Consider the following 57,671-nt stretch of genomic DNA (forward strand, 5'->3'; position numbering starts at 1 on the left):
GGTGGCATTGGGTGAACCACGTTCAAACTGCAACCACGGAGGCCACGTATGACTCATACCATTCCTATCAGTGAAATTCTCGCTTACAAAGGCAATCAGGCCTGGTCGGTGCCGGCGGAGGCGACGGTGTTGGACGCCATTGAAGTGATGGCGGAGAGAAATGTAGGTGCTTTGCTGGTACTCCAAAGCGGGCAGTTGGCCGGCGTGATTTCCGAACGGGATTACACGCGCAAAATTGTTCTCAAAGGGCGTTCATCCAAGGACACTCCCGTGCGCGAGATTATTTCGGGATGCGTAATCACCGTTGGCCCCGATCACACCGTGGAAGATTGCATGCAGTTGATGACGCAGCATCGCATCCGTCATCTGCCGGTGGTGCAAGGGTCGGATATTCTGGGCGTGATCTCCATCGGAGATCTGGTGAATTGCATCATCTCCAACCAACACAGCGCCATCCAGCAATTGGAGACCTACATCTCCGGAGTTCCGACACCCGCGGCTTGACGATGTCCCGCGTACCGCCAGATGAGCGGCGGACCAGTGCAGTCTGCGCCGCCAAAGCTGCGGAGCAGCGCGAGACGGTAGCCCACGGCGCCAGCCGCGGGAAAATGACGGCCCCGGAACAAGCCCCGTAGAGGCGACAGATTTAGGTGCGCGCCGACGGTTTTCTATCGTCTCTGTCGGGGCTTATGATTCATGCGACCGTAACCCACAGCTTGCGCTGTGGGCTACCCTCTTATCGCGCCTCTGGCGCTGGAATTTGCGACGGTCATAGACCGCCGCTACAGGGCACGAAACTCCGCACCCTCACGCCGCCGACCGGTCTTAGCGCGCGATTTTCGGTGTCGCGCGTTGCTTCGTGAAGGTGACGGAAACCTGGGCCGCTTGCGGGAGCGGAAACTTCTTTACGGTTACCGTGACGGCGCGGGGCGGGTATTCTCGCAAGATCAAATCCGCGAGGTCGCAGGCGAGCTTTTCAATCAGTTTCCATTCACGGCCCGTGCCAAGCGCCGTGATTTTTTCAGCGACGGCGGCGTAATCAATGGTGGCCGCAAGATTATCGTGGGCGGCGGCAGTGTGAAAATCGTGTTCCATTTCGATCGTCAGCAACAGGCGCTGTCGTTGCGCGCGTTCGGTATCGGGCACGCCCACGCGGAAATGCACTTCCAAATCGGTGATGGTAATCGTAGCCATAATTTCAAGGTTGGGACGTTTGCTGGATGACCGCCTCGATCAGGATGCGGGTCGGGGTATTCAACGGCATCTGGAGCGAGGCCTCCAGATTAAGCCAGCGGAACTCCTGGGATTCGTCGTTGAGTTGGACCACCGGCTCCACCTCGCAACGACAGGTGTAGTTGAGCAGAACAAAGTGAGCGTTCCGATAAAATTCCTTCGAGTGAATGCAATCCTGCACCAGCACGAATTTAATCCGGTCCACCGACAAATTCGTTTCCTCCTTTAGTTCACGTTGCAACGCGGCGGTTGCCGTTTCGCCCCACTTGATTTTGCCACCAGGGATGCCCCAGAGGTTCGACCACTTGTGGGTGCGGACCAGCAGCACTTCGTTTCGATGGTTGAAAATCAAACCCCCGACGGTCGCAATGGGCGGATGGTTTTCCTCCGCTGAACCGTTCGGGGGGGTGAGCTGAAAATGATTCTGGCGCAGGATGGTTTGCAACTCGCCCAGGTGTTCGACGATCAATTCCGGTTGGGCGGCGCGCAATTGCGTCAGCGTATTGTAGCCCGTCAGCACCGCGCAGGAATGAATGCCGCCATGTCGCGCGGTCTCGATGTCGTGTTGCATGTCGCCGATGAACAAGGTTTCGGCGGGACGCAGTTGGTTCTCCGCGAGGATTTCATGGATTTTTTTGCGCTTGTCCCAAATGCCGACGTAAGGGCGCTCGAGGTACTGGCCGAAATCGGTCGCACGGTTTTGGGTGGCGAAATGTTCCGGCGCAACGGTGCTCAGCAAGAAGGCGCGAATCTGGTGCTGACGACAAAATTGCAAAAAAGCTTCGGCGTGGGGCAGGGCGACGACGGAAGATTGCACCTCGCGAAACCGGCGGTGAAACCATTCTTCCAATTGAGCCATCGGCACGTCGGGTGTGTAGCGGTCGTAGAAGCCCTGGAAGGGAAGGCAAAATTCGGCGCGAAACCGGGCCAGCGAAATCTCCGGTCGCCCCGCCTGAGTAAGCACGTAATTGGATGCTTCCCAAACCGCCGGGAGGTCATCCACCAACGTACCCGACCAGTCGAAGATGATATTGCAAATCACCAGGTGATTTTAGCCGGCTTCGTTCGCTTGCACAGCCATTTTACCGGGCGGATCGAAGTGAAAAATTTTTGACCACGATCAAGCCCATCCGGCTCGATTCACATTGGCGTCAAGGCGACGTTATTCTAAACTGCCCCGGCCAGATGGATGTAAATCTGGAAGATGATTTGATGGAAGCAGCACTACCGACTCCCGCCGCGCCTGTGGAACGAACGATTTCTTCCCCCCGTTCTGGTCGCAAACCGCGTGTCAGTTTGCTCCTGCGCTTTCTGGTGGCGGGCTTGATTTCGCTTCTCGTGGTGGTCGGCTGGATGATGTGGCAACCGTCCATTTTGGCGACTTACCACTACAACCAATTTGTCATTGCCGCCACGCATCTCGTGGTGCTGGGTTTTGCCGGCACCATCATCATGGGCGTGATTTACCAGTTGGCTTCGCTGGCGTTTGAAGTGGAGTTGCACAGTGTGCGCCTGGCCAAATGGCAGTTCATCGTTCACCTCATCAGCTTCGTTGGCATGATCTGGATGTTCCGGATCTGGGATATGAAACAGGTTGGGCATTTCGGCTCAGGCCTGGCGCTCGGCGTTGCGCTGCTGGCCTACAATGTGGCGCGCACGCTCTGGCGGATGCCGAAATGGAACGTCATTGCCGTTTCGGTGGCGGCGGCGGTGTTTTGGTTCGGCGTCGCGGTTTTTGTGGGACTCTCCGTTGCCGCGGCCAAGTGTGCGTATGACGCCACGGAAGGATTGGCGACCGTGGAAGGCGTGCGCCAGTTCGTCGGAGGATTGCGGATCACGGCGCAAGTGGTTTCCCATTTTGATGCCATCAGTTTGATGCACGCCCATGCGCATATTGGCGTGGTGGGCTTTTTCATCATGCTGATCGTCGGCTTGTCGTATCGGCTGATCCCCATGTTCGCGCTGACCAGGATTCAAAATCGCCGGCGGGCGGCGCTCTCGATTTTATTGCTGAATCTCGGCGTGGCGGGCGCCGCCGTGACGATTGCGTTGCGCAGCGCCTGGAAGCCGGTTTTTGCCGGAGTCATCATCGGCGGATTGATCGTCTTTGCGTTGGAAGTGCGTGCCATGTTGAAAGCGCGTACGACGGCGCGGCTCGATTGGGGATTGAAATCTTTTCTGGTGGCGCTCTGGCTGCTGTTGCCGTCCAGTGTCCTGGCTTTGATTTTATCCTGGCCCGAGCTTCCGCCCACCCAATTTTACGGCATGTTGGAAAATGTCTATGGGTTCGTGGGTTTGTTCGGCGTCGTGACGTTGGCGATTTTTGGCATGTTGCATAAAATCCTGCCCTTGCTGGTCTGGCTGGAAGTTTACTGTCATCACGCCGGGCGCGCGCGGATTCCCGCCGCCAACGCGATGGTTTCTGAGCGGATACAATTTTCAGGTTTGATCATTTACCTGGCGGGTTTGGCGATCATTTCGATGGCGATATTACGCGGAAACGAACTCTGCGTCAGGTTCGGCGCGGGCCTTTTGTTGGTGGGCGTTGGATGCTTTGGCACCAACATCTGTCGCGTGCTGAGCCATTATTTCAAACCGGTCTTAAAAGCGATTCCGGGAGCCAAGGCTTCCATGACGCAAGAGTAACCGGGGCGGAGCGACGATGAATTTATTCTGAAGTTCGTTTTACCATTGCGTCAAATCGTGCGCGCCTATTAACCCCGCTTCTCAAGAAGCCGCATGAACCGATGCCTTTCGTTTCCGTCCCATCACGCCTCTGGATCGAAACACTGCCGAGAAAACTGAGGGTGTTGGCGCAGAAACAGTTCAATATCGGAATCTCACGCGTTGTAACCCATTCGGTATCTGATGATTTACCCAATAATGGCCTCTGCCGGTTCGGCCTGAAATTTTTTATTAAAAAGTTAAAATAAGTATTGCCTTAGAATAAGATATGCTTCACAGTCGTTGACGGTTGCATAACAAAATAAGATATGAAACGAAACATACTCAAACAGCTTAGTTTGCTCGCACTCGCCAGCGTAATGACCAGTGGTCTGTACGCGGCCGAGGGACAGGTCATGGCGAATGGCGTTAAATTAGTTGATCCGGAAGTGACCGGTGAAGAGGAGGCGGTGCTTACCCAAGCTCCGCACGTCCCGCCACCCATCACTCGCAAGCACGCGACCAAGGTCGTCGTCCACCTGGAGGTGCGTGAAGTCACCAAACGCCTGGCTGATGGTGTGGAGTATGTGTTTTGGACGTTTGGCGGCGATGTCCCCGGCAGCTTCATCCGGATCCGTGAAGGCGATCAGGTGGAGTTTAATTTAAACAACCATCAGGGCAACAAAATGCCGCACAACATTGACCTGCACGCGGTAACGGGCCCTGGCGGCGGCGCAACGTCCTCGTTTACGGCGCCCGGTTATTCTTCGCGGTTCTCCTTTAAGGCGTTGAATCCCGGGTTGTATGTTTATCACTGCGCCACCGCGCCGGTGGGGCTGCACGTGGCCAATGGCATGTATGGCTTGATTCTCGTCGAACCCAAGGAAGGCTTGCCGCCGGTGGATCGTGAGTACTACGTCATGCAGGGCGAGTTCTACACCATGGGCAAATATGGCGAGGAAGGTTTGCAATACTTCGACATGGCCAAGGCGGTGGATGAACGCCCGCCCTACGTGGTGTTCAACGGTGCGGTCGGCTCGCTGGTGGGCGACAAGGCTTTGACCGCCAAGGTGGGGGAGCGGGTGCGATTGTTCATCGGCAATGGCGGCCCGAATCTGATTTCCTCTTTCCACGTCATTGGCGAAATTTTTGACAATGTTTATCAGGAAGGCGGCAGCCATGTGACCCACAACGTCCAGACGACGATGATTCCGGCGGGCGGTTCAGCGGTGGTGGATTTCAAGGTGGAAGTGCCGGGCACTTACATTCTGGTGGATCACTCGCTGTTTCGGGCGTTCAACAAAGGTGCCATCGGCATGTTAAAAGTTGAGGGCGCGGATAACAGCATTGTTTATACGGGCAAGGAAGTGGACGCGGTTTACATCGGCAAAGCGATGGACAGCGGTTCGGAACAGCGTGTGGCGCAACTCAAGGAAGCCGTGGCGGAAGAGATCCGGGACAACCCCAAGATTGCCAAGTTGACCAAGGAAATCCAGATGGCCAAGGGCAAGGATGTCTTCATGCAAACGTGCTTCGTTTGTCATCAAGCCAACGGCGAAGGTATTCCCGAGCAAATTCCACCGCTCGCCCAGTCGGATTACTTTGCCAAGATGACGGATGATGAAGCGATTCACATCGTGATTGCCGGGCGCAGCGGCGAGGTGATTGTCAACGGAAAGAAATACAACGGCGTGATGACGCCGCTAAATTATCTGACGGACGATCAGATTGCCAACGTGCTGACCTATGTGCGCAACAGCTTCGGCAACGAAGGTGGAGTGATTGGCGCGGACGCGGTAAAACGGGTGCGCGCGACGATTGCTCCGCCCACCAGTACGAGTCAGTTTGAGTAAATAGTTTGGTGAAGTTATGAAACGAGTCCACCCCATTGCTTTCGGGCTGCTGATCCTGGCGGCCGGGGCTTGGGGTGGACTGGCTTTGGCCGAGCCGACAGTCCCGACGGGCATGGTGTTGATCCACGGCGGGACGTTCAAACCGATGTTCCGTTCGACGGCGGATTTCAAGGAAGTCGAGGTCAAGCCGTTTTGCCTGGATCAATTACCCGTAACCAATGAGGAGTTCCTGCGGTTTGTGCAGGCCAATCCGCGCTGGCAACGCTCCGCCGTGAAGCGGCTGTTCGCGGGCGCAACTTACCTGAAGCATTGGGCGGGCGATTTGGAGTTGGGACCGGAAGCGCCGCCGCGCGCGCCGGTGACCTTTGTTTCCTGGTTTGCCGCCAAAGCCTACGCGCAATGGGCCGGGAAACGATTGCCCACCACGGCGGAATGGGAACTCACCGCCGCGGCGGGTTACACCAATGCGAATGGCGAGTTGGACGCGGAGTTTCGTCGCGATTTACTGGCGTGGTATTCATCGGCCATGCAACCGCTCAACCACGTTGGAAGCGGACGAACCAATTTTTGGGGCGTGTCCGATCTGCACGGATTGGTCTGGGAATGGGTGGCGGATTTTAACACGTCCATGGTGACCGGCGATGCGCGGGGTGACACCGGGCTGGATCGGCAATTATTTTGCGGCAGCGGCGCGGTGGATGCGCGGGATGTGAATGACTATGCGGCGTTCATGCGCTACGGGTTCCGCAGCAGTCTGAAAGCGGATTATTGCGTGCATAATCTCGGCTTTCGTTGTGCCAAGGATTTATGAAAGGTAACCAAACAAGGCGGCAAGATCGGTCGCTGAATCCGGTGGGCTCCCGGATGTTCAGCTGGAGCAGGACAATCCAGTCAGGACTCGGATTTGTGCTGCTCGTTGTCCTGACGGCTTGCGGCACGACGCATGAAGAACCCGCTTGTTGCGCCCAACCGAACGCCGTGGCGGAGCGCGCTGATTTCAGCGATGAATCGCTCTACCAAGTTGAATCGGTGTGGACCACCGATACAAAGCAACGGATTAAACTCGCGGATTTGCAAGGTCGTCCGCAAGTGATGGTGATGTTCTTTGCGAGCTGTCAGTACGCCTGCCCGATCCTCGTTCACGACCTGACGCGCATTGAAGCCGCCTTGCCCGCCGAGTTGCGCGGTAAAACCGGCTTCACGCTGGTCACCTTTGATACGAAGCGCGACACACCCGCAGCGCTCGCCAAATTTCGGAAGCTGCGCCATTTACCCGCCAACTGGACCCTGCTGCATGGCGGAGATGATGACGTGCTCGAATTGGCCGCGTTACTCGGCGTGAAATACAAGCAGGAAGCCAGCGGGCAATTCGCTCATTCCAATCTTATCACCGTGCTGAATCAACGCGGCGAAATTGTGCATCAAACCACTGGTTTGGGGCAGGACATCCAACCGGCGGTGCGCAAACTTCAGGAACTGCTCGCCACGGCTCACGCCAGCGCAAAGTAGAAATTCAAGCTCGGTCCGTGAGGCGTCACGAGTTTGAGCCAATTTCAATTGAACCGAGCCGGTCATCTTGATTGCGGACTGGTGCGGACCTCCGAATGTTGCTAAACTGGCTGCGGTTCGAGATTGGAGAATTATGAATCGTTTGCTTTACGTGGCCGCCGCAGAAACCGCCGGTGCGCCTGCGGTTGCCGCCGGTAAAATGCCCGGACATTGGTTGCTCGCCAAAATGGGCAAGCGCGTGCTGCGTCCGGGAGGATTGGAACTTTCCCGGGTGATGCTGGAGCGGCTGGCCATTCAAAGTCGCGACGCAGTGGTGGAATTCGCGCCCGGCATGGGCGTCACGGCGCGCATGACTTTACGCAAATCCCCCGCCAGTTATACGGCGGTGGAGCGCGACGCCAAGGCGGCTGAGCGGGTCAAAAACTATCTGAGCGGTCCCACCCAACAATGCCAGTTGGGTAGCGCCGAGGAAACGGGGTTGCCGAGTCAATCCGCCACTGTCGTTTACGGTGAGGCGATGTTGACCATGCAGGGGACGGAACAAAAACAGCGCATTGTGGCCGAGGCGTTTCGATTGCTTAAACCCGGTGGTCGTTATGGCATTCACGAGATGACCTTGGTGCCGGACGATCTGCCGCTGGAGATCAAGCAGGACATCAATCGCACCATGACGCACAGCATTCACGTCGGTACCCGCGCGCTCACCGTTCGGGAATGGCGGGAACTGCTCACGGCGGCCGGATTTCAAATCCAGTCGGAAATCACCGCGCCCATGCTGCTGCTTGAACCGTTGCGCATCTTTCGCGACGAAGGATTCTTCCGCGCCCTGCGGTTTGGTTTCAACGTGCTGCGCACGCCCGAAGTGCGTCGGCGCGTGCTGGCCATGCGGCGCACTTTCCGCCGCCAACGCGCGCACATCGGCGCGCTGGCACTCGTGGCGGTTAAACCGTGAACGCCAACCCGCGCGCTGGTTTTGCGTCTTGGCACGCTGACGCCGACCTTTTAGTTTCCGCCTGTGTTTCGGCCTTGCATTGATCTGCGCAACGGAAAAGTCGTCCAAATCGTGGGCGGCACGTTGAGCGATGATTCCCGCGGCGTGCAAACCAACTTCGTCTCCGAACGCTCGGCCGCGTGGTTTGCGGAACTTTATCGGCGTGACGGTCTGACCGGCGGTCACGTCATCATGCTGGGGCCGGGCAATGAAACAGAAGCGCGCGGCGCGCTCGCCGCCTACCCCGGCGGTTTGCAAATTGGCGGTGGCGTCAACGCCACCAACGCGGCCGACTGGCTGACCGCCGGTGCGTCTCATGTGATTGTCACCAGTTGGGTGTTTCGTGAGGGCCGCGTGGATTGGGCGCGTTTGGCCGAACTGCAACAGCGTGTCGGCAAAACCCGGTTGGTGTTGGATTTGAGCTGCCGCATTCGCGATGACCGGTATTTTGTGGTGACCGATCGCTGGCAGAAATTCACCGAAGTCACCTTGTCCGCGGCGACCCTGGAAAAGTTCGCTGATTATTGCGCGGAGTTTTTAATTCACGCGGTGGACGTGGAGGGGCTGTGTCGCGGCATTGATCGCCGGTTGGTAACGCACCTGGCGGAATGGTCGCCGTTGCCAGTCACGTATGCCGGGGGCGCGAATTCACTGGCGGATTTGGAAACCGTCACCGCGCTGGGGCGGGGGAAGGTGCATTTAACCATCGGTTCGGCACTGGATATTTTCGGGGGAACTGGCGTGCGGTATGCCGAGGCGGTGGCGTTCAACCAAAACCGCTGCTGACTCCGGTGCAAGATTTCATTGCCGTTCCATTGCGCCAACGTAACATTCGATTCAACAAACCTATGAAAAACCTGACCACCGTGTGGATTCTGACCGGCATTGTCACTTTGAGTTTTGGAACAATCCCTGAGGCGCGCAGCCAGGCGGCGGACTTGGGCGAACCGCCCGCCGCGCCGACCGATCTCTCCGGCTTGCCCCGGCCCACCGGGATTTACAGTGTCACCGGCGGCTTTACCGTGGACGCCAATTCGCGCGAGCAGGTGCGTTCGTTTTACAACGCGGTTTATCTGGCTTCCGAAGGCGTGCCCATGGCAACAAGTTCCGATGTGGCCAGTTGCACGCCGGGAACCAACTCGCTCGCGTACCGCGAGGCGGTGTTGCGGCGCATCAATTGGTTTCGCGCCATGGCGGGATTACCCGCCAGCGTCACGTTTGATGCGACCGCCAATGCGCGCGCGCAACAAGCGGCGGTGGTGATGTCACGTAACGGCGCGCTCAGTCATTTTCCGGATAACACCTGGCTTTGTTACACCGGTGACGCCGCCAACGCCGCTTCCAACTCCAATCTCGCGATTGGCAATGCCGGGGCCGACGCGATCACCGCCTACATCTGGGATTACGGAGCCAATAACACTGCGGTCGGACATCGGCGTTGGTTGCTGTATCCGCAAACCCAGATCATGGGCACGGGCGATGTGCCCAGCACCAACGGGTTTGGTGCCGCCAATGCCACCTGGGTTTTTGATGGAAACTACGGTGGTCCGCGTCCCGCCACCCGGACTCCTTTCGTGGCGTGGCCGCCGGCCGGTTATCTGCCGTACCAACTGGCCTATCCGCAATGGTCGTTCGCGTTGACCAATGCGAACCTCTCCGGCGCCAACGTCACCATGCGAAGCAATGGCGTGAGCGTCGCGGTTTCGATTCAGCCGTACACAACGGGCGTTGGCGAAAACAGTGTGGTCTGGGTGCCGATGGGCCTGAACTACACCAGCACCAGCGCGAAGATGCCGTTCAATGGCGCGGATACCACGTATTCCGTCACGGTCACAAATATCCAATACGGCTCGGTGATCACTGGGTTTACGTACACCGTCACGCTGTTCGATCCGCAGGTGCCCGGCAATGATTACGCGCCGCCAACGCTCAGCGGCCCGGCGAATCCAGTGGTCGGCGAAGGAAACGGTTACAGTTTTACCTCTGTGCCCAATGCGGACGGCTATGAATGGCGCGTGAGTCAGACGGCGCCTTACGATTTCACCGACGGCGCCGAAACCGGTCTGGGAAATTTTACGGTGCAGACCACCGCGGGTTATGCGGTGCGAGATTCGAGCGTGAAAGCATCCGGATCTTACTCGTTCCATCTGGCTCACCCGGAGCCCGGGGATCAGCTTCTGACCTTGAACCAGGCATTTGTGCCACAGGCTGACGCCACGCTCACCGTGAAAAGTCGGTTGGGTGTCGCTACGAGTGATCAGGTGGCTGCAATTCAAATCTCAGTTAATGGCGGTTTGAGCTGGGAGGATATTTATACTCAGCCGGGATCGAATGGAGCGGGAGAAAGCTCGTTTACGACTCGCTCCTTTGGGTTGGGAGCTTTCGCCGATCAGAAGGTCCGGTTGCGTTTTAACTATGCTTTCAGTTTCGGAAGTTACTATACGAATACTGCCGCCGGGGTCGGTTGGTATTTGGATGACATCACGATTTCGGGCGCGGAAGTCCGAACGGTGCTGAGTACGAACCTGATGGTCACAGGAACAAATTTTACTTTCACGCCGTCCCAACCGGGAGATTTCCTGCTGGATGTGCGCGCCTATCTCTTTCAGGAATTTCCGCTGGCGTGGGGGCCGGCCTATCCGGTTGCCGCCACGACCGCGCCGCCGTTGACAATTACGATGCAAACTCCGGTGCTGATCGGCAATCAAGTCCGCCTGGACTTTGCGACCAGCCGTGCGGCCAGTTTTCAACTCCTTCAAGCGGATACGCCGACCGGACCTTGGGGCGTCAACACGACGGCGGCTCTGACCACCAACGCGCCGGGCAGTTCGTATCGCTTCTCGACGCCGGTGGAAGCGTCCGCCCGCTTTTACCGAGTCGTATCACCGTGAGTAAGAAGCTCAGGCTTTGAAGTTAAAGACCATTATGCCGATTCCAGATTATCAAGTGTTGATGCTACCCGTGCTGCGATTTGCGGGCGACGGTGTCGAACATTCATTGCGCGAAACCGTTGATTCACTGGCGGTCGAGTTGCGGTTGACGGATGAGCAACGTCGTGAATTGCTGCCGAGCGGCCAGCAGGAGGTGTTTGCCAATCGGGTGGGCTGGGCGCGCACCTACCTGAAGAAAGCGGGCCTGCTTCGTTCGACCCGGCGCGGGTTTGTTCAGATTACGGATCAAGGGCAGAAGGTTTTGGCCAGTCAACCAGCCGCGATAGATACGAAATTCCTCGAACAATTTTCCGAGTTTCGGGAGTTCAAGGCTTTGCGACGAAAGTCGAACGAAACGGATGGCGATACGGAGCCGGATCAAACTTCAACTCCCGAGGAGGCGTTGGAACGTGCTTACGAAAATTTACGGGGTGAATTGGCAAGTGAGCTCCTCACTCAGATCAAGCAGAGTCCACCCGATCTGTTCGAGCGGCTGGTGGTCGCGCTTTTGGTGAAGATGGGATACGGCGGCAGCCGGCAGGACGCCGGTCGCGCCATTGGCAAAAGTGGCGATGAAGGTATTGATGGGATCATCAAGGAAGACCGGCTGGGTTTGGACATCATCTATATTCAAGCCAAACGCTGGGACAATACCGTCGGTCGCCCGGAAATCCAAAAGTTTGCCGGAGCATTACAGGGGCAACGCGCGCGAAAAGGCGTTTTCATCACCACGTCGGATTTCTCTCGCGAGGCGCGTGAATACGTCGCTCACATCGAAACCAAGATTGTCTTGATTGATGGCCAGGAGCTGGCGCAATTGCTGATGGACTACAACATCGGCGTCACGCCAGTGACCAATTACGAGATCAAACGGGTGGACCTGGATTATTTTACGGAATCGTGAGGAATCGGTACGGGTGAGAGTTCCAGTCGGATGAATTGTAAGCCCCGGCACGGGCGACAGGAAATCGTCGGCGACCGTCTGAATCTGCCGCCCCTTCGGGGCTTGTTCCGAAACCGTCATTTTCCCACGGCTGACGTCGTGGGCTACCGTCTCGCGCTGCTCCGCAGCTTTGGCGGTGCAGACTGCACCGGTCGGCAAGTTTCAATCCGCTATTTTTCAAGTCTTTCCAAAATTCCTTCCACCTTGCGCCGCATCTCAAGGCAAAAACTGCGTTCTTCTCCTTCGGTGGAATATCCACTTCGTTGTCGAATGAAAGCAATTGCCGCGGCATGAATGCTTTGCTTCACAACTTCGCTTGGGTTGGACAGATCCGCTGAATGATTTTGTCGCCTGTGCTGGGCGTGGAATATCATTTTCAACCGCCGGTAAAATGTGGTATTCATCGGACCGGTTCTGCGTTTCGTATCTTGCGGTTTGATGGGGGCCGGTTGGCCCGCTTCTCCATACAGGTCTGGGGAACTCCCAGGTGAATGCAGAAAAACACGACAACCAAACACTGAAAAAATAACTCGAACCATGAATGGATATTACGAATTGAAGAAAACCACGACGGGCAAACCCATGTTCAATCTCAAGGCGGGGAATCACGAGGTCATTCTGACCAGTGAAGTTTATGAGTCCAAGGACGCCGCGCTGAACGGCATCGCTTCCGTCCGCAAAAACGGGCCGGTCGAAGCCTCCTTTGAAAAGAAGGTTTCCGTGAAGGGCGAACCTTATTTTGTCTTGAAAGCCACCAATGGTCAGGTCATCGGCAAGAGCGAAATGTATTCTTCCGAAGCGGCGCGGGACAATGGCATCGCCTCGGTGATCACCAACAGCCCCTCCGAAAAAGTGGTTGAAGTGGAGGCTTGATGAAAGTTGCGGCCGCCAATCGTGGCGGTCGGAATGGATCAGCGAAAGTCAAACGACCATCGCCCGGCCGCGGTTATCGGCGGGGCGATGGTTGAAACCTCACGGCACGTCCTCGGACGTGCTTTGTTTTTTAACCTCCTCGGGCGCGCGCAACCAGCGGATCAGATCCGCCATCTCCTGCGGTCGGAGCGCGGATTCAAAACCGACCGGCATCAGGGAAAGCTTTGCTGGTTCGATGGTGGCAAGGTCGCTGCGCAGCACCACCTGGGCGACGTTCTTTACCTCAAAGCCGTAAGCCGATCAGGAACTGGAAGGCGGGGCACTGTGGTATGAAGCCCGGCAGCCGGGTCTGGGCGATGACGTCTCCGGCACCGACAATTGCTCCGCGCGTTCTAATCACAGACCGAACTTTCGTTGTGACCAAATGCCACGCGCTTTTACGAGCTTCACGAAAACGAGGTCATGGGTTGGGGAGCGCACCCGTCTCGGGTGCAGGTTCGACGCGTCTCGCGTCGAACGTCAGATGATGTGGATCAGCCCAAGCTGGTGCGAATTCTGTCGGGCGAGACGCCCGCCAGCACACGCGAGACGTGTGTGCTCCCCAGTCGCACTGGCACGATCATAGCGGTACGAAGACGTGCGAATCCAATGGGGTGCGATCTCCATGCGCTCGACTGGGCGGCAGGTTGCCGCCCAGAACGGCCAAGTTGGCCGTTCCACCTGGACCAACTGCATCGTTCCGGCTAAGCGCCTCCCGCTTTCTTCCCCTTAGCCGCTCTTGTAAGCCGCCGTGCTTCGTAGAGTAGTTCGGATACGAATGCTCATTAACCATCGGCATAATTGACCTCGCGCGGCCAGTTTGAGACGGGATGAGAAGTGCGGAAGGGTGAAAGAAACATTGCACCGGTTTGAGCCGACATCGTAGCATCATCACATGGTTCAGTCAGCAGTGGAACCTTCCATCAGCGCCGCGGCGGGAGCCGAATGTGAATTTTATCTGAAAGCGTTTCGGTTCATGCTGCTCTCGCGGGTATTGGACGAAAAATTCGCGAGCCTCTATCGCGCGGGTAAGATCATGGGGGGAGTCTTCCTTGGGCGCGGGCAGGAGGCGTTGAGTGTCTCCATTGGCGTTCATTTGCGCCCCGGCGATATTTTTGCGCCATTGATTCGGGACCTGGCCGGGCGCCTGGCGTTTAACGAACCGATCCTGGATGCCGCCCGAACTTATTTCGGTTCCGCGTTGGGGCCGATGCGCGGGCGGGACGGCAACGTGCATCGCGGGCGTCCGCAAAGCGGATTGCTGGCGATGATCAGTCACTTGGGCGCAATGATTTCAGTGGTGAACGGCGGGCTGTTCGCGCGCCGCCTGCGGGGCGTCAAAGGCACGGTCGGCGTGGCTTCCTGCGGCGAAGGCGCAACTTCCACCGGATCTTTTCATGAGGCGTTAAACCAGGCGGCGGTGGAGAAATTGCCGCTGGTCATGGTGGTGGCCAACAACCAGTTTGCTTATTCCACTCCGACTCAACGGCAATTTGCGTGCAACTCACTGCTGGATCGGGCGGCGGGTTACGGGGTGGCGGGTTACGAAGTGGACGGCACCGATCTCGAGGCTTGTTTGAGAGTGGTGGGCCAGGCCGTCGCCAAGGCCCGGGCGGATCAAGGTCCGCAACTGGTGCTCGCCCGGCTGCTGCGCTTGTGCGGTCACGGTGAACATGACGACGCGCATTATATCGGCGCGGAATTGAAGGCGTCCGATCTGGGCCAGGATTGCCTCAAACTGGCGGAGAAGTTTGTGCTCCAACAAGGCTGGGTGGATGCCGCGCAGTTGGAACAGTGGCGGGCGGAGGCGGTGCAGCAGGTCGAGGCCGCCGTGGTCACGGCCCAGCGCGAACCTGGTCCTGATCCCTTCAGCGCCAATTATTGGTCCGCCTTGTCGAGTCAATATCTGGTGGAAGGCGGCGCAACCGAACGATGAGCATCACCTATTTGGAAGCCATTCGGGAGGCCCAGGCGCGCGCGCTGGCGGACGATCCGCGCGTGTTCATTTACGGACAGGACGTCGGCGCGTTTGGGGGCGCGTTCAAGGCGACCAAAGGATTGGCGCAACAATTTCCCGGGCGCGTTTTGGATTCGCCCATCAGCGAAGACGCCATGGCCGGATTGGCGATTGGCGCGGCGCTCGAAGGGATGCGGCCCATTTTGGAGATGCAGTTTGCCGATTTTTCCACCATCGCGTTTAATCAGATCGTCAATCAGGCCGCCACCATGTTTTGGCGGACCAATGTTTCCTGTCCGTTGACGGTGCGACTGCCGTGCGGCGGCACGATGGGGAGCGGCCCGTTTCACAGCCAGATGTTGGAGACCATCTATTCGCATTATCCCGGATTGGTGGTGTTGACTCCGGCCACGGTGGAGGATGCTTACAGCATGTTGCTTGAGGCGGTGGCCATTGATGATCCGGTCATCTTCTGTGAGCACAAACTGCTTTATTATCATCTCAAGGCGGACGCGTTGCCCACGGAGGCGTTGCCCGCCAACAAAGCTCGCATTGCGCGGGCGGGCCGGGATCTGACGCTGGTCACCTACAGCGCCATGGTGCATGAATCGCTGGCGGCGGCGGATGAATTACGCGGTGAAGGCTGGGAGGTGGAAGTGGTGGATTTGCGCGCGGTGAAGCCGCTGGATACCGATACCGTCATGGCCAGCGTTGCGCGCACGGGCCGGTTGTTGTGCGTGGGCGAGGCCTTTCCCTGGGGCGGGGTGACGGCGGAGGTGGTGTCACGCGTGGTTTGCGAAGGTTTTGATTTGCTCGACGCGCCGCCGCGCCGGCTTAATGCCAAGGACACGCCAATCCCGTATCATCCCAATCTCTGGTCGGCTCATCGTCCAACCGCGCGCACGATTGCCATGGCGGCGCGCAAAGTTTTGCAAAGCTAATGAAGGAAACAGGTGTTCATCTCGCGCGCTCCGGCGGCCCGGGTCTCGGACTGCGTTCCGCGGTCGCTCCCGGGTTGGAATTCGTCGCAAGTTGGAAATCTGAAACTGGAGAAGATTAAATGCCGCAAGTGCCCATCATCATGCCGCAGCTCGGTGAATCCATCGCCGAAGCCACCATCGTGAGCTATCTGGTCAAACCCGGTGATCCGGTCGAAGCCGATCAAGATGTCATCGAGGTTGAGACAAACAAGGCGAGTATGAACGTCGTCGCGCCGGTGCGCGGCACGGTGGTTAATTTTCAAGTGCAATTGGGGCAGAGCTATGCGGTGGGCGCGGTGTTGGGGCAAATTGAAGCCACCCGGGAGGATGCGGCCAAGTCGGGTTTGGATACGGCGCAATTGACCAGCGCCAGTGCGGAACTGCCGCCGGACCGCGTGGAGGAAACGCAGACTTCGTCCGCCCGGGTGGAGCCAACGATCCGTGGTTTGCCGGTGCCGACTCATGCCGCCGGTGCGGGTTATCTTTCGCCTCGATTGAAAGCGCGCATGCAGGAACTCGGGTTGCACGCCGCTGATTTGTCCGGTGTGGCCGGCAGCGGCGCTGCGGGCCGGGTGACGATCGAGGATTTTGAAAAGTATATCGCCAGTCTGGAGCAGCATAAAATCACGCCCGCGTCCTCCATGCGCGTCGCGGTGGCGGATGCGATGCGTCGGAGTTGGACGCGCCCGCTGGCGACGGTGGGAATGCCCGTCAACATGGACCCTTTGCTGACGCACCGCAAAGCCCAGGCGACGAAACCCGGGCCGACCTTGTACGGCTTGCGCGCGCTGGCGCTGGCGTTGGCGGAGAACAGCGCTCCCGCCGGACGCCTGGTGGGGAACAAGATTGTGCATCCCTCGGCCATTGACGTGGGCTTCGCGGTGGAAGCGGAGGATGGCGTGTTGGTGCCGGTGATTCGGAATGCGGATCGAACGCGGTTGCTGGCCTTGATCGCACAATACGATGAATTGGTGCGGTTGGCGCGGGCGCGCAAACTACCGGCGGGCGCGACGGGAGGGTCCATCGCCACGATCACAAATTACGGCACGTTCGGTTTGACGGTGGGCACGCCCATTCCGTTGCCGGAGCAAACCTTGTTGCTGGGCATGGGCGCGGGCCGCAAAGCGATGCGTTGGGATGAGTCGAATGAAACCTTTGTGCCCGTGACCGAAGCGCACCTGACGTTGAGCTTTGATCATCGCGTGTTGGATGGCGGCGCGGCGGGGCGGTTGCTGGCCCGGGTCACGCATTTGATGATGCATCCGAACGAGCTTTGATTACGAACCTCAAGGAGCCGGTGGATCGCGAATTACAAGCCCAGGCCGCGCAACTGGGACTCGGGAGCATTCAACGCCATATTTTTCTTTGCGCCGATCCGACGATTCCCAATTGTTGCGCCCGGGAGTCAGGGGTGGCGGCCTGGGAATTTCTCAAACGCCGTCTCAAGGAGCTGAACTTGGTCGGGCCGCAAGCCATGGTCTATCGCACCAAAGCCAATTGTCTCCGCGTCTGTCAGCGCGGACCGATCGCGGTCGTTTATCCCGAAGGCGTCTGGTATCACTCCTGCACTCCGGAGGTTTTGGAGCGCATCATCCAGGAGCATTTAATCGCAGGTCGTCCCGTTAAAGAATTCACCTTTGCGGTGAACGCGTTGCAGTCTTCCGATTGAATCCGGCTTACAACGAAGCCTTCCAACGTCCGATGGCGGCGCGGATTTGTACGGCGGCATTTAATTCCGGCTGCACAAATTTCGGCGTGAACCACGGAAAGGTGCCGATCAAATCCGGCGTGACGAGAATCTGCCCGTCGCAATCCGGGCCCGAGCCGATGCCGATGGTGGCAAACGGAAATTTTTCCGTAATCTCCTTGGCCACGTCGGGAGTCACCAGTTCCAACACCACCGCAAACGCGCCCGCTTCGGCCAGCGCCGCCGCGTCATCAAGCAGTTTGGCCCGGCCCGCTGCGTCGCGGCCTTTGATGTGATACTTGCCGCCTTCTTCGAGCAGGTGTTGCGGCAACATGCCGAGATGGCCGACAAACGGGATGCCCGCGTCGAGAATGGCTTTGATTTGCGGCAGAATTTCCCGGCCGCCCTCGGCTTTCACAAACTCCGCTCCGGCAACGACGAGTTTTTGCGCGTTGGCCAATGCCTGTTCCGGCGTGTCGTAAGCGCGGAAGGGCAGGTCGGCGCCGATCAAGGCGTTGGGTTTGGCCCGCGTGGCGGCGCGGGTGTGGTGCAGCATTTCTTCCATCGTCACCCGCGTGGTGTCGGGATAACCCAGCACCACCATGCCGAGGGAATCGCCCACGAGCAGGAAAGGAACGCCACATTCGTCGAGTAACTTCGCCGTCGGAAAATCGTACGCGGTGAGCGCGGCGATTTTTTCGCGGCGAATTTTCATCGCGCGAATGGAATCAGGGGTGACTTTTGGGAAACTCATTTTAACCACGGATAAACACAGATGAACACGGATTCAGACACATAAATCTATGTGGCTCTAACTTCAGCAATCAGCTTGCGAACTTTATTCCAATGTCTGCCATACATCCAGCCGTGTCTTAACTTGAGCAGCCATTTCAATCTTGCCGTCCTTCTGATTCTGGGATTTCTGTTTCAGTGAATTGCGTTGCCGCCAGTCGTTTGGCAATACGTTCATAATCTTGCGTGTCTAGTTTGGTATCGAGGAAAAACTCGGAGAGTGATTCCCAAACCGCTAATCGTTCTTTGATTTGCGCTTCAGATACTTTCATCCGTGGCTGAAACTTTTCATTAATTCCTCCGGACTGGCCGTGGCGGTGCCGACTTTGCCAACCACGATTCCCGCCGCGTGATTGGCAAGAATGGCCGCTTCCAGGGGCAAAGCGCCAGTTGCGATGGCCAGCGTGAACGTGGCAATCACCGTGTCGCCCGCGCCGGACACGTCGAAAACTTCCTGCGCGACGGTCGGGATGTGAATTGGCGGGTGACCGCGTTGACACAGCAACATGCCGAGTTCGCCGAGCGTGATGAGCAGTACGGCCGGACGCAGCTCGCGCAACAACGTCGCTGCCGCTTGCAGTAAATTTTTATCGGTAAGCGGATCATTGCCGCGGGTGGCGTCGGTCAGGTTGGCCAACTCGAAAGCCTCGCGCCGGTTCGGCGTGAGCAACGAAAGATCATTCAGCTGGAGTTGATGAATCGGTTTCGGATCGAGACTCAGCCACAGACCGTGCGCGCGGCACAACGGTTTGAGCGCGTTCAACAGATTTTGAGTCACGACGCCTTTGCCGTAGTCACCGACGATGATGGCGTCCGCCCGGGCAATTTGCTTTTTGAGATTGGTGATCAATCGTTGGGTCAACGCCTCCGAAAGGTCGTGGCGCGACTCGCGATCAATCCGCACCACTTGCTGCGTTTGCGCCACAATGCGGGTTTTCAAGCCCGTCTGGCGCGACGCCGTGGCGACCACTCCGCGGCAGCCGATCCGTTGCGTTTTGAGCAGGGCTTGCAGCGAACCCGCCGCCGCATCCGTACCCACGATACCGAAAAGCTCTGCTTTCGCCTGCAACGCGCTGAGGTTGCGCGCCACGTTCGCCGCGCCGCCCGGCATGAAGCTTTCCTGTTGAAAATCCACGATCGGCACTGGCGCTTCCGGCGAAATGCGCGTGACGCTGCCCCAGATGAATTGATCCAGCATGACATCGCCGATGACGAGGATGCGGCTGTGTCGCGCCGCAGTGAGCAATTTTTTGACCCGTGCGACGGGGAGTTTCAATGGATTCATGAGTTGGAGCAGTCGAGGAACGCCATGAGTGGACTGGTGGGACTGGCGAATTGCGACGGTGGCGCCAGCTCAACTTCATACGCGGCGCGTCCGGCTTCCACCGCCGTTTTGAACGCCACGGCCATGCGGTTCGGATCGTTGGCGACGGCAATGGCGGTGTTCACCAGCACGGCGTCCGCGCCCATTTCCATCGCTGCCGCCGCGTGGCTCGGCGCGCCCAGCCCGGCGTCCACCACGACGGGAACGGTGGCCTGTTCAATGATGATGCGGATTTGATCGCGGGTTTGGATGCCGCGATTCGAGCCGATGGGCGAGCCGAGCGGCATCACGGTGGCGCAACCAACTTCTTGCAAGCGCTTTGCCAGCACCGGATCGGCGTTGATATAGGGCAACACCGTGAAGCCGTCCTGCACCAGAATTTCCGCGGCTTTGAAAGTTTCAATCGGATCGGGCAGCAGATAGCGCGGGTCGGGATGGATTTCGAGTTTCACCCATTTCGGCAGGCCGGCGGCGACAGCGAGCTTGGCGAGGCGCACCGCCTCGGCGGCGTTCATGGCGCCGCTGGTGTTGGGAAGCAACAGATATTGGTCCGGATCAATAAATTCCAGAATGTTGGCAAACGGGTCTTTGCGACCGGACAAGTCCGCGCGGCGCAAAGCCACGGTCACCATTTCCGCGCCGCTGGCCGCCAGCGCATCGCGCATCGCCTCCGGAGCGGAAAATTTTCCCGTCCCAAGAATCAGGCGCGATCGGAAGGTTCGGTCAGCAATAACGAGCGGTCGGTTCGACAGCGACATACGCCTCAATCTGTGCGGATTGCGGCGGTTTGTCGAGCCGTGAGCACTTTCAGAAATGGAAATCGAACGCGATGGAAACGCTGTGTGATTCCGTCCGTCCCAATTGCAACCGATCCGAGAGAACCCCAAAAACCACGTCGGCGGACAGGCTGGCTTTCTCACCGTGGAAGTAGTGGTATTCCAGGCTGAGTCCCATACGGTCATTGAGGGCAAACCGCAAACCGGCGAACGCTTGATAGGCGAAGACCGCGTCGGCGGAGGTGCCGTCGAAAATCGTGCCGCCAATCATGACATTGTCACCGGTGAGAATGGTGCTGGAGATGCCGAAACCCGCGCCAACGTACGGACTGAAATGATACGTGTCCGGCAGATGCAGCCGCGCGTTCAGGAAGAATGGAACATTGGCCAGCGTGCCATCAGCCCGGGTCGCACCGGTGACGGAATCAATGTGGTAGGAGTTCAGTCCCACCTCTGCCTCGGCATCGAGCCAGTCGGTCAAGCCGTAGCCACCGCACAGGCCGCCACGCAGGCCGGGGTCCAATTTAATTTTGCTGCCTGGCACAATGGGTTGACCGAAAAACTCGCGCAACTGGACATCACGCGCCTTGCTGCCGCCCAAATCCGCCCGGAAATAAAACTGATTTTGTTCGGCGAAGCCGGCTGAAGGGAACCAGATGAGCGCGGCCAGTGCGGCTACGGCAATCATTGAACGGGTAATTTGCATAAATCCTTTTTTCGAGGTTGGACGCGGGCGGTTGCAATTTGTTCGGAAGATTTTGGGTTCAAACTGAATTGGCCCGGAGGAGGGAACAACTCGCACGCGGCAGTCGCATGTGGTTGTGAAATGGCTTGTCAGCGCCGGGCTGGATTCTCTAGCCTGCGTATCCCTTGAGCGCACCCATAGCTCAATTGGATAGAGCGGCTGACTACGGATCAGCAGGTTTGAGGTTCAACTCCTCATGGGTGCACCAATTTTAGTCAAACGCGCTTAATCTGGTTCGCACACTCCATAATATGCCTGGCTCGCCTTGCTGCTCGCAGGGGGGTTCGGTTCAAGCGCGGTGCGGTCATGCGGCGACTTGATTTCTCTACCCCTGCGCCTTTAGTCTGCGCTCATGTTCAAATCTATTTTTGTGGTGCCGGGGGTGGCGTTGCTGTTGGCAATAACTCCGGGACTGCGCGCGGAGGAAGCCGCCGAGGTCGCCAATCAAAATTTGGGTTTGCGCATCGCCACGTTCGACGTCAATGCCACGCCCGCGGTTGGATCATTGCTGGCGTACGATCCGGTGACCAACGATTGGGATCTGACCCTGCGCGCTCGAGGCATCGTGTTGCTCGGCGCCGACCAGCCGATTGTCCTCTGCGCGGTGGACTGGATCGGTATTGCCAATGAGGGGCACGACGCGTTCTGCTCGGCTTTGGCGCAGGCGGTGGGGACGACGCCCGAACGCGTTTCCGTTCACGTCCTGCATCAGCACGACGCGCCGGATTGCGATTTTTCCGCCGAACGTATTCTCAAAGAGGCGGGGCTTGATCCCCGGCAAAACGAAGGCAGTTTCCAACGGCAGGTGATTGCCAATCTCGCCGCGGCGGCGCGAGCGGCTTTGACTCACACGCAACCAGTCACCGAACTGGGTTTGGGCCGGGCGCAGGTCGAGCGCGTGGCTTCCAATCGCCGCATTCACGGTCCCGATGGCAAGGTGCGCGCGGTGCGCTGGTCGGCCACGACGGATGCGCAGGTTCGGGCGGAGCCGGAGGGTGTGATTGATCCGGAACTTTCCCTGGTGAGTTTCTGGAATGGCGATCATCCCGTCGCGGTGTTGAGTTATTATGCCACGCATCCGCAGAGTTATTATCGCACTGGAATTCCCAATCCTGACTTTCCGGGGATCGCGCGATTCTACCGCCAGTTGGCCGTGCCGGAAGCGCTCCACGTCCATTTCGATGGCGCCGGGGGCAACATCGCCGCGGGTAAATACAATGACGGCTCGCGTGTGAACCGGGGGCTGCTCGCACAACGCCTGGCCGATGGAATGCGCCGCGCCTGGGAGAACACCAAGCGCACGCCCATTACGGCGGACGAAGTGAGCTGGAGGTCCGTCGGCGTCGTCTTGCCGCCCGCCCGACATCTCTCGCGGGAACAGCTCGAAACCCGATTGAAAGACCGCGATCCCAAGCTGGCAAGTTCGGGCGATGCTTCGCGCCTGGCCTGGTTGCGTCGTTGTCAGGCGGGCCACCAGATCAATCTGGGCTGCCTGAGCCTGGGAGCCGCGCGCGTACTCCACATGCCCGGCGAATTGTTTGTGGAATATCAGCTTGCGGCCAAGGCCATGCGCCCGGATTTATTTGTAGCCATGGCCGCCTACGGCGATTACGGCGCCGGGTATATCGGTACCGCCAAGGCTTACGATGAAGGTGGTTACGAAACGGGTCCCGAGGCCTCCAATGTCGCTCCCGAGGTTGAAGCCGTATTGATGGGCGGCATGCGCAACTTGCTCGACGTGCCGCAATGAGCGTCATCCCGCGATTCGCGGAGTGCGGCGACATCGCCCAGTGCCGGGCCGGGCGGGAAAATCATTTGCGTGCAGAGCCGGAGTTAGCTGCCAATGTTTATTCTGCTTCAAAATGAATTTGGTCGCGGCGGATCTGGCCAAGTCCGTTACCCAGCCGCCGGTGTCGCGGCGGCGGTGGCTCGAATTTAAGCCTCATCAAGGCAGCTTTGTTCCAGTGCGGTCATCTATCGGGCTTTCAGCCCGTTTGTGCCCATTCGTGGTTACAGCCCCAACTTCTTAAATCGGTTGTTCACTTCTTTGAAATGGAAATCCAACGAGCAAAGCTTTTCCAGTTCGCCTTTCTTAAAATGTTTGGCCACTTCCGGTGTGGCTTTCAGCACTTCCAGAAAATCCGCGTCGTCGCGGCCCGCATGTTTGACTTCCCACGTTTTCATCGCGGCATCCTGCACGCGTTTGTAGGCGGCTTCGCGGGTCAGACCTTTGCGGATGAGCGCCAACAGCACGGTCTGGCTGTTCCACATGCCGAGTGACAGGCCGAGGTTCTTCTTCATGTTTTCGGGATACACGTTCAAGCCGTCCATCAGCCGGGTGAGCAGACCGAACATGTAATCGAGCAACGTGCAACTATCCGGGAAGATGATGCGCTCGACGCTGCTGTGGCTAATGTCACGCTCGTGCCAGAGAGCGACGTTCTCCAGCGCCGCGACGGCGTTGCCGCGCAACACGCGCGCGAGGCCGGTGAGCCGTTCCCAGGTGATGGGATTACGCTTGTGCGGCATGGCGCTCGAACCTTTCTGACCTTTGGTGAACGGTTCTTCGACTTCGAGCACTTCAGTGCGTTGCAGATGGCGGAACTCCACCGCCCACCGTTCGATGCTCGCGCCGACAAGGGCAATGGTGTTCATAAACTCGGCGTGAATGTCGCGTGGAACAACCTGCGTTGCGATGGGACAGGGAAGCAAACCGAGTTTCTTGCAAACGTAAGCCTCAACGCGCGGTGACAAATGCGCACTCGTGCCAACTGCGCCGGAAAGTTTACCCCACGCGACCGCATTCTTGGTCGTAAGCAGTCGGGTGAATGCTCGACCAAATTCGTTGTGCATCAGCAGGAGTTTTAAGCCGAAGGTGGTCGGCTCGGCGTGGATACCATGACTCCGACCGATGCAAGGCGTGAATTTGTGCTCCTTGGCGCGGCGCTCAATAACTTCCAAAAGGTTTGCCACGTCGGCCATCAATATGTCCATGCTTTGAACCATCTGCACGGCGTAGCAGGTGTCGCCCACGTCACTGCTGGTGAGACCGAAATGAAACCAGCGGCTCGCTTTATCGTTGATGGCCTCGGCGACGGCGGTGGTGAAGCCGATGACGTCGTGGTTGAGCGTCTTTTCCAATTCTTTCTGTCGGGCGACGAGGCCGGGCAGGTCGGCGAACCATTTATCGCAACCGGCTTTGATCTTCTGGAAATCCTTGGCGGGCACGATGCCTTCCTTGACGAGGGCTTCGCTGGCGAGCAGTTCGATCTGTAGCCAGAGCTTGAGTTTATTTTCGTCGGTCCAGATGGCCCGCATTTCGGGGCGGGAATAACGCGTAATCATCCACAAATTAAAAATGAAAAAGGTAAAATTAAAAAGGCGGAAGTGTGGGTGATAAAGCGGCTAGAAATAATCACGATGATCTGTAATATCCAATCATGTGTTTGGTTGAAGAACATATAATGGCCAGTTCAGTGGAGTTGTGGTCTGGGGGAAAACGAAAGTGGTGGTTGTCACATGAGGGTGAAAACGGGCCAAAAGGTCTTTCCATTGATGGCGAACTGCCCGAATCGTTTCCAGCAATCCAAAAGGCAATGGAACGAGCCCAAATAGCCGAAGGTGGTGATGACGCTGGGGTTGATTTTATTTTTGAGATTCCATTGAAAGTCGCACAAGCCATTGTTGGCTTCAAACATGACGAAAAGTGCGGGCATCTTGTGGGCGATCATTTCGTCATCATGTCGCTGGGTGGCTCAAGAGGAGGCTTTTTCCAAAGATTTTTTGGAAAATGACAAACGCTAAATTCCGCACCCGCCAGCGGCCAACCCTGACTGATTTTCTTCGAGCGCCGTCTGGAGCGAAATATGCCGCCCCGCCAGGGCTTGCGGTTTCTTGAGCATGTCGTTCTACAAAGATTCCGCTCCTGACGGCGCTGCGGTCAGTGCGTGAATTAGAGCGCGACGTGTTGGACTGCGGCGGGAAGCGCAGCGCCACGCCGCTTTCGCATCCACGGAGGTTATTGGAAATTCGCAAATCTTCCGCCCGCTCGAAAGCGGTGTCGCGGCTATCGCCTTGCCACCGCAGTCCAAGCTTGGCCCTTGGCGGAAGTGCGCGCGGGAAAGCGGTTGGAAAAAAAGTTTGAAAGGCGTAGAGTCAGAACCGGGCAAGGCGCTGAACAACGAAGTTAAAATTTTACGCCTCTGATGACGCGAAACATGGAATGCGAAAAATTTATGGGGGTTGTTTCAATCATCCGGGCGCGATTTCCAACGTTGCGCACCGAATTAATTGCAGAACATCCGCACGTTGGGACGATGCTTGAGATTCCAGAACAGGAAGGTTTGATATTTTCTGTCAGCATCAATCTTCAAAATTGTGATGAGCTTCACCTTAATGCAGGCAGTTTTTGGTGTGAATGGTATCCCTGTCGTAAGTCTGAAGTTTGCGGCCGTTTTGCGGAAGCAGTCTGTGGATTGCTTTCTGGCGAATATCGGATTGTTGAGTATTGGCGTAGCGGCGTTGCTCTGAAGGCGAATTTAGAGCGGCCCGTCGAAAATAGCTGGCTGCGTGTGGCATCTTGGTCACGACTTCACATCCCGGTGAGTTGGGGTGTGCGTACGAAAATTCTTCAAAACGTTTCGTAGTCATAATCCCACAACAGCGATGACCACTCGTCAAGCGGTTAAATCATTCAGCCCGGCGTTGGCAAGGAACGGCTGGGCTGAGTTCGCATTTCGAAGGCGTTTGTCTTTTGACGAGTTCGGTCGCAAGCAGTTATCCCAAAATCGAGCGCCGTCAGGCGCGGCATATTTGTAGAATACCGTCCAACCATAATAAACCAGCGCTGTCTGGAGCGAAATATGCCGCCCCGCCAGGGCTTGCGGTTTCTTGGGCATGTCGTTCTACAAAGATTCCGCTCCTGACGGAGCTGCGGTCAGTGCGCTCAGCCGGAGCGCAACGTCTTGAACAGCGCGGCGGATGAATTGCTTTTTGCAAAAGCCCGGGCACTTGCTAATCTGGAACATGGGACGAACCAACAAAACCAAAGCCGGAAAGCGGACTCCATTAACGGACAAACAAAGCGAGCGGGATCACCGCCAACTGCGCATTGACAAGGTGGGCGTGCGCCGGCTGCGTTTTCCCATCCAGGTGCGGGACAAGGCGCGCGCCGTCCAGAACACGGTCGCGACCATTGGATTATTTGTGGACCTGCCCAAGGAATTCAAGGGCACGCACATGAGCCGGTTCGTCGAGGTGTTGAACGCGCATGGCGACATCATTTACGTGGCAAACATCGCGGAAATTTTGTTCGCGTTGCAAAAAAACCTGCACGCCACCACGTCGCGGATCGAACTGGAATTTCCGTATTTTTTGTCCAAACGCGCGCCGGCGTCGGGCAAGGAAAGTTTGATGGACTACGTGGCGCGATTCGATGCGACCGCGACGGGCGACGACATTGACTTTGTGCTGACGGTGAAGGCGAACGTCACCACGTTGTGCCCGTGCTCGAAGGCGATTGCCAAGTATGGCGCGCACAACCAACGCGGCGAAGTCACGGTGCAGGTTCGGTTCAAAAAGCCGGTGTGGATCGAGGACATCATCAGCATGATTGAAAGCTCGGCCAGCTCGGAACTTTACACATTGCTCAAGCGCGTGGACGAAAAGGCCGTGACGGAGCGCGCGTACGAGAACCCGGTTTTCGTCGAGGACTTGGTGCGGAATATCGTCGTCAAATTGAAGGCGCACTCCGACATCACCTGGTATCGCGTCGAGGCGGAGAACCAGGAAAGCATTCACAATCACAACGCTTACGCTTGTATTGAGAAGAGCTGAGTTGACTCAGTTCGCGGTCTAAAGTCGTAAGTCTGGAGGCGGCGGGCCGACTGGTCTTCCGCTTGGTGTAATTAGCCGATTTCAGCTCTCATCGGCGCGCACTGATCCGGCAAAGAAATAATTCCAATCGCTTTTCGATTTCTGTCTGCGGAGGCAATGGAGAGGTTGACCCGGCTGCGTTCGGAATTATGATGCCGGCCGTCATTCAGCATTTTAGGCGAACTTCCATGTATTTCGATTGGCGATTATTTTATCGGTGCGACCGGTGGTCCGGACTCTGGTTTGGAATCGCGATTTTGGCGGCGACGTTCGCGCTGTCGGTCCGCGCGGTCGCCGGAATGAATCGCTACGCTTCTTATCCCCAGGTTTCCAATCTTGTGGCCGGAATTTCGTGGCCTCGCGGTCAGGCGTTGCCGACGTTTGCGACACCGGCTGCTCCGCTCGACACGATTTTAGTCCAGGACCTCAGTCCGGATGAAGCGATCACCTTTTCGGCGTTACAAGGACTGGTGAATAGAACCAAACCACACATTTACCTCCTTGATCGCCGCGCGGACGAGGGAACTTACACCTGGGCGGATACGGCGCTCGTAGGCTTCACCGATCGGATCCTTTACGACCACGCAACCCGCTACAACTTGATCGCCAAATATACGAATCAGATTGCCGGTGTGGTGCTCTACGATCCGGCGCTCAGCGTTCATTACCGCAATCTCGCCAGCACGGTAGCCGGGCTGAACAACGCGATTCCGGTCACCCCCGCTCTCCACGCCGCGCTCGCCGAGCAGGGAATTCGGCTTCCGGTGGTGGCGGATTTGACCGGCCTGAACTACACGACAGCAGTGAACATTTACAATTACCTCTACGACACTTATTGGCCGCAGTGTAACCATCGGCTGATCGTCAGCGCCAAGCCCAGTGATAACGGTGATTTGCATCACACTCGGGATCTCGCGGCGGCCACCGGCGGCGCCGTGGTTTGGCTTTCCACGACGAGTCATTCCGAGCGGGCGGTGCTCCAAAAATTTCTCGCCGATATGACGCCGGGAGAAGCCATCGTGCTGGGCTGGTACACCACAGAGCGCTCCGGAATCGTCACCGCCACGGCCTACGGCATCGGCACGATTCCCTCCGATTTTTACATCAGCGGCAGCGTTTATGGCGGTACCGATCATCGGCTCCGCGTTCCCGCCGTTCCCACCCGCCCCGCGCTGGAAAAGAAAATCTACGTCTGCCTGTTCCTCAGCGATGGCGACAACGCGCAATACGTGCAGCGCGCCCTGCGAAAAATTTGGGATCAAAGCGCTTCCAGTCGCGGCATCTATCCTCTGAACTGGACCATCGCGCCCGGGATGGTTGACCTCGGTCCGGCGTTGTTGAATTACTATTACACCACCGCCACCACCCAGGACTGCTTCGTCGCCGGGCCGTCCGGCATGGGCTACATCATGCCGGTGAACACGTTGAATGAAAACGGCGCGCCGACCGGCGTTTATCTCACTGACCCGACGACGGCGGCGGCTTACACGCGCCTCACCGAGACCTATCTGCAACGCGCCGGTCTTCGAGTGTTGACGGTGTGGGACGACGCCACGGCGATGAATCGCGCGGCGTACGAGAAGCATGGGCGCAATCTATACGGCGCCACGGTACAACGGTTCTCCGGTTCGGCAACGGTTGCTCCCAGTGTTGAAAATGGCCGGCTGCGCTTTGATCGGTTGCTCACCGCCTACGCCAGCACCTACGCGGCGCTCCGCGATACGCTCGCCAAACCAATCAACGCGTGGAACGGCAGCGCTCCGCTTTTTCTCTCGGCCCAAGTCAGCATCTGGGGCGAACTGAAGCCGAACCGGATTGTTGCCCTGTGCAACGAATTAAACGCGCGGTATCCCGGGAAACTTGAGTTCGTCCGGGCCGATCATTACTTCAATCTGTTCAACCAGGCCAACGATCTGCCCTTCAATCTCACGATGGCCACGCAGACAACCGTGGTGGGGAACGACGGTGGCAGCGACGCGAGCCTGGCCCGCGATGGAACGCCGTACACCCTCTGGACCTCCGCCGCTCCCGGCATCCGTTCGCTGACCTTTAATTTCGGCGCGCGCTACAACCTCAGCCGTTACGTCATTCGCCACGCGGGCGACACGGGAATGAGCCAGAGCTTGAACACGCGCGACTACCGTTTCCAAGTCAGCGCGGACGGCCAGCATTGGACCACGGTGGACACCTGCGTCAGCAACACGGCCAACGTCACCGACATCGAGTTCCCGCTCGTCACCGCGCAATACGCTCGCATCCTTATTGATCATCCTGGATTGGACACCATTGCTCGAATTGCGGACGTGGAAATTTACGGTCGAAACCCACTCGAAATTTTTCCGCCGTAACCCAATCCCGCCTTCGCGGCAGGGCGAGAGTTCTTTCACAACGAGAAAACCACACGAGAGCCAACCCGGTTTTTATTTCTCCTTTCGCCGCCTTTCGACGGCTTTATTTCAATGTCCCGCAACCGGTTCGTCCAGTTCCAGTCGGACGACGTCATACATCACGCCCTGAGTCCAACTGGTGGCGTGCGACTTTAACTGAATCACGTTGACTCCGGTTTGCAGCAGGCTGGCGTCGAAGGTGAGCGGGCGTTCCACCCAGAAGGCGCGGATGCCGTCGCGCTGCATTGCCCCTGTGGAAGGCAACAGCCCCGTGTCGCCAATGGACTCTTCGTTGACGAAGGCTTCCACGCGGCAGCCCGAACTCGTGCCGCAAAAGGCGAGACGCAACGTCGCTTTGCCCTGGGGTGACTGCGACAGGCCGAAGCGAATGGTCCAGGTGGTCGGCTCAACTTCGCGACTGCTGACGCGAATGTATTGCGCCAGATCCACCGTGGGTTCGCTTTCATCGCTGACGGGCGGCAGGTTGGTGCTCAGAATGCGCGGTGGCTGGACGTAGTTCCAATCCTTCCGCCAATCGCTGCGGCCGATGATGTAATCCACGTCATTGGGAAACTCTTTGGGGTAATCGAGGTAAAGACCCCATTGCCAATAATGATCGCCGTGACGAAATTCGCGCGCAGTGCGGTCGGGCACGCCAATCTGCCACAGCGTGCGGCCCTGGCGTTGCGGCGTCCACGTTTGGACGCCCAGGTTTGTGGATTGGCTCGTGGCTACGACGACGTTCGAGTAAACGAATTCGCCGATGACCCCGTCCGCAATGGCGCGCAACCGGTAATGTCCAGGGCGGACGTTGGGGATGGCAAATTTTCCGTTGGGGTTGGCCGCGATCCAAAACTGATAAGACTTTCCGTCGCGTTGCCAATCCACTTCGTTGGGAAAACCGCCGCGCAGTGTCGGCGTGCCGGTTGTTGAAATTTCCGTTGCGGACTCGTTGGCGGAATCCGCTTCCGCCGTCGGACCTTTTAGTCGCGGCGGCACATAATCTGGAGCGGTCAGACCGACCCACAGATTGCTGATCTGCAATTGCGGATCGAGCGGGTCTTTGACCTGGATTTGCCCGCTGATCATGCTGCGCTCTTCGTCGGCTGGATAAATCGTGTTGGTCACCCATTCGTAAGGCCAACTACCCACTTCAAACCGGGCGCGATGCAGTGCGTCCAGCCACATCACTTCGGGCGTTGAACCGCTGTTACAATAGATGGCAAACGGTCCGATGATTTTGGTCCAATTTTCGTTTTCACCCACCACGAGCGAACTGCCCCCGTAATGATTACCGAGCCATAAATTGACCAGGGTGGGCGTGCCGCCGGGGTTGGTATCGAGATAACCGGTCAGCTCCACTTTCGTCGGGCCGCCCGCCAGATATTCAAAACTCGGATTGATGAACCACAGGCCGATTTGCTGTTTCGTGCTGGACCAGCCATAGGCGGGCAGCTCGTAAAGTGGTGCGGCGTAATCGTATTTGTATTCCACCTCGCCCCGATGAAGTCCCGTGGTCAGTCGTCGCGCTTCCACGGGATTCAACGGCGTCCCGACATCCCAATCGTCACCGGTGGGCATCTGCCGGCGGCGTTTGGCGTTGACCGTGAGGTAATCGAACATTTCCGGGTTCAATCGCGCGGCGAATCCTGCTTCCGAAACGCTGCCGGCGGGCGCGTTGGTCTTGTGCGTCCAGATGGCGTAGGTGTACAAGGAGCTTTCGCCCTGACCCAACGCGTAACGCAACTCCACGTCCAGCGGAGTGGTGGGCGCGCCGGGCGCATTGTAAAAACGAATCGCCACCTCGGCGCGTTTGCCCTGGTTGCTTTGCGGCGAAATCGTCACGCTCGCCGATTTGAGCGGACCGCCAAGCGCCGGTCCCGCGTTGAACCAGCCGGCTCCGGCCGCGCGGCCCGGGTGCGGTGGCAGCAGAATTTCACGACCTTGGTAACGGATCGAGGCCACTTCGCCGGACGCCTTTTCGATGCGCACCTGCAATTGGTTGTTATCGAGGAAATAGGTGAACTCGGTTTCGCGCAGTTGCACGACCGCCGGGCCGGAAATTTGGGCCTGGCTGGTGCAGGTCATCGTGCTCCCCACCATCACTGCGCTTAAAATCCATGTTGCCGTGTTTTTAGTCATCAATGAAAAACCCGCAGGCGACCCAACGTCTCGAACCCATCTCGCAGTCGCCCGACCTCGGGCTGAAATGATTCAGCACCATTGTTTGCAGGTGCGCGGTTTGATTCAAGTTGAATCGTCACAAGCACCAGATTACATGGGGCGTCAGGTTGCCAAGTAATCTTGATGAGAGGGCAAATTGTGAGAGATGATTTACGGAGGACGCGCTCCTCCCAAGAAATACTCCGCCGTGAACTGCGGTGCTTGCGACGCCGCGCGATCAAATCGTTTGGCTCAAAAAACCGCCGTCCACACAAATATCCGCGCCCGTCACGAAACTGCTCGCGGCATGGCTCGCCAGAAAAACCGCCGCACCGACCAGTTCCTGCGCCTCACCAAAGCGGTGCATGGGCGTGTGACCCCAAATGGCCTGGGTGCGCGCAGTGGGTGAGCCGTCCGCGTTGAACAGCAGCCGGCGGTTTTGTTCGGCGGGGAAGAATCCGGGCGTAATGGAATTGACCCGCACGCCTTGTGTCGCCCATTCGCGCGCCAGAAATTTGGTCAGGCTGATTACTGCCGCTTTGGCTGCGGAATAAGCCGCGACGCGCGACAGCGGCAGATGCGCCGACACGCTGGCGATATTGATGATGCTGCCCCGGCTCCGCCGGCACATCGCTGGACCAAATTCCTGACAGGGCAACAACACTCCGCCCGCCAGATTCAAATCAAAGCTGGCCTGCCAATCGGTCAGTTGAATGGATTCGAACGGATGCTCCGAGGTGACGGTGACTTTGGGATCATTGCCACCGGCCGCATTGAGCAGAATCGTCGGTGCGCCGAGCCGGGCCTCAAGTTGTTCATGCGCTTCGGCCAGGCCGCAACGTGACTCTGCGTCCACCGCGAAAAACGCCGCCGTTCCACCATGGGCTTGAATGGCGGCCACGCGCGCCGTGCCGCGCGCTTCGTTTCGACCCAAAACGGCGACTTTCGCTCCCGCTTTGGCGAATCCTTCCGCCAAAGCACCACCCAGCACGCCCGTTCCGCCGATGACCACGGCAACTTCCCCAGTGAGATCGAACAGTTTCATAGCCAGACGTGAGTATGAAACACTCCCGCCCGACCGCGCGAGCAGTTATTGAGGCGAATCGCCGTCGCTTTAACTCGCTTCCAACCACAGGGCAAGTGGAACGTCCGTCAGCCCGTTTCGCTAAATCGCTCGCTTTTTGTCCGTCCCTCTGGCTTTATGCACCGGCTGGATTCTTGGGGCGCTCATGCTTGATCCAAGATCAGATCGCAAACCGGCGCAAAGTCGCCCAACTGTTTACAAAATTATGCCTGCCACCTTGCCAACACTCATCCTCAAACCGGGCGAAGCGGATCGCATCGTCGCCGGACATCCGTGGGTTTATCGCAGTTCCGTCCTGCGCCAGACCGCGCCGCCGACGGATGGCGAATTGGTGCAGGTGAAAGATCATCGGCAGCGTTTGCTCGGCGTGGGTTGTTACAATTCCAAATCCAAAATCAGCGTGCGTGTTCTCGCGCCGGAGCGCATCCGACTGGATCAGCAATTTTTCGATGAGCGCATCGCCGCCGCACTGGCATTGCGCCAACGGCAGTTGCCCGGCGCCACCTCCTATCGTGTGGTGAATGCGGAAAGCGACTTCTTATCCGGCCTGATCGTGGATAAGTACGAAGCCGCAGTGGTGCTGCAAATTTCCGCGCTCGGCATGGAACGTCAGAAGGAAAAGATCGTGTCGGCCGTGCGCAAATTGCTCGCGCCGGAAATTATTTTGGAGCGCAGCGATGTGGCGTCGCGGAAATTTGAAGGGTTGTCCGAAGCCAATGGCGTGATCTGGGCGGCGCAGCCGGTGCCGACCGATAAAGTCTCCACCGTCATCCAGTTGAACGGATTGAAATTTGAGACGGATCTGCTCGGCGGTCACAAGACCGGAATGTACCTGGATCAACAAGCCAACTACCAGGCCATCAGCCAATTCGCCGCCGGAGCGGAAGTGCTGGATTGCTTCAGTTTTCTGGGCGGATTCGGACTCCACGCCGCGCGCGGCGGGGCGAAGCAGGTTCACTTGTTGGACCAAAGCGAGGCCGCCGTCCAAGCCGCGCAACGCAACGCGGAATTGAACGGTCTCTCGAAACGGGTGACCGCCGAAACCATCAACGTGTTCGACTGGTTGAAAGCCCGGACCACCGTGCAACCGCATGAGCGCGTGATTCCGCGGTACGATTTAATTGTGCTCGATCCGCCGTCCTTCACGCGCAATCGTGCCTCGGTGGGCGATGCGTTGCGGGGTTACAAGGAAATTCATCTGCGCGCGCTCAAGTTGCTCCGGCCGGGCGGAGTGTTGGCGACCTTCTGCTGTTCGCACCATGTGCCGGCGGCCATGTTTCAAGATGTCATCCTGTCCGCGGCCTATGACACGCGCCATATTTTGCGCCGCATTGCCACCTACGCCCAGGGCTTGGATCATCCGATCATCCCCATGATTCCCGAAACGGAATACCTGAAAGGCTTTGCGTTCGAGCTGGTGCGTTGAGTTGGATTGGTGGAAACGGCGTGGTCAAAAAGTTGATTTGCCACCCCGGGCCGCCTGTGCTCTAATACACAATGTCGTCCGCCGGAAGGTGTTTTCCGGCCCCTAAAATTATGATAACCGAGTCCGAACAGAACCTCGTCCTGGAAAAAACGCGCGAGCTTTGCACCACCATTCTGGCGCAACCCAACATTACAACCATCCGTCAGAACATTGATTCGTTTCTGGCGAGCGATGCCTCCCGCAACCAATACGAAAGCCTGATGACCAAAGGGCAGGAATTACGTGAAAAACAACATCGCGCCCTGCCGTTGAGCGGCGAGGAGATCGGCGAATTCGAGCGCCAACGCGAGGAAGTGCTGAGCAATCCCGTAACGCGCGGCTTTCTGGACGCGCAACAGGCGTTGCACGAACTGCGCGCCACAGTCACGCAGCATATCACCAAAACCTTGGAATTATTGCGCCTGCCCACTGAAGACGATTTTGCACAATGTTGCGGTGGTGGTTGTGGCTGCGGCAACGGCGGCGGCGGCTGTGGTTGCGGCAACGGGGATGGTGGTGGCGGGGGCTGCGGTTGCGGCGGTCATTGAGTTTCAACCAGTTTTTTCAAAGCGCGAGGCAATGCGGCTTCGCGCTTTTTTGTTTTTTCGGCGTTCCGCCGGGCCAACGCAATCCGCCGTTTCTTTTGCAGCAACCTGGCGGGCGATAAAACAGGCGTTGACATCCTCGCGCTGAGCCGAAATCGTTTCTGCATCATGCTTGCCAAAAATCTATTTTTCCGCCGCGTGACAATCTGGGGGTGTTTTGCGCTCCTGATCAGCAGTGCCTGCAGCACCGTTCCAGCGACGGCAAATGCGGCATCCGGCCAATTGCTCGTTTGCAATAAAGGCGATCACACCCTGAGCCTCGTTGACGTGACGGCGGGAAAGCAAATCGCCACCGTGGATGAAAAAGACGTGACCGGTCACGAAGTCATCGCCTCGCCGGATGGCCGGTTTGCCTACGTGCCGATTTACGGAAATTCCGGAGTGGGTCATCCCGGTTCGGACGGTCAATTGCTGCGCGTCGTAGATTTGGAGCGTCGCGAAATTACCCAAACGCTCGACTTCGGTCAGGGCGTGCGTCCGCATTGTCCGCAGATTGGCCCGAAGGACGGTTTGCTCTACATCACTACTGAACTGCTGAATGCCGTGACGGTGGTGGACCCCGGCGCTTTGAAAATCATCGGCACGATTCCCACGGGGCAACCGGAGTCGCACATGCTTGCCATTTCCCACGATGGCCGACGCGGTTACACCAGCAATGTCGGGCCGGGCACGGTTTCGGTCCTGGACCTGGAAAAGCGCGAGCTGCGCAAAATCATTACCGTGGGGGGCGGTGCCCAGCGGGTTTGCGTCACGCGCGACGATCGTTGGGTCTTTACCGCCGATCAATCCCAACCGCGTCTGGCGTTGATTGACGCCGCGTCCGAATCGTTGCAGCAATGGGTCAAGCTGCCCAACATTGGTTACAGCATGGCAACCACGCCGGACGGTCGCGGTTTACTGGTCGTTTTGCCGCGCGCCCACCAGGTGGTGCGCCTGGATTTAACCACCTTGCAAGTGACCCATACCGTGGCGGTACCGCGCGCGCCGCAAATGCTGGTCGTGCGACCGGACGGCGACGAAGCTTACGTTTCGTGCGATGCCAGCCGTCAGGTTGCCGTGCTCGATACCACCAACTGGAAAGTGTCCCGGCTCATAGACGTCGGACGCGGCGCGGATGGGATGGCTTGGGCCGCGCAACCGTGATGTAAATTTTCCCCGCCGCCCAGAGTTGCTTGGAGACCCTCGTTGGCGGCGACTGAACCAGGCGCAGAATTATTTCGGGGACCTCTACCGGCGTTGGAAGGTGCGGCTGGGCACGCCCAAAGCCATCACCGCCATGGCGCACAAATTGGCGCGCATCCTCTGGCACTTGTTCAAACATCGGGAAGCCTTCAACCCGGAAGTCTTCAAAAAGGAGGAGGAAAGAATGCAGCGCAAGAAGCTCGCCCGCCTGCACCATACCGCCACCGCCCTCGGCCTCAGGTTCGTTCCCGCCCAATGACTTAACCCATCAGCTTATCAGGAGGCATCATTTCGTGGCTTCCTGAATCAAAATCTCTGCGCTCACCCGACCACCCTCGCCACAGGTAAAGGTGCGCCGCTGTCCCTTGAACTCATAAACAATCACCAGTGCCTTGTTCCAACCGGGAGTGGGGTCTGCCTGCAGCCACTCTGGCCGGGCAAAGAACTCAACCCTCGGCTGATGGATCATGTCGTTCACGCGATAGGTCACGTCTGCATACGAAGTCCCCGAACCATACACCGCTGAAATCACCAATAAATCGGCGGACGCTGATACGACAGGCGCGCTAGAATGGGCGCGTGGCAACTTGGTGCGAGATGGAGAGGCGCAGCCAACAGCAAGCAGAATGCAAGCGCCAAGACTCAAGAGGTGTGATGTTTTCATAGCGTGTGATGTGATGCCTAACGAGCTCAGCGACCCGGCGCACGGGAGGCAACGCCTGCAACCGCGACGCCCACGCCGGGTTAGATGCCATGCTGGGTTGAACGCGGCGACCGGAGTCGCCACGCTGAGAGCGCAAGTTAAACCATCAACCATCACATTCATGAAAAAAACCTACAGCCTCAAACCCAGCACGACGCCCAAAACTGTAAGCCTCAACCCCACCCTCGACAAGCCCGCAGTGGTGCGCCCCGGCCCGCCACGCCAGCCCTTGCCCACGCCCGTCATTGATCCGGCCAAGCCGCTGCTCAAGCTGGGCCTAGATGTGCATCTGGCAAGCATCATGGCCGTCGCCCAACAGGATCATAGCCATCCCAAGTCGCCCCGCCAGTTCAGTCGCGAGCAACTCGTCGCGCACGTTCGCCAGCAAGTGGCCGAAGGTTTTCAGGTGTTCTGCGTGCAGGAGTCGTGCGGGTTCGGGTTCACGTTGCATCGGGAACTGGTGGCGGCCGGGGCGCAGAGTTTTCTCATCACCCCCATCGCGCTCAACGGGGCGCGCAAGACGGACAAGCTCGATGCGCGGGCGTTGTGTCTGCGCCTCTCCCGCTGGCTCGACGGCAATCGCGCGGAACTCAGTCCCATCCGCATTCCCAGCGAGGCGGAGCAACGGCAACGGGAAGGCACGCGGCGGCGGCAGTTCCTCGGGCGGCTGATCCGCATGCTGGGCAATCGCGGGCACGGGCAAGTGGGCGAATACGCGCATGTGCAATTGCCGAGTCGTTGGTGGGGCGCGCGCAACTGGAAGAAACTCGCAACGCTGGACGATTGGTTGCGCGCACGGCTGGCCGAACTGCGGCAGGTGATCCTGGAACTGGAGGCGCAACTGGAAGTTCTCGAAACCGAACTGGTGGCGCGGGTGCAGGCGCAGGTGTTGCCCAAAGGCTTGGGTGAGCTCACCACTGTGAGCTTGGACGGCGAGGTGTGCGACTGGGAACGCTTTCACAATCGCAAACAGATCGGCAGTTACACCGGTTGTTGTCCGGGGGAACACAGTTCCGGCGGGAAGCGTTTGCTGGGCAGCATTGACCGGATGGGCAACGCGCGCGTGCGCACGCTGCTGGTGGAGGCGGTGTGGCGTTTCCTGAGATGGCAGCCGGGCTGGAAAGCGGCGCAGGGGATGAAAGTGAAACTGGCCGGCGGCGGCGCGTTGAAGAAGAAAACGGTGGTGGCGCTGGCGCGGCGGCTGGCCATTGACCTGTGGCGCTGGCGCACGGGCCGGGCCACGTTTGAAGACCTGGGCTGGATCGCGGCGTGAACGATTTACCCCTCACCCGGCCTGGCGGCCACCCTCTCCCCAGCGGATGGGGGGGACAGGGAGCGGGGACAACCTTTAATTTCCTTGAGTCAGAGCGTGAAACAATTTGCGACCGGGCGGCGGCTGCTCGGAGCTGCAGCTGGCGTGGTGCGAACCATCCGTCGGTTAGATGGGGCGCTGCCCCCGGTCGTCGCGCGTCACACAAGCATGACACGTTGGGCGTTCCCGAACGGGAACTGCTCGGATAGGAGCTGGTGCGGGACGCAAGCCGGTCCACACTCATCAAGCGACGACCCCGGTCGGCAAATCTCACGCGACGGACTCCAGGAGCGAAACGAAAGGGAAAACTTTTAAGCTGAAAAAGTGAGCCGAACCTGAAGCGAGCCGATGCGGGCCGGTGGGAAGTTAACGCCACCGCTTCGCGCGCGCCTCCGCTCCACTCCGTTACGCTCCGCGCGACGAAGTCTTCACTAGAAAAAACCTGGCGGAAAAATCACGACCCTCTTGACTACCCTCATAGGCGCTGCAGCGCATGGTTAGGCGACGATTTTGCGTATCAAAGTCACCGACGTGAACGTGACACCGCTCACGTCGGTCAACTTTGTGCAGTGTATTCTTGAATCAGCCCCGCGAGCAGTCATTGCCAGTTGCAAAAGAACCGGGCGCGGTATAGCTGTCATCGTAATGCCAAACGTGGCCAGTGCAGTCGGTGCATGTTGTTGGGACATTGCACCAAGCGTCATACCAAGTGCCAGAATCTTTCCCAGTGGCAAAACCGCCACGAGCCTGCATAAAGTTCCCGGGGGTTGATGTGCAAGGCATCGGGGCGGGATGGCATGGCGGGTCGGTGCGAGTGGATGGCCCGCTGTTACATTTTACAAGGACGGTTCTAACACAAGCGGTCGCTCCCGAACCACCAAGGAGACTGGCCGCTACTATTGCTGTCATTATTTTTCTCATGCTTTTCCTTTCTCTGCCTGCCTTGGAAGGCTCACCGTTTTTCTTTGCGCTTTTTCGCACTTACGAAGTGCGCTTCGGATGAGTATCACCAATCCTCCCAATGCAAATCCAAAAAAGATTATTCTGATAATCCAGAGCTTTCCTGTGCTCGAAAAGTCGAGCACAGGCTGTTCAATTTTAGCTGGCTTAAATTTCCCGTCTTGAAGCCAAAGCGTCTGCCCGTTTGATTGCGTCAAAACGATTGGGCCGATGGGTGGCAGATTGCTTCTTACAACGAATCTGTCCGGGTGAAAGAACTCGACCGGCAGTGGTGACCCTGCCAACTCAAATCTGAATATTTTGATGTTGATGGTGTTCAGAATTTGGCCGTTCCGGGTGGGTGTGCATACCCAACCTGACGGGAAGAAGTTCGTCTGACCGTCATCGTAGCTATATCTGACTAAAAAAGTCATTTCTGGGCGTGTGGTGATGCTCCATGTCGCTGTTTCCAAATGATGATTAACTGCTGAAAAGGCAAATCGTCCTTTTATTTCGGACTGTGTTCCCCAAGCAGCGATAAGTCGTTTTGCAATGGGAGCGGAGAACTCACCAGATTCGGAAACATGAATCGTGCCACGTTCTGCTTGGTAGATTCCCAAATTCATTGGTTCGTCCAAAATAGTTTCCAATTGTTGAGACAGGCTGACGGCAGGGTCGTCCACTGCGGCAACGCCATTGCTCTGGCCTAGGTTCAACGTCATTCCTGAAATTGACCACTTGAAAGAGCCGACTTTGCCGACAATCGGTAGTGTTCTTGTGGACATTTGCGGAATCTCGTCCGGCGTTTTCAACTCGGCCATCACGAAGTCATCGTCTTGAACGCCCGCCATGAATAGTTTTCCGTCCATAGAATATCCGTTCGTGTCCCCCATGCCTTTGCTCAAAATTGCAAAGGTCATATTTTCGATAGCCGGTGGATGCTCCAAAAATGCTTTTGTTTGGAGCGCAACATTGTCTTGTCCCCAAACAGTTGGCGTAAGGCATACAAGCAAGAATACAGTGAGGCATTGTCGTTTCATAAAATGTGTATGTGCGCTGTGCGTTCGTCGCCTAGTCAGTATGGCTTTTGCTGGGAGCGGAAGCGGTGTCTGCTCTCCGGGATGAGCGTGGGTTGCGCCGCGTGAGCGGCGCCGAGCCACAAGTTGTGGGACTTGCGCCCCAGACAACAATGATGACCGCAAGAGCAAACACCATGAAGACCTACATACTCCGCGACCCCAACCGTGTCGAGCCGCAAAAACCAGCGCGCGCGCCGCGGGTCGCACTCCCGCCCCCGCCCCAACCCATCACCCCGCCCGGACCGACGTTGTTCGTCGGTCTGGACGTGCACAACGACAGCATCGCCGTTTCCATCGCGCCGTCCGACAGCCCCGAGGTGCGGCGTTACGGCATCATCGGCGGGACGCATGACGACGTGCGCAAGCTGCTTCTGAAGTTGAAAGCCGCGCATCCGGGCGTGGCGTTGCAGTGTTGTTACGAGGCCGGGCCGCGCGGGTATCCGTTGTGCCGGTTCATCCGCAGTCACGGGTGCGAATGCCTCATCGTGGCGCCGTCGAAGATTCCCCGCGCGCCGGGCGACCGCGTGAAGACGGACCGACGGGATGCGGATCAACTGGCGCGGTTGTTCCGCGCGGGCGAACTCACGGGCATCTACGTGCCCGATCCGCAGGACGAGGCGGTGCGGGACTTGATCCGCGCCCGTTACCAGGTCAGCAAGCAACAACACCGCGCGCGGCAGCAGCTCAAGATGTTTTTGCTGCGGCAAAATATCCGCTACGCCGGGACCAAGCCGTGGACACAGAAGCATCGGAACTATCTGGCGACGGTGAAGCTGCCGTATGCGGAGCAGCAATGGGTGTTTCAAGAGCTGGTCCACGTGATCACGGAGGCGGGCGAACGCTTGGAACGGTATGAGAAGCAGATCGCCAGCGTGGTGGAGACGTGGCGGTGGCAGCCGGTGGTCAAAGCGTTGCTGAGTCTGCGCGGGGTGGCGGCGTTGACGGGGGCGACGCTGGTGGCGGAGTTGGGCGACCTGCACCGGTTTGATACCGCGCCGCAGTTGATGAGTTACCTGGGGTTGTGCCCGAGCGAACACACCAGTGGGCCAACGCGCCAGCAAGGCGGGATCACCAAGCTGGGCAACGGGATGGCGCGCAAGGCGATGATCGAAGCGGCGTGGAACAACAGCCGCGCCCCGCGCATGAGCCGCACGGTGCTGGCGCGGCAGGCCGGATTGCCCAAAGCGGTGACCGACGCTTCGTGGGCGGCGCAGACCCGGCTGCATCAAAGATACAAACACCTGACGGGCGTGGGCCGCAAGAAATCCCCAGTGGCGGCGGCGGCGTTGGGGCGGGAGCTGGCGGGGTTCGTGTGGGCGATTGGCCGGATGGTCCCGCCGCGAGCGCTGACGAGTGAAGGGAAGCAGACCGCCTGAGGGCGGGAGCCAAGACCAAGACCGCTTTTAATAAAAAGACCAAGAATGAAAACCAGCGCCTGTCAGACTTGATCGTGCCGGAGACAGGGACCCGGTCAGGCGAAACGCTTGCTGGTCGTTTGAGGCGGTAACCAATCCGATCCTCGTGCCTAGACTAAGCAAACCGTCGCGTTGGACCGTGTTCTGTTGATAACTTCGCGTGCCGCGCGAGCTGTGCGCGAGTGGACTCACGTATCTCAGCATTGATCACCGCAGGAAGCCCAGCGTTCCTGTCTCCGACCCGATCCAGAAGACGGTGAAGAAAATGCCGGAAGCAAAACAAAGATTTTCCGGAGCGCAGCAGCACTGTGCCCTTGACAGTATTAAGCCATATCAACGCCCCAAGCTCAGCGACCCGGCGCACGGGACGCCACGATTGCAACCGTGACGCCCCCGCCGGGTTCGCTGCAGCGCATGGTTAGGCCGATTGTTTGCAACCACAACCAACCTGTGTCGTGGACTAAGTAATCGGCAAGTCAACGCAATAGTCCCAGCACTTCTCGATACCCCATTTGCCAGCGCATACCTTTGCGCAGAGCTGCTTCGGTGCGCGGAAACATACCTCAAGCCGCGCCCATCCGATGTCCCAAACAGTGTGACAACCTTCGAGTGGGATGCAGACGGGGAATCGCTCGTCGAAGCCAACAGACGCTCCGAATATGGAAATCCTTGCCCAGATGCGAACGTCCACACATGCTTTGCCGTCGCTGATGCGCGGATTCTCCAGTTGTATGCCTCCATCAATCCCCCTTGTCTCAGCCTCACGCAGAATCTCCTCGATTGTTCCAGAGGCAGGCATGAGCGCCGTGCTGGTGGCAGTGAATGGCACTCTCCACACTCTCTCTGTCGGTGCAGCACACGTGTCGCCGTCATCAGGATCATCCCCCGCCCCTGGGAGAGCCAACAAGATGGGAGTCGGCAAGCGTCGGCAGTAAGAGCCAACGGCGAAGCCGCGCACCGAGACAAAGGCGAGTGACTGGCCGGCACGTCCAACGGATTTGCCGTCGGCTGAGACTGTGATGTCTGGCTTGAGGGATTTGCCGTAGATTCTTACGGACAGTGAATCATTGAATACGTCATCTAACGTGTATGCGTTCTTGGCATCGGCGGGCATGTTCTATCCTTTCGTTTTGTTTGTTTGTCTGACCCCTCAGCGTCGTGCTTCGGGAAAGCGCGTGATCGGCCTAACGAACAAAAGCTGAGCCACGGCCACGAAAACCGTTCGTGAACCTGCGACCGCAGCGCGAAACGGAAGGCGTAAAAGCCGTTGGCTCCAGCGCTGTGTTAGGCAGCAAAATCGTCATAACTCAAATCAATGTAACACACTGGAAGAGCGTCTCGGCCAAAATCCTAAAACTCCGCCAATGACAACTAGCACAGCTCCAACCACGGCTAAAATCTTCGCTGTCTGCAACTGATGCTGCTGAACCGACAACAACTCTGGTGTCGGGTCTTGGTATGGTAGCGAGTGACCACAGTAACTACTGACCGAATAAATCAAAAGTCCGCCACCCACCAAACAGAATAAAAGCGGAATGTATCTCATGGCGCGTCTTGCTGCCTAACCTTTAGATTAGCTGCGCGGCTTGCAGCCTAACACGTTTCATAAAAATGACATTGCGCTTGTCAAAGATTGCTGTCCAGAAGAATTTACCGGAAAAATGGAATGGCATAATAAACCGGGAAAAGCGGCAAAACCGCCCTTGGAAAAGTTTATGCCCAATCCCAAGCTCCGATTACAAGAGCAGTTTGCGGAAGTGTGCCGGTTTAAGCATTTGGCGCCGCGCACGGAAGAATCTTACTGGCACTGGGTAAGGCGCTATCTGATTTTTCATCGGTCTCCGACCGGGATTTGGCGGCATCCACAGGAAATGGGGGCAGAGGAAGTCGGGCGGTTTCTTTCCCATTTGGCGTCGGAGAGAAAGGTATCGGCTTCGACGCAAAACGTGGCGTTGAATGCGCTGGTTTTTCTATACAACGAAGTCTTGCATAAAAATCCCGGCGCGTTTGGTGGCTTTGCGCGCGCCAAACGGCCCAAACGACTGCCGGTCGTCTTGACGCGGGAAGAAGTGAATCATTTGTTCGCGGCGATGAGCGGGACGCACAAGTTGATGGCGCAATTGCTTTACGGGACGGGAATGAGATTGATGGAAATGCTCCGCTTGCGGGTAAAGGATGTTGATTTCGGGCGAAACCAAATCATCGTGCGCGGTGGAAAAGGAGACAAAGACCGCGTCACCGTTTTGCCGGAAAAATTGAAACCGGATTTACAAAGACATTTGGCCGAAGTTCGGTCGCAGCATGAAAAAGATTTGGGGGATGGTCTTGGTTGGGCGAAATTGCCGGACGGAATCCGCAAAAAATTTCCGAACGCGGAGAAAGAGTGGGCGTGGCAGTGGGTTTTTCCGTCGGCGACGCGTTCCATGCAGCCCGGCACCCGGCGATTGGGAAGGCATCACACGGCGGAAACGGGATTGCAACGGTCGGTCAAGGAATCGCTGGCAAAAACAAGCATCGGCAAACTGGCAACGTGCCATTCGCTGCGACACTCTTTCGCGACGCACTTGCTGGAATCGGGCTACGATTTGCGGACGTTGCAAGATTTGCTCGGTCACAAGGACGTAAGCACGACGCAGATTTATACTCACGTCATGCAAAAGCCGGGACTTGGCGTGAAAAGTCCGTTGGATGGATGAAGATCTTCTCGTGAAACGCCAAGTGAAGGGCGCATCTGGACACTGCCCCCCGATTGTCCCGACGGGACAAAACATGATGGCGCGGTGGCGCGCTCCGGTCCCGACCGCGAGGCGCGGTCGGGCACACGCGCGGGTGCGGGTGCTCCCCGGGAAACGGAATCCCGCCCGAGCGAAAAATCCTTTGCGTCTTTGCGGCGTTCCGGGAGAATTACGCCATGAGCGCTGTTGTCGCCGATAATTTACCCGATACCCAAGGCCATTTTGGTCCTTATGGCGGTCGGTACGTACCCGAGACGTTGATGCACCCGTTGCAGGAGCTGGAAGCCGAATACTTCCGCGCCCAACACGATCCGGAGTTTCAGCGTGAGCTTTCCTATTATCTCACGGATTTTATCGGTCGGCCTTCGCCGCTGTATTTCGCCGAGCGGCTCACCCGCGAACTGCGCGGCGCAAAAATTTATCTGAAGCGCGAGGACCTCAATCACACCGGCGCGCACAAAATCAACAACGCGATGGGGCAGATTCTGCTGGCCCGGCGCATGGGCAAAACCCGGATCATTGCAGAAACCGGCGCGGGCCAACACGGCGTCGCCACCGCCACGGTGGCCGCCATGTTCGGTTTGCAATGCGTCATTTACATGGGCGCGGTGGATTGCGAACGGCAGCGGCTCAACGTGTATCGCATGCAGATGCTCGGCGCGGAAGTGGTGCCCGTCCACGCCGGCCAGAAGACCTTGAAGGAAGCGGTGAATGAAGCCATGCGCGATTGGGTGACCAACATTCGCCACACGCATTACATCCTTGGCACGGCTTACGGCGCGCATCCGTATCCGGTCATGGTGCGCAATTTTCAACGCGTCATCGGCGATGAAGCCCGCGCGCAAATCCTCGAAAAGGAAAAGCGGTTGCCCGATCTGCTCATCGCCTGCGTGGGCGGCGGCTCGAATGCCATCGGCCTGTTTTATCCGTTCCTCGAAGATGCCGGCGTTAAAATGATCGGAGTGGAAGCGGGGGGGCGGGGCATCAAACCGGAACAACACGCGGCGCGGTTTCACGGTGGCTCGCTCGGGGTCCTGCAAGGCACGCGCAGTTACATTTTGCAGGATGACCACGGCCAGATTCAACTGACTCACAGTGTCAGTGCGGGTTTGGATTACGCTGCGGTCGGACCGGAACACGCCTGGCTGCACGATCAAAACCGCGTGACTTACAGCTACGCCACGGATGATCAGGCGCTCGAAGCGTTTATGAAACTGGCCCGCCTCGAAGGCATCATCCCGGCGCTGGAAAGCGCGCACGCCGTGGCCGAATGTCTCGTGCAAGCGCCGCAACTGGCGGCGGACAAAATCATCATCGTCAACCTCTCCGGTCGCGGCGATAAAGACGTGACGCAGGTGGCGGATAAACTCGGTTTGCAATTGCCGAAATGATCCGCAGAGTGCGGCGGCGTTTCACCGGAGTCGGATCAGGCGTTGCGCGTTTCCGCAGAGCAATTTGCGCTCGATCTTTTGCGTCGGTGCATACTTCCGGATCGTCGCAATGGTTTGCGCGCCCTGACATTCCTCGCCGTAACCGACGTGGTCATTGCAATCACTGCCGTATAGCAGCTTGTCCTGGTGTCGCTGAAAAAATCCAGGCGTGAAATCCGGGTCGCGAGTCAGGGCGTTCAATCCGGAGCCGGCCGAAAGATCGCCATACATGTTGGGATAATCCGCCAGATACTTTTCCGTGAGGCCGCCGGGTGTGATCGGCCCTTTGGGATACAGCACTGATTGATCGTGATGATTTTGGTCCACGTTGGCCCACCAGGTTTGCGCGTGGCCGATGAAGTTCACGCGGGGATATTTTTCCAGCATTTTGTAGAAGCGTTCGAAGCCGTAGTTATACATTTTGAACTGCCAGTGCATGAGGACGGGCACGTCGTAATGCTGCGCGAGTTGGTAAATCCGTTGCATTTCAGGAGAATCACATTCCACGCCAAATTTGGATTCGGCAATCATCACGCCGCCACGCCGCAGATACTTCTCAATCTCCGCCGTCGCCTCCGGAAGGTCCGGCACTTCGTTGGCCGCAAACCAGTACGCGCCGGGATGCGCCTGCGCGATTTGCTGACAGGCGGCATTGCCCGCGCAACCGGCCTGCAAGCCGTTGGATTTGCCCTCGTGCGTGGCGGGCGAATTCACCGGGCGACCGGCGGGCAGCAGAATGGTTTTGCTCACGCCCAGGTTGAGTTGATGCTGGAGCAGCACGTCATCCGGGCGTCCCGAGTAACTGACGTGTTGATGGATATCAATGATCAGGTCGGCAGCCCCGCCCGCCGTGGTGGCGCAGCCCGCGAGCGCGACGCCCGTCAACGCCAGAGCGGACGTGGCCAGAAAATCGCGTCGGGAAAAGTTTTCTTTCATGCCTTAAAGAAGCGGAAGGCACGCCATCAGCGCAATCCTCTTTTGCGGTAACGCGCGAATTTTTGACTGGCGGCGGTGGCTTCGGCGCGGGGCGGAACGGAAGTTCGCTGGTTTTACAGTTGAGCTACGAACGGCGGGAATAGTAGTTTCGCCGCCATGCGATTCACCGCCGTGTTAGTTGCCGCAATGATTGGTCAGTTGACTTTGAGCGTTACCGCGGCGCCGCCCGAACTGAAACCCGAAGATTTGCCGCGCGTCCCTCCCCTCGCTCCGGAAGCCGCGGGCAAAACCTTTCAGGTGAAACCGGGATTTCAATTGCAACTGGTCGCCGCCGAACCGCTGGTCATGGATCCCATCGAAATTTGTTTCGACGAAAACGGCCGCCTGTTCGTTGTGGAAATGCGCGATTACTCGGAGATGCGCGACGTCGTCCCGCATCTGGGTCGCGTTCGCCTGCTCGAAGATACCAACGGCGACGGTCTTTACGATCAGGCCACCGTGTTTGCGGACGATCTGCCGTGGCCCACCGCCGCTTTTTGGTATGACGGCGGTTTGTTCGTGGCGGCCACTCCGAACCTCTATTATCTGAAGGACACCGACGGCGATGGACGGGCGGACGTTCGACAAATCGTCTTCACCGGTTACGGGGCGGAAACAAAAAAATTAAACGTGCAGGCGTTGGTCAACTGTTTGCGTTGGGGCCTGGACAATCGAATTCATGGCCAGACCAGCAGCAACGGCGGATTGGTGAAACGCGCCGGCGCCGAAGATGCGGCCGGCCTCGAATTGCGCGGGCGCGATTTCAATTTTGATCCCCGCACCTTGACCATTGCGCCCGAAAACGGCGGCGGCCAATACGGCATGGGCTTTGACGATTTTGGCCGCAAGTTCGCGTGCAGCAATTCGCGCCACATCATGACGTTCATGTATGACGCCAAATACGCGGATCGCAATCCGTTCTACCACCTGCCGGGCGCGTTGGTGGATATTCCGGTGGACGGACCGGCGGCGGAAGTTTATCGGCGCAGTCCCGAAGAGGCGTGGCGCGTCATCCGGACGCAATGGCGGGTGACCGGGGTGACTCCGGGCTTGATTGAAGGTGGCGGGCGCAGCTCCGGTTATTTCACTTCGGCGACGGGGATTTCCATTTATCGCGGCGACGCGTGGCCGGCGGATTTTCGCGGGGACGCCTTCATCGCCGACGTGGGCAGCAATTTGATCCACCGCAAAAAAGTGCGCCCCGACGGCGTCGGTCTGCTGGCCGAGCGCCCCGCCGATGAGTCGGCCGTCGAGTTCATCACTTCCACCGACCTGTGGTTTCGCCCGGTCGAAATCGTCAATGCGCCGGACGGCTGCCTTTATGTTTGCGACATGGCCCGCGAGGTCATTGAACACCCCTGGTCCATTCCCGAGCCGATCAAAAAACTGCTCGATTTGAATTCCGGCAATGATCGGGGTCGCATCTATCGCATCGCGCCGGAAACCTTCGTGCCGCGCGCCCTGCCGCAACTGGGCAAGGCCACCACGGCGCAACTCGTCGCCACGCTGAATCATTCCAACGCCTGGCATCGCGAAACCGCCGCGCGCCTGCTTTACGAACGTCAGGATCAATCAGCCGTCCCCAGGTTGCGCGAGTTGCAACACGCGACCTTCCCGCTGGCCCGGTTGCACGCTTTATACGCATTGGATGGATTGAACGGACTGCGGGAAAGCGAAGTGCTTGTGGCGTTGAATGACGCCGAGGCCGGAGTGCGTGAGCATGGATTGAAACTGGCGGAAAAATTTTTCGCCAATGGCGTTCCGTCGCCGGCGTTGGCTGCGCGCATCACGGAACTGGCTCGCGATCCCGACATCAACGTCCGCTACCAACTCGCGTTCACGCTGGGTGAAATCAAGGGCGATAGCAAGGTCGCGCCGCTGGCGGAGCTTGCGCAACGCGACCTCGGCAGCCGTTGGACGCGCACGGCCATTCTGTCTTCGCTCGCGTCGGGAGCGGGCAAAATGTTCACCGCGCTTTCCGCCGATACCGGCTTTCGCCAGACCGCCGCCGGATCGGAATTTCTGCGGGAAATCGTCGGCATTGTGGGCGCTCAGGCGCAACCCCAGGAAGTGGATGAAGTGCTGACCTTCCTCCAGCAACTCAATCAGCCGCCATTGCGATTTGCGATGGCCCAGGCGTTGGGTGAGGGGATGGCGCGCGCTAAAGTTCCATTCCGCCAGGCCGGCCCCGCCGCCGCCAATCTGCTTTCGCTTGCCGTTAATGCCGCCACCAACCATGCGGTCGCGGAAGCCGCCCGCGTCCCGGCCATTCAACTGCTGGTCCATCTCGACTACGCCCAAGCCCGCCCGTTGCTGACCCGGTTGCTCGAGGCGCAACAATCTCCCGCCATTCAATTGGCTGCCGTGACCACGCTCGGTGAATTTGCCGATCCCGGCGTTGGTTCGGACTTGTTGGCCCAACTGAATTCCTTTCCCGCGCGCGTCCGGGCTGAAGCCATCACGGCTCTGCTCGCCCGCAGCGACCGCGCCGCCGCGCTGTTAAAGGCAATTGACGCGAAAACCGTTCCCGCTTCCGTCCTCAACAGCACGCAAGTGAAACAGTTGCGGGAACATCGCGACGCCGGAGTTCGCGCGACGGCCCAACGGGTGTTGAGCGCAACCTTGGAATCGAGTCGTCAACAAGCGATTGAAACTTTCGCTGCGGCGCTTTCGCTCAAGGGCGATGCGACCCACGGCCACAAGATCTACGAACAGCTTTGCAGCTCGTGTCATCGCGCCAGTGGCGAGGGATATTGGCTCGGACCGGATCTGGTCACCGTCAAAACCACCGGTAAGGAAAAACTGTTGAACAACATTCTTGATCCCAACGCCGAGGTGCGCCCCGAATACGCCGCATACTCGGTCGAAACACGCGATGACGAGAGTTACCTGGGATTGGTGGCGAATCAAACCGCCAGCAGCCTCACCCTGCATCTGCCGTACGGAAAGGAAATCGTGCTGCCGCGCACTGACATTGTGAAAATGCAGAGCCAGGGCCAATCCATCATGCCTGAAGGCTTGGAGGCGGGTTTAACGCCACAGGATTTGGCGGACCTGCTGGAATTTATTGTCAACGTAACCCAATGACGCGCCCCAGCCTGCGGGTCTGGATGGAACGCGTCCTTCAGGAAGCATCAAAACTGTGTGTCGTCATCGAGGGCGCGGACGACCACCACCGAGACGTCAAAAAATCAGCCCGAACTCAGAAGTTCAGAAAGCCGAATCGAAAGCCGCTTTTGAGTTTATGAGTTTCGGCTTCATTGAGCGTGATTCAAGTAATCCCGTGGCCGCCGGTGTGAAGAGGCGGAAGCTCGCGCCCTGTAGCGGCGGTCTATGACCGTCGCAGATTTTAGCGTCGGAGGCGCGATAGAAGGTAGCCCACAGCGCCAGCTGTGGGTTCCGGTCGCATGAATCGTAAGCCCCGGCAGGGCGACAGAAAACCGTCGGCGCACGTCTGAATCAGTCGCCCTTGTCGGGGCTTGCTCCAAGACCGTCATTTCCTTGCTGTTCATTCCTTTGCCTCCTTCCGTTGAGCTTTTTGCTTGAATCGCAGCGCTTCGGAGCGTAGGAAAGCAGACATGCCAATTCATTTACCGCCATTTTCGCGCCGCGATTTTCTGAAACGTTCGTTGCTCGCTGGAGTCGGTCTGGCGCTGGCCCCGACGTGGGCCACAGCGGAACTGACCTCAGACGCCGAATCGTGGGCGCTGCTTTCCGATCCACATATCGCCGCGGACGCCACCAAGGTGGCGCGGGAAATCAACATGACCGAGCATTTAATTGCCGTGGGCAAGGAGGTGTTGGGACTGCCCGAGCGCCCGGCTGGTTTGCTGGTTTGCGGCGACCTGGCGTACAACCAGGGCACGCCCGGCGATTATCGGCAGTTCACATCCCTCATCAATCCGTTGCGCGCCGCCGGATTGCCCGTGCATCTCACGCTCGGTAATCATGATGAGCGGGGAAATTTCTGGACGGCGTTGGCAACGGACGATCCGGCCAAACGTCCCGTGGCGGATAAACAGGTCACGTTGCTGGAAACCAAAAAGCTGAATTGGTTCATTCTGGATTCTTTGGAAGTAACGCGGCAAACGCCCGGCCGGTTGGGCGAATCGCAACTGGATTGGTTGCGGAAGACCTTGGATGCGAATCCACAGAAGCCCGCCGTGGTTTTTGTGCATCACAATCCAGGCTCGGGCGTGAACACCGGCGCGATGAAAGATACGGCGGCCCTGCTTGAAGTCATCCGGCCGCGGCGTCAGGTGAAGGCGTGGATTTTTGGGCACACGCACGTTTGGAAACTGGCCGAAGATTCCAGCGGCATTCATCTGGTGAATCTGCCGGCGGTGGGCTACGTGTTTCGTCCGGACGCCCCTTCCGGTTGGGTTCACGCTTTGGTGCGCGACGAGGGGATGTCGGTGGAGCTGCGCAGTTTGGATGGCAAACATGCGGATCACGGTCGGAAGATCAATCTGGCCTGGCGCGCGGCTTAAACCGGTGGCAACGATCCGGGCGTGACTCAAGAAATAAAACTCGCTTCACCTGACCATTGCTGCTTTTCTGGCCGTGCAGGAGATGCAGGTCCGGTTGCAAAAATTGTTACGAAATTGGGGGGGTTCAGCCTTGAAGCAAAGGTGGTCATTCCCCATCACTGTTCTCGAACACCAACACTGATATTATGAATACAAACCAGCAAAAAAAATCTTCCACTCTCTCCCGGCGCGATTTCGTCCGCACCACTACGTTGGCGGCCGGCGCGGTGACGCTGGCCGGACCGTACATCCGCACGCTGCGCGCGGGTGAGCCGGGACCCAATTCCAAGGTGCGCGCGGGATTGATCGGCTGCGGCGGCATGGGCAGCGGCGACCTTGAATGTTTCTTCCTCAATCCGGAAGTGGATTGCGCGGTCATTGCCGACATTGATGACAGTCATCTGGCCAATGGCGCGAAACTGTGTGAAAAGCACTCGCGTCCCAAGCCGGATTTGGTGCGCGACTTTCGGCGCGTGCTGGATCGCAAGGACGTGGACATTGTGATCATTGCCACGCCGGACCACTGGCACGCGTTGCCCACCGTCATGGCGTGCCAGGCGGGCAAGGACGTTTACGTGGAAAAACCGCTGGCCACGACCGTGGATGAGGGACGCGCCATGTTGACGGCGGCGCAGAAGCATAATCGGATCGTGCAGATGGGGTCGCAGTGGAAGAGTTGCACGCACATCATCGAGGCGGCGGAGTTCGTGAAATCCGGTAAGCTGGGTTCCGTCAGCATGGTGCGGGCGTGGGCGTGGCTGGACTGGCAGCCGCAATTGGAAGCGCTGCCCGACGGCGAGCCACCGGCGGGGGTGGATTACGATTTCTGGTTGGGGCCGGCCCCGAAGCGCCCGTTCAACCCCAACCGATTTCATTACAACTTCCGCTGGTTCTGGGATTACGCGGGCGGGTTGATGACGGATTGGGGGGTGCATCTGATCAACATGGCGTTGATGGGCATGCCGCCCGTGCCTCCGAAAACGATCTGCTCCAGCGGCGGCACGTACGTGCAACGGGATTCGCGGGAAACGCCGGATTCACAAATCGCCCTCTATGAATTTCCGGATTTCATGTTGGAGTGGGAACACAAGAGCGGCGTCGGTGTAGGCTTGAACAACCGCTCGTGGGGCGTTTCCTGGAGCGGCACGGAGGGGACCATCCTGCTCAACGACGCCGGTTGGGAATTGGTCATTGAAAAGCGCAAGGCCAACCTCGAACCGCAGAAGCACAAGAGCAGCGGTGATCCGCGCCCGGCGCACGTGCGCAATTTCCTCGATTGCGTGGTGTCGCGGAAGCCGCCGGTGCTGAATCTGGAATTGGCGCACCACGTTTCGACGGTGGCGCACCTGGGCAATATCGCTTTCCGCAGCGGCAGCAAGTTGGTGTGGGACGCGGAACGGGAACGCATCACCAACGATTCGCGCGCGGACAAATTGCTGGGCGTCAAATATCGCAAACCGTGGAAGCTGCCCTACGCCAAACGCGCCTGAGTATTTTATACTACCCATTGCCAAACGCGCCGCTTGTTGCGGCGCGTTTGCTTTTCATTCGGCGCGGACAGTGCGTTCCGGCCGCCCGGAGCAAATAAAAAAGGCCGGACGCGCAGGCCCGGCCTTTGGTGGGTGAATTCGGGTCACGGTTTCATTTCGGAGACAGCCGACTCAGACGAAAAACAATTTTTTCAGCTTGCTCAGGAGCCCGCAATGGATAAGTATCGGCCAAGTTTCAATACACCAGACCCCAGTAAGTCCATGTAAACTCCAAAAGGTAGAAAATGAAAAACCAAAACAGCCAATTCATTCAAAGGTCCTGCCAGATTTTGTTGATGCTGGCAGGAGTCACCACGGGACTAAGTCAATTCTCGCCACCCCCGGCGACGGTTCCCGACGGTGAGCAGCCGCCGGGAGTCTGGCCGCGAATTGTTTCTGCCGCCAATTTGGACGTAACGGTTACGCCCGGGAGTGTGCTGGGCGGGAGCGGCTCGGATAATCTCAAGGTGCAGATTCCCAGTTCCGGCCCCTATGTATGGACCGAGTCGCGTCATAACGAAGGCGACATTGCCATGCTGCTCAGCGCGCACGATCCCACGGTGCAACCGCCGAACAATTTTGAGGACAACTACGCGATTGGCACTGGTCCGACCACGCATGCCTGGCGCGTGAACAAGTTCCTGGGGTTGGCCCTGGCCACGCCCCGGGTGAATGGGCGGGACAACGGTGACACGCGCGACGATCAGCCGGTGGGCACGATCTACGGCGTGGCCTATTTCAACGCGGATTTTGGCCAGGGATGGTCATATCGCATGACCGACGGAGCTTACTCCAACGGTGGGGATGGGGCGCAGGATTTGCAGATGACGCTGCTGGGCATGGGCAACGCGGTTGGCTCGTCGGATGGAGAGGCCAACTTCGATTGTGCGCTGGCCTTCTTCCCTTATGCCCAAGGTTGGATCGGCGCTCATGTCCTCGGGTCTATCGGCAGCATCGGTCCGGATGGCATGGCCAGTTTTGATGCCAATGCGTACAGTCCGGTGTTACACCCTTCCAGTGTCATGTGGCAGTTAAACGAGAATTTTTTCGACTACGATGGGCACGCGCGAATCGTGCTACCCAACGGTGATCCGTCTCAGGGTCTGCTTTTTGGCAGTGCGACTAGTGCGGCCAATAGCGGGGCGCTCTTTGGCGCTTATCCCAACGATAGCGGCTGGGACGTAGCGATTCGGGATGCAAACGACCTGGATGCCACCGGCCAGACGTTGGCTGCGCAGGGAAACATGTCTTTCATGTTCCTTTATGTGCCCACCAATTCAGTGAATTTTATTGGCGGTCAAATCGAGGGGGCAACCGGCACACGAATCCTTAGTGGCGGCGATTACACGTTCGCTCGTACCGGTCCAGGTAACTATGAACTGACGATTCCGGGCAAGACCGGTAGTGATGGTGTATTGCTGCTGACCGTGGCGGGGGCGATGGCGGATTCCGTCATCCCCAATCTGCCCGATCGCACCACGCTCTCCTACGTTTACAGCGGCGGCAAGTTCATCATCCAATCGCGTGAGGCGATTGCTGGCGACAACCGCTTTGGCCTGGCCTATCCACAGCGAGACACCGATTTTGTGTTTGCCTGGGTGGATTTTGGCGACCCACTGCATCCGGTCGGTGCTCCCAATCAATCCGATCAATTAACCATCGAACGGACGGGCGCAAATATCGCGCTTAGCTGGCCGCTCACCATATTCAATGAGACACTCGAGAGTGCCTCCTCACTGAGCGCCGCCAACTGGGCTCCAGTGACCATCAGTCCCACCGTAAGTGGCGAGCAGAAGCGCGTGGTGCTTCCCGCCACGGATGCGGCGCAGTTCTACCGTCTCAAACGACCGTAGTTGACTGCATTGAGAAGATCCACGGCCGGGAGGTTTAGGCGCATTGTTGGCCACCTCCCGGCCTGTCTTTTGAATGAGCGGGACTACACCACGACGAGTGGCATCTTGTTCTTTGGATATGCAGCTTTGGTGCAAACCATTCAAAAATCGGTGCGAACCCAATCCGATGGCGCTTCCGTTGTCAGTTTCTGCGGGTGATGGTTTTGCTCATGCCTCGGTTCACCAATCGGGTTCAGCGAGGCCCCAAGCGGCGCCAGAAAAAGAATGGTTTTCGACTCACGGATTTGTCTAAATGCGCCCATGCGATTTTTAGCATGGGGTTTGATGCTCGGGTTCATCCTTGCCGGATTGAGCGGTTGTAAAAAACCGGCCCCGACCTCCAAGCCCGAGATTGATCCGCTCTACGGACATTTGACCCATGCGCAGTCACGGTTGCCCACCATCAAACTTTGGTTGGGCGCGGAAGAACTCACCGCCGAATTGGCCCGCACCGAATTGCAAATTCGCACGGGAATGATGTTTCGCACCAACCTCGTCGAAACCGAAGGCATGTTGTTTGTCTTTCCGCCGGAGGCGATCGGGCCAAAGGATTTCTACATGCGCAACTGCGTCGTGCCGCTTTCGGCGGCTTACATTACCCCGGATGGAACGATCGCCGAAATCATCGAGCTGGAACCGGGCAACGAGGTCGGCGTGCGCTCCAAAACATCCAACCTGCAATACGTCTTGGAGGTTTCCCGTGGTTGGTTCGAGCGGCACAACATCCGGACCGGCGCGGTGATTCGCACTGAGCGCGGGTCGCTGCACGACACGTTCTTTGCCCGCTGATCACGCTCAACCTTCGTCCAGCACCGCGGCAAAGCGCAAGCCGCGCGTGCTGACCCGCAGTTCACGAAATCGGAAATGCTCCAGAATGGCCTGGTAAATGACCGCCCCGGTTAAAATGACGTCCGCCCGCGACCGCGGCAGACCGATTAGTTCCTGCCTTCGGGCCAGCGACAAGCGCCAGAGCTGTTCCGTTTGTTGGGTCAACCAGTTCGAACTGATACGCGCGGCTTCAATTACCTCGCGGTCAAATGTGGTGAGTCGCGCGGCCATTCGCGCCAGAATGGTTGCGGCGCCGCCGGTGCCGACGAGTTGAACTTGAGCGGAGGTCTCCGAAATTTCATGCTGCCAAACCGGCATTAAAATGGGCGACACCTGATCGGCGAGCAGACCGCGCACGTTCTGAGTGACGGCGTGTAATTCCGCGGCGGTCGGTGGGTCGCTGATGGTGAAAGTTTCCATTAACCGCACTGAGCCTAGCGGGAAGCTTTGACTGAAAATTCTGCGCTCTCCTCGGCCGAGAATGAATTCGGTGCTGCCGCCGCCCACATCGAGCAGCAGCAATGGCCCCGCTGGCAGAGTGGCATCGGTGAGGACGCCCCGGAACACCCACTCGGCCTCCTGGTCGCCGGAGATGATTTCCAAGGTGATCCCGCTTTGTTGTTCAATGGCTTGGACGAGTGCGGCGGCGTTCACCGCTTCACGGGCAACGCTGGTGGAAAAAACGCGGATGGTTTCGCAGGCGAAGCGTTTGGCTTGCTCGACGTAATCCGCAACGGCTTCAGCGGTGTTGACGATTGCCGTCGGTTGCAGCTTGCGCGTTTCGTAAAATCCCTGTCCGAGCCGGGTTTGATGGCTGGCCTCGTCGAGCGCCCGTACCTCGTTGCCGTGAATTTCAGCAATGAGCAATTTCACCGAATTGGTACCGACATCAATGGCGGCCCGACGAAGCCCAGACATGCGTGGCGAATTAGAACAGGCAACGCCACCTTGACCAAGCGAAATTAGCTGTCTCAAATCGCCAACGAACCAGTTCGGTCGGCTGGCGCCATGGTTGTTCTGATAGCTGCGCCGAGGTGGAGCGAAGGTGAGTTGACCGCGAAAGACGCGGATTGCGCAATCACGTTGCGCTCTATTTGCTGAGGTCGTTCCGGTTTGGCGACTCACTTCAATAACCCGTTCAAAACTTTCTGCCATTCGTTACCATAGACCAACTCGAACACGATCTTTCGCTCGGGAAATTCCAGACCCAACTCCGTCCAGCTTTTTGCTTCCGCCAGTTTGTTGCAGAGTTTGAACATCTGCTTCTTATAGTCCGTGTCCTCGTTTTTCAGGTGGATACCCTTTGATTCAACCACGAATACTTTGTCGAAATCTGTTTTGTCACCCTCCTTTTCAAATTCCAACATTTCGACATCAGGATTTCGCGAATAAACCAGAATGTATTCGTGAGTCTTAGCGATTTCCTTGTAGGTCTGACCGCGTTTGTTTGATTGAACCACGATGACGGAAACAAAGTTTTCCTCGCCTAATACTTCATCTAGCAGCATCCGAAGCCGATGCTGCTCATTGTCGTCTATACTGATGAAGATTATTCCGTCGTCGTTGAGCAATTCGCACAGTAATTTCAATCGAGGCATCAGCAGGCACAGCCATTTGTCGTGGCGGGTGAGGTCTTCGCGATCCACGGTTTTGCCGAGCCATTCCTGCATCATCGGCGAGTTGACGTTGTCGTTGTAAGCCCAGCCGTCGTTGCCAGTGTTGTAGGGCGGGTCAATGTAGATGCACTTCACCCGGCCCGCGTAAGTGGGCAGCAGCGCCTTCAACGCCTTCAAGTTGTCGCCGTGAATGATGAGATTGTCGTCCAGTCGGACTTTATCCGTGAGGCTTTTGTCCCTCTTCGGCACCAGTTCGTGATACTTGACCGTGAGATGGTAATTTTGGACGAGCGCTTTCCCTTTGAAATCGAGTGTGGCCATTGATTGCCGTGGTTGCTTACGCAACAAAGGCGACGGGAAATCTGAAAACAGAAGAGGCGCGAACTCGTCGTACCCTGCTCCGAGGCACCGCGAAGCGCCTGTCAAACGAGGTAACGCCAAGCCGCGCCCATTTGGGCGCGCTCGGCCGGTTCGTTTGACGGGCTTGGAAAATTCGCGGTTTTCGGAGCAGCCCGTAGCCGAAGCTACGCAAAGTTGTTAGTTAAATTATCTGGTCATTTTGTTATTTGACGGACGCGGTCAGAGTAGTGAAATGAACGACGGAAGCAAAGCCGGGATTTGATTCGTCACCGC

The 57,671-nt window shown here is 58.0% G+C and carries 48 protein-coding genes, 1 tRNA gene and 1 pseudogene; 33 read left to right on the forward strand and 17 right to left on the reverse strand.

Features of this window, described 5'->3' with window-relative positions:
- The first annotated feature begins 48 nt into the window (after positions 1–48).
- Positions 49–504 carry a CBS domain-containing protein gene (locus tag M9920_10740; GenBank protein MCO5052769.1) on the forward strand — a complete coding sequence of 152 codons (456 nt, stop codon included), beginning with the start codon at positions 49–51 and terminating at the stop codon, positions 502–504.
- Positions 505–825: 321 nt separating this feature from the next.
- On the opposite strand, the gene folB is transcribed toward M9920_10740, so the two are convergent.
- Positions 826–1,194 carry a dihydroneopterin aldolase gene (folB, locus tag M9920_10745; protein ID MCO5052770.1) on the reverse strand — a complete coding sequence of 123 codons (369 nt, stop codon included), beginning with the start codon at positions 1,192–1,194 and terminating at the stop codon, positions 826–828.
- Between the two features lie 4 nt (positions 1,195–1,198).
- Positions 1,199–2,275, reverse strand: coding sequence for an NUDIX domain-containing protein (locus M9920_10750; protein MCO5052771.1), 1,077 nt, complete (start codon positions 2,273–2,275; stop codon positions 1,199–1,201).
- Between the two features lie 68 nt (positions 2,276–2,343).
- On the opposite strand from M9920_10750, the gene M9920_10755 reads away from it, so the two are divergent.
- The 8 genes from M9920_10755 to M9920_10790 all read left to right on the forward strand — a co-directional run bounded on the left by M9920_10755 (position 2,344) and on the right by M9920_10790 (position 12,084).
- Positions 2,344–3,879 (forward strand): hypothetical protein, encoded by a 1,536-nt coding sequence (locus M9920_10755; protein ID MCO5052772.1) that lies wholly within the window; start codon positions 2,344–2,346, stop codon positions 3,877–3,879.
- A gap of 347 nt (positions 3,880–4,226) precedes the next feature.
- Complete coding sequence (gene nirK / locus M9920_10760) at positions 4,227–5,750, forward strand: copper-containing nitrite reductase (protein MCO5052773.1); 1,524 nt, start codon at positions 4,227–4,229, stop codon at positions 5,748–5,750.
- A 16-nt stretch (positions 5,751–5,766) separates the two neighbouring features.
- Positions 5,767–6,561 carry a formylglycine-generating enzyme family protein gene (locus M9920_10765; protein MCO5052774.1) on the forward strand — a complete coding sequence of 265 codons (795 nt, stop codon included), beginning with the start codon at positions 5,767–5,769 and terminating at the stop codon, positions 6,559–6,561.
- Positions 6,562–6,656: 95 nt separating this feature from the next.
- Positions 6,657–7,259 carry an SCO family protein gene (locus tag M9920_10770; protein MCO5052775.1) on the forward strand — a complete coding sequence of 201 codons (603 nt, stop codon included), beginning with the start codon at positions 6,657–6,659 and terminating at the stop codon, positions 7,257–7,259.
- A 199-nt stretch (positions 7,260–7,458) separates the two neighbouring features.
- A complete protein-coding gene (locus tag M9920_10775; protein MCO5052776.1) occupies positions 7,459–8,211 on the forward strand; it encodes a methyltransferase domain-containing protein in 753 nt (250 codons plus the stop codon).
- A gap of 63 nt (positions 8,212–8,274) precedes the next feature.
- Positions 8,275–9,036, forward strand: a complete 762-nt coding sequence (gene hisA / locus M9920_10780) for a phosphoribosylformimino-5-aminoimidazole carboxamide ribotide isomerase (protein ID MCO5052777.1) — start codon at positions 8,275–8,277, stop codon at positions 9,034–9,036.
- Between the two features lie 62 nt (positions 9,037–9,098).
- Positions 9,099–11,141 carry a CAP domain-containing protein gene (locus M9920_10785; protein ID MCO5052778.1) on the forward strand — a complete coding sequence of 681 codons (2,043 nt, stop codon included), beginning with the start codon at positions 9,099–9,101 and terminating at the stop codon, positions 11,139–11,141.
- A gap of 34 nt (positions 11,142–11,175) precedes the next feature.
- Positions 11,176–12,084 carry a restriction endonuclease gene (locus M9920_10790; GenBank protein MCO5052779.1) on the forward strand — a complete coding sequence of 303 codons (909 nt, stop codon included), beginning with the start codon at positions 11,176–11,178 and terminating at the stop codon, positions 12,082–12,084.
- A gap of 209 nt (positions 12,085–12,293) precedes the next feature.
- Here M9920_10790 and M9920_10795 read toward each other — a convergent pair whose 3' ends face one another.
- Positions 12,294–12,527: a hypothetical protein gene (locus M9920_10795; protein ID MCO5052780.1), complete on the reverse strand. Its 234-nt coding sequence runs from the start codon at positions 12,525–12,527 to the stop codon at positions 12,294–12,296.
- A 133-nt stretch (positions 12,528–12,660) separates the two neighbouring features.
- Here M9920_10795 and M9920_10800 point away from each other — a divergent pair, with 133 nt between their 5' ends.
- Positions 12,661–12,996: a YegP family protein gene (locus tag M9920_10800; protein ID MCO5052781.1), complete on the forward strand. Its 336-nt coding sequence runs from the start codon at positions 12,661–12,663 to the stop codon at positions 12,994–12,996.
- Positions 12,997–13,095: 99 nt separating this feature from the next.
- Here M9920_10800 and M9920_10805 read toward each other — a convergent pair whose 3' ends face one another.
- Positions 13,096–13,260 carry a hypothetical protein gene (locus M9920_10805; protein MCO5052782.1) on the reverse strand — a complete coding sequence of 55 codons (165 nt, stop codon included), beginning with the start codon at positions 13,258–13,260 and terminating at the stop codon, positions 13,096–13,098.
- A 670-nt stretch (positions 13,261–13,930) separates the two neighbouring features.
- Here M9920_10805 and M9920_10810 point away from each other — a divergent pair.
- The 4 genes from M9920_10810 to M9920_10825 all read left to right on the forward strand — a co-directional run bounded on the left by M9920_10810 (position 13,931) and on the right by M9920_10825 (position 17,641).
- Positions 13,931–14,971 (forward strand): thiamine pyrophosphate-dependent dehydrogenase E1 component subunit alpha, encoded by a 1,041-nt coding sequence (locus tag M9920_10810; GenBank protein MCO5052783.1) that lies wholly within the window; start codon positions 13,931–13,933, stop codon positions 14,969–14,971.
- Entirely contained in the window at positions 14,968–15,933 is a 966-nt protein-coding gene (locus tag M9920_10815; protein ID MCO5052784.1) for an alpha-ketoacid dehydrogenase subunit beta, read from the forward strand. Before M9920_10810 ends, M9920_10815 begins: the two co-directional genes overlap by 4 nt.
- A 119-nt stretch (positions 15,934–16,052) precedes the next feature.
- Positions 16,053–17,249: a 2-oxo acid dehydrogenase subunit E2 gene (locus tag M9920_10820; GenBank protein MCO5052785.1), complete on the forward strand. Its 1,197-nt coding sequence runs from the start codon at positions 16,053–16,055 to the stop codon at positions 17,247–17,249.
- Between the two features lie 20 nt (positions 17,250–17,269).
- Positions 17,270–17,641 carry a (2Fe-2S) ferredoxin domain-containing protein gene (locus M9920_10825; GenBank protein ID MCO5052786.1) on the forward strand — a complete coding sequence of 124 codons (372 nt, stop codon included), beginning with the start codon at positions 17,270–17,272 and terminating at the stop codon, positions 17,639–17,641.
- A gap of 7 nt (positions 17,642–17,648) precedes the next feature.
- Here M9920_10825 and panB read toward each other — a convergent pair whose 3' ends face one another.
- From panB to M9920_10850, 5 genes are all read right to left on the reverse strand, one after another.
- On the reverse strand, positions 17,649–18,374 hold the full coding sequence (gene panB, locus M9920_10830; GenBank protein ID MCO5052787.1) for a 3-methyl-2-oxobutanoate hydroxymethyltransferase: 726 nt from the start codon (positions 18,372–18,374) through the stop codon (positions 17,649–17,651).
- A gap of 175 nt (positions 18,375–18,549) precedes the next feature.
- Positions 18,550–18,723 carry a hypothetical protein gene (locus tag M9920_10835; protein ID MCO5052788.1) on the reverse strand — a complete coding sequence of 58 codons (174 nt, stop codon included), beginning with the start codon at positions 18,721–18,723 and terminating at the stop codon, positions 18,550–18,552.
- Positions 18,720–19,736: a D-glycero-beta-D-manno-heptose-7-phosphate kinase gene (rfaE1, locus tag M9920_10840; GenBank protein ID MCO5052789.1), complete on the reverse strand. Its 1,017-nt coding sequence runs from the start codon at positions 19,734–19,736 to the stop codon at positions 18,720–18,722. Before rfaE1 ends, M9920_10835 begins: the two co-directional genes overlap by 4 nt.
- A complete protein-coding gene (locus tag M9920_10845) occupies positions 19,733–20,533 on the reverse strand; it encodes a thiazole synthase (GenBank protein MCO5052790.1) in 801 nt (266 codons plus the stop codon). Before M9920_10845 ends, rfaE1 begins: the two co-directional genes overlap by 4 nt.
- Positions 20,534–20,582: 49 nt before the next feature.
- A complete protein-coding gene (locus M9920_10850; protein MCO5052791.1) occupies positions 20,583–21,239 on the reverse strand; it encodes a porin family protein in 657 nt (218 codons plus the stop codon).
- A 188-nt stretch (positions 21,240–21,427) separates the two neighbouring features.
- Between M9920_10850 and M9920_10855 the strand changes: the two genes are divergently transcribed.
- Both M9920_10855 and M9920_10860 read left to right on the forward strand, forming a co-directional pair.
- A tRNA-Arg gene (locus tag M9920_10855) sits at positions 21,428–21,504 on the forward strand.
- A 144-nt stretch (positions 21,505–21,648) separates the two neighbouring features.
- The gene (locus tag M9920_10860; GenBank protein ID MCO5052792.1) at positions 21,649–23,046 is read left to right on the forward strand and encodes a hypothetical protein; all 1,398 of its coding nucleotides are present in this window, start codon (positions 21,649–21,651) and stop codon (positions 23,044–23,046) included.
- 260 nt (positions 23,047–23,306) lie between these two features.
- Here the strand turns inward: M9920_10860 and purB are convergent, their stop codons facing one another.
- Positions 23,307–24,641, reverse strand: a complete 1,335-nt coding sequence (gene purB, locus M9920_10865) for an adenylosuccinate lyase (GenBank protein ID MCO5052793.1) — start codon at positions 24,639–24,641, stop codon at positions 23,307–23,309.
- A gap of 95 nt (positions 24,642–24,736) precedes the next feature.
- On the opposite strand from purB, the gene M9920_10870 reads away from it, so the two are divergent.
- The 4 genes from M9920_10870 (at position 24,737) to M9920_10885 (ending at position 29,518) form a co-directional block, all read left to right on the forward strand.
- Positions 24,737–25,090 carry a hypothetical protein gene (locus tag M9920_10870; protein ID MCO5052794.1) on the forward strand — a complete coding sequence of 118 codons (354 nt, stop codon included), beginning with the start codon at positions 24,737–24,739 and terminating at the stop codon, positions 25,088–25,090.
- 411 nt (positions 25,091–25,501) lie between these two features.
- Positions 25,502–25,942 carry a hypothetical protein gene (locus M9920_10875; protein ID MCO5052795.1) on the forward strand — a complete coding sequence of 147 codons (441 nt, stop codon included), beginning with the start codon at positions 25,502–25,504 and terminating at the stop codon, positions 25,940–25,942.
- 379 nt (positions 25,943–26,321) lie between these two features.
- Positions 26,322–27,131, forward strand: coding sequence for a GTP cyclohydrolase FolE2 (folE2, locus tag M9920_10880; protein ID MCO5052796.1), 810 nt, complete (start codon positions 26,322–26,324; stop codon positions 27,129–27,131).
- 188 nt (positions 27,132–27,319) lie between these two features.
- Entirely contained in the window at positions 27,320–29,518 is a 2,199-nt protein-coding gene (locus tag M9920_10885) for a discoidin domain-containing protein (GenBank protein ID MCO5052797.1), read from the forward strand.
- A gap of 108 nt (positions 29,519–29,626) precedes the next feature.
- Here M9920_10885 and M9920_10890 read toward each other — a convergent pair whose 3' ends face one another.
- Both M9920_10890 and M9920_10895 read right to left on the reverse strand, forming a co-directional pair.
- Entirely contained in the window at positions 29,627–31,699 is a 2,073-nt protein-coding gene (locus tag M9920_10890; protein ID MCO5052798.1) for a polysaccharide lyase family protein, read from the reverse strand.
- 259 nt (positions 31,700–31,958) lie between these two features.
- Positions 31,959–32,765 (reverse strand): SDR family oxidoreductase, encoded by an 807-nt coding sequence (locus M9920_10895; protein ID MCO5052799.1) that lies wholly within the window; start codon positions 32,763–32,765, stop codon positions 31,959–31,961.
- Positions 32,766–33,009: 244 nt separating this feature from the next.
- On the opposite strand from M9920_10895, the gene M9920_10900 reads away from it, so the two are divergent.
- The 4 genes from M9920_10900 (at position 33,010) to M9920_10915 (ending at position 36,315) form a co-directional block, all read left to right on the forward strand.
- Entirely contained in the window at positions 33,010–34,230 is a 1,221-nt protein-coding gene (locus M9920_10900) for a class I SAM-dependent rRNA methyltransferase (GenBank protein MCO5052800.1), read from the forward strand.
- A gap of 110 nt (positions 34,231–34,340) precedes the next feature.
- A complete protein-coding gene (locus tag M9920_10905; protein MCO5052801.1) occupies positions 34,341–34,817 on the forward strand; it encodes a YlbF family regulator in 477 nt (158 codons plus the stop codon).
- A gap of 165 nt (positions 34,818–34,982) precedes the next feature.
- Positions 34,983–36,017 (forward strand): hypothetical protein, encoded by a 1,035-nt coding sequence (locus tag M9920_10910; GenBank protein MCO5052802.1) that lies wholly within the window; start codon positions 34,983–34,985, stop codon positions 36,015–36,017.
- Between the two features lie 25 nt (positions 36,018–36,042).
- On the forward strand, positions 36,043–36,315 hold the full coding sequence (locus M9920_10915) for a hypothetical protein (GenBank protein ID MCO5052803.1): 273 nt from the start codon (positions 36,043–36,045) through the stop codon (positions 36,313–36,315).
- A gap of 27 nt (positions 36,316–36,342) precedes the next feature.
- On the opposite strand, the gene M9920_10920 is transcribed toward M9920_10915, so the two are convergent.
- Positions 36,343–36,588 carry a hypothetical protein gene (locus tag M9920_10920; protein ID MCO5052804.1) on the reverse strand — a complete coding sequence of 82 codons (246 nt, stop codon included), beginning with the start codon at positions 36,586–36,588 and terminating at the stop codon, positions 36,343–36,345.
- Positions 36,589–36,880: 292 nt separating this feature from the next.
- On the opposite strand from M9920_10920, the gene M9920_10925 reads away from it, so the two are divergent.
- Positions 36,881–38,032 (forward strand): IS110 family transposase, encoded by a 1,152-nt coding sequence (locus tag M9920_10925; protein MCO5052805.1) that lies wholly within the window; start codon positions 36,881–36,883, stop codon positions 38,030–38,032.
- 956 nt (positions 38,033–38,988) lie between these two features.
- Here the strand turns inward: M9920_10925 and M9920_10930 are convergent.
- On the reverse strand, positions 38,989–40,050 hold the full coding sequence (locus M9920_10930) for a hypothetical protein (protein MCO5052806.1): 1,062 nt from the start codon (positions 40,048–40,050) through the stop codon (positions 38,989–38,991).
- A gap of 173 nt (positions 40,051–40,223) precedes the next feature.
- Between M9920_10930 and M9920_10935 the strand changes: the two genes are divergently transcribed.
- From M9920_10935 to trpB, 3 genes are all read left to right on the forward strand, one after another.
- Positions 40,224–41,465, forward strand: a complete 1,242-nt coding sequence (locus M9920_10935) for an IS110 family transposase (protein MCO5052807.1) — start codon at positions 40,224–40,226, stop codon at positions 41,463–41,465.
- Positions 41,466–43,219: 1,754 nt separating this feature from the next.
- Positions 43,220–44,200 carry an integron integrase gene (locus M9920_10940; protein MCO5052808.1) on the forward strand — a complete coding sequence of 327 codons (981 nt, stop codon included), beginning with the start codon at positions 43,220–43,222 and terminating at the stop codon, positions 44,198–44,200.
- Positions 44,201–44,415: 215 nt separating this feature from the next.
- On the forward strand, positions 44,416–45,630 hold the full coding sequence (gene trpB, locus M9920_10945; protein ID MCO5052809.1) for a tryptophan synthase subunit beta: 1,215 nt from the start codon (positions 44,416–44,418) through the stop codon (positions 45,628–45,630).
- Positions 45,631–45,651: 21 nt separating this feature from the next.
- Here the strand turns inward: trpB and M9920_10950 are convergent, their stop codons facing one another.
- The gene (locus tag M9920_10950; protein MCO5052810.1) at positions 45,652–46,605 is read right to left on the reverse strand and encodes an amidohydrolase family protein; all 954 of its coding nucleotides are present in this window, start codon (positions 46,603–46,605) and stop codon (positions 45,652–45,654) included.
- 156 nt (positions 46,606–46,761) lie between these two features.
- Between M9920_10950 and M9920_10955 the strand changes: the two genes are divergently transcribed.
- The 5 genes from M9920_10955 to M9920_10975 all read left to right on the forward strand — a co-directional run bounded on the left by M9920_10955 (position 46,762) and on the right by M9920_10975 (position 55,383).
- The gene (locus M9920_10955; protein MCO5052811.1) at positions 46,762–49,731 is read left to right on the forward strand and encodes a HEAT repeat domain-containing protein; all 2,970 of its coding nucleotides are present in this window, start codon (positions 46,762–46,764) and stop codon (positions 49,729–49,731) included.
- A 491-nt stretch (positions 49,732–50,222) separates the two neighbouring features.
- On the forward strand, positions 50,223–51,134 hold the full coding sequence (locus M9920_10960) for a metallophosphoesterase (protein ID MCO5052812.1): 912 nt from the start codon (positions 50,223–50,225) through the stop codon (positions 51,132–51,134).
- A 185-nt stretch (positions 51,135–51,319) separates the two neighbouring features.
- Complete coding sequence (locus M9920_10965; GenBank protein ID MCO5052813.1) at positions 51,320–52,663, forward strand: Gfo/Idh/MocA family oxidoreductase; 1,344 nt, start codon at positions 51,320–51,322, stop codon at positions 52,661–52,663.
- Positions 52,664–52,947: 284 nt separating this feature from the next.
- On the forward strand, positions 52,948–54,555 hold the full coding sequence (locus M9920_10970) for a hypothetical protein (GenBank protein MCO5052814.1): 1,608 nt from the start codon (positions 52,948–52,950) through the stop codon (positions 54,553–54,555).
- A 300-nt stretch (positions 54,556–54,855) separates the two neighbouring features.
- Complete coding sequence (locus M9920_10975) at positions 54,856–55,383, forward strand: DUF192 domain-containing protein (GenBank protein ID MCO5052815.1); 528 nt, start codon at positions 54,856–54,858, stop codon at positions 55,381–55,383.
- A 6-nt stretch (positions 55,384–55,389) separates the two neighbouring features.
- On the opposite strand, the gene M9920_10980 is transcribed toward M9920_10975, so the two are convergent.
- Together M9920_10980 and M9920_10985 are read right to left on the reverse strand one after the other, a co-directional pair.
- Positions 55,390–56,340 (reverse strand): hypothetical protein, encoded by a 951-nt coding sequence (locus M9920_10980; protein MCO5052816.1) that lies wholly within the window; start codon positions 56,338–56,340, stop codon positions 55,390–55,392.
- A 467-nt stretch (positions 56,341–56,807) separates the two neighbouring features.
- A pseudogene (locus M9920_10985) lies at positions 56,808–57,359 on the reverse strand (site-specific DNA-methyltransferase).
- Positions 57,360–57,671 lie beyond the last annotated feature (312 nt).

It is taken from the genome of Verrucomicrobiia bacterium, assembly GCA_023953615.1.
Lineage (GTDB): Bacteria > Verrucomicrobiota > Verrucomicrobiia > Limisphaerales > JADLHS01 > JADLHS01.

Coding starts and splice junctions, on each gene's coding strand:
- M9920_10740 (MCO5052769.1), top strand. CDS start 49: ATGACTCATACCATTCCTATCAGTGAAATTCTCGCTTACAAAGGCAAT.
- folB (MCO5052770.1), bottom strand. CDS start 1,194: ATGGCTACGATTACCATCACCGATTTGGAAGTGCATTTCCGCGTGGGC.
- nirK (MCO5052773.1), top strand. CDS start 4,227: ATGAAACGAAACATACTCAAACAGCTTAGTTTGCTCGCACTCGCCAGC.
- M9920_10765 (MCO5052774.1), top strand. CDS start 5,767: ATGAAACGAGTCCACCCCATTGCTTTCGGGCTGCTGATCCTGGCGGCC.
- M9920_10775 (MCO5052776.1), top strand. CDS start 7,459: ATGCCCGGACATTGGTTGCTCGCCAAAATGGGCAAGCGCGTGCTGCGT.
- M9920_10785 (MCO5052778.1), top strand. CDS start 9,099: ATGAAAAACCTGACCACCGTGTGGATTCTGACCGGCATTGTCACTTTG.
- M9920_10790 (MCO5052779.1), top strand. CDS start 11,176: ATGCCGATTCCAGATTATCAAGTGTTGATGCTACCCGTGCTGCGATTT.
- M9920_10795 (MCO5052780.1), bottom strand. CDS start 12,527: ATGAATACCACATTTTACCGGCGGTTGAAAATGATATTCCACGCCCAG.
- M9920_10800 (MCO5052781.1), top strand. CDS start 12,661: ATGAATGGATATTACGAATTGAAGAAAACCACGACGGGCAAACCCATG.
- M9920_10810 (MCO5052783.1), top strand. CDS start 13,931: ATGGTTCAGTCAGCAGTGGAACCTTCCATCAGCGCCGCGGCGGGAGCC.
- M9920_10815 (MCO5052784.1), top strand. CDS start 14,968: ATGAGCATCACCTATTTGGAAGCCATTCGGGAGGCCCAGGCGCGCGCG.
- M9920_10820 (MCO5052785.1), top strand. CDS start 16,053: ATGCCGCAAGTGCCCATCATCATGCCGCAGCTCGGTGAATCCATCGCC.
- panB (MCO5052787.1), bottom strand. CDS start 18,374: ATGAAAATTCGCCGCGAAAAAATCGCCGCGCTCACCGCGTACGATTTT.
- M9920_10835 (MCO5052788.1), bottom strand. CDS start 18,723: ATGAAAGTATCTGAAGCGCAAATCAAAGAACGATTAGCGGTTTGGGAA.
- rfaE1 (MCO5052789.1), bottom strand. CDS start 19,736: ATGAATCCATTGAAACTCCCCGTCGCACGGGTCAAAAAATTGCTCACT.
- M9920_10845 (MCO5052790.1), bottom strand. CDS start 20,533: ATGTCGCTGTCGAACCGACCGCTCGTTATTGCTGACCGAACCTTCCGA.
- M9920_10850 (MCO5052791.1), bottom strand. CDS start 21,239: ATGATTGCCGTAGCCGCACTGGCCGCGCTCATCTGGTTCCCTTCAGCC.
- M9920_10860 (MCO5052792.1), top strand. CDS start 21,649: ATGTTCAAATCTATTTTTGTGGTGCCGGGGGTGGCGTTGCTGTTGGCA.
- purB (MCO5052793.1), bottom strand. CDS start 24,641: ATGATTACGCGTTATTCCCGCCCCGAAATGCGGGCCATCTGGACCGAC.
- M9920_10870 (MCO5052794.1), top strand. CDS start 24,737: ATGTGTTTGGTTGAAGAACATATAATGGCCAGTTCAGTGGAGTTGTGG.
- M9920_10875 (MCO5052795.1), top strand. CDS start 25,502: ATGACGCGAAACATGGAATGCGAAAAATTTATGGGGGTTGTTTCAATC.
- folE2 (MCO5052796.1), top strand. CDS start 26,322: ATGGGACGAACCAACAAAACCAAAGCCGGAAAGCGGACTCCATTAACG.
- M9920_10885 (MCO5052797.1), top strand. CDS start 27,320: ATGATGCCGGCCGTCATTCAGCATTTTAGGCGAACTTCCATGTATTTC.
- M9920_10890 (MCO5052798.1), bottom strand. CDS start 31,699: ATGACTAAAAACACGGCAACATGGATTTTAAGCGCAGTGATGGTGGGG.
- M9920_10895 (MCO5052799.1), bottom strand. CDS start 32,765: ATGAAACTGTTCGATCTCACTGGGGAAGTTGCCGTGGTCATCGGCGGA.
- M9920_10900 (MCO5052800.1), top strand. CDS start 33,010: ATGCCTGCCACCTTGCCAACACTCATCCTCAAACCGGGCGAAGCGGAT.
- M9920_10905 (MCO5052801.1), top strand. CDS start 34,341: ATGATAACCGAGTCCGAACAGAACCTCGTCCTGGAAAAAACGCGCGAG.
- M9920_10910 (MCO5052802.1), top strand. CDS start 34,983: ATGCTTGCCAAAAATCTATTTTTCCGCCGCGTGACAATCTGGGGGTGT.
- M9920_10925 (MCO5052805.1), top strand. CDS start 36,881: ATGAAAAAAACCTACAGCCTCAAACCCAGCACGACGCCCAAAACTGTA.
- M9920_10930 (MCO5052806.1), bottom strand. CDS start 40,050: ATGAAACGACAATGCCTCACTGTATTCTTGCTTGTATGCCTTACGCCA.
- M9920_10935 (MCO5052807.1), top strand. CDS start 40,224: ATGAAGACCTACATACTCCGCGACCCCAACCGTGTCGAGCCGCAAAAA.
- M9920_10940 (MCO5052808.1), top strand. CDS start 43,220: ATGCCCAATCCCAAGCTCCGATTACAAGAGCAGTTTGCGGAAGTGTGC.
- trpB (MCO5052809.1), top strand. CDS start 44,416: ATGAGCGCTGTTGTCGCCGATAATTTACCCGATACCCAAGGCCATTTT.
- M9920_10950 (MCO5052810.1), bottom strand. CDS start 46,605: ATGAAAGAAAACTTTTCCCGACGCGATTTTCTGGCCACGTCCGCTCTG.
- M9920_10955 (MCO5052811.1), top strand. CDS start 46,762: ATGCGATTCACCGCCGTGTTAGTTGCCGCAATGATTGGTCAGTTGACT.
- M9920_10960 (MCO5052812.1), top strand. CDS start 50,223: ATGCCAATTCATTTACCGCCATTTTCGCGCCGCGATTTTCTGAAACGT.
- M9920_10965 (MCO5052813.1), top strand. CDS start 51,320: ATGAATACAAACCAGCAAAAAAAATCTTCCACTCTCTCCCGGCGCGAT.
- M9920_10970 (MCO5052814.1), top strand. CDS start 52,948: ATGAAAAACCAAAACAGCCAATTCATTCAAAGGTCCTGCCAGATTTTG.
- M9920_10975 (MCO5052815.1), top strand. CDS start 54,856: ATGCGATTTTTAGCATGGGGTTTGATGCTCGGGTTCATCCTTGCCGGA.
- M9920_10980 (MCO5052816.1), bottom strand. CDS start 56,340: ATGTCTGGGCTTCGTCGGGCCGCCATTGATGTCGGTACCAATTCGGTG.